Annotated in this window: 52 protein-coding genes; 29 read left to right on the forward strand and 23 right to left on the reverse strand. The window is 72.6% G+C overall.

From position 1 onward, the window contains the following. Positions 1-122: 122 nt before the first annotated feature. The 4 genes from rhaS to ACFWJB_RS18590 all read right to left on the reverse strand — a co-directional run bounded on the left by rhaS (position 123) and on the right by ACFWJB_RS18590 (position 4,878). The gene (gene rhaS, locus ACFWJB_RS18575) at positions 123-1,208 is read right to left on the reverse strand and encodes a rhamnose ABC transporter substrate-binding protein (RefSeq protein ID WP_386923374.1); all 1,086 of its coding nucleotides are present in this window, start codon (positions 1,206-1,208) and stop codon (positions 123-125) included. Positions 1,209-1,272: 64 nt separating this feature from the next. After that, positions 1,273-2,304: an ABC transporter permease gene (locus ACFWJB_RS18580; RefSeq protein WP_385463833.1), complete on the reverse strand. Its 1,032-nt coding sequence runs from the start codon at positions 2,302-2,304 to the stop codon at positions 1,273-1,275. After that, entirely contained in the window at positions 2,297-3,352 is a 1,056-nt protein-coding gene (locus tag ACFWJB_RS18585; protein WP_385463830.1) for an ABC transporter permease, read from the reverse strand. Before ACFWJB_RS18585 ends, ACFWJB_RS18580 begins: the two co-directional genes overlap by 8 nt. Beyond that, positions 3,349-4,878, reverse strand: coding sequence for a sugar ABC transporter ATP-binding protein (locus ACFWJB_RS18590; RefSeq protein WP_386923377.1), 1,530 nt, complete (start codon positions 4,876-4,878; stop codon positions 3,349-3,351). The genes ACFWJB_RS18585 and ACFWJB_RS18590 overlap by 4 nt, the downstream gene beginning before the upstream one ends. Positions 4,879-5,239: 361 nt before the next feature. On the opposite strand from ACFWJB_RS18590, the gene rhaI reads away from it, so the two are divergent. The 8 genes from rhaI to ACFWJB_RS18630 all read left to right on the forward strand — a co-directional run bounded on the left by rhaI (position 5,240) and on the right by ACFWJB_RS18630 (position 14,594). Beyond that, positions 5,240-6,406: an L-rhamnose isomerase gene (rhaI, locus tag ACFWJB_RS18595; protein WP_386923379.1), complete on the forward strand. Its 1,167-nt coding sequence runs from the start codon at positions 5,240-5,242 to the stop codon at positions 6,404-6,406. A gap of 64 nt (positions 6,407-6,470) precedes the next feature. After that, positions 6,471-8,516: a bifunctional aldolase/short-chain dehydrogenase gene (locus tag ACFWJB_RS18600; protein ID WP_385463822.1), complete on the forward strand. Its 2,046-nt coding sequence runs from the start codon at positions 6,471-6,473 to the stop codon at positions 8,514-8,516. Between the two features lie 200 nt (positions 8,517-8,716). Further along, positions 8,717-10,225, forward strand: a complete 1,509-nt coding sequence (locus ACFWJB_RS18605; RefSeq protein ID WP_386923381.1) for a rhamnulokinase family protein — start codon at positions 8,717-8,719, stop codon at positions 10,223-10,225. Further along, complete coding sequence (locus tag ACFWJB_RS18610) at positions 10,216-10,971, forward strand: (Fe-S)-binding protein (protein ID WP_386923383.1); 756 nt, start codon at positions 10,216-10,218, stop codon at positions 10,969-10,971. Before ACFWJB_RS18605 ends, ACFWJB_RS18610 begins: the two co-directional genes overlap by 10 nt. After that, complete coding sequence (locus tag ACFWJB_RS18615; protein ID WP_386923385.1) at positions 10,968-12,392, forward strand: LutB/LldF family L-lactate oxidation iron-sulfur protein; 1,425 nt, start codon at positions 10,968-10,970, stop codon at positions 12,390-12,392. Before ACFWJB_RS18610 ends, ACFWJB_RS18615 begins: the two co-directional genes overlap by 4 nt. Further along, positions 12,389-13,030, forward strand: a complete 642-nt coding sequence (locus ACFWJB_RS18620; protein ID WP_386923387.1) for a lactate utilization protein C — start codon at positions 12,389-12,391, stop codon at positions 13,028-13,030. Before ACFWJB_RS18615 ends, ACFWJB_RS18620 begins: the two co-directional genes overlap by 4 nt. 125 nt (positions 13,031-13,155) lie before the next feature. Further along, positions 13,156-13,989 carry an endonuclease/exonuclease/phosphatase family protein gene (locus ACFWJB_RS18625; RefSeq protein ID WP_386923389.1) on the forward strand — a complete coding sequence of 278 codons (834 nt, stop codon included), beginning with the start codon at positions 13,156-13,158 and terminating at the stop codon, positions 13,987-13,989. Between the two features lie 29 nt (positions 13,990-14,018). Next, complete coding sequence (locus ACFWJB_RS18630) at positions 14,019-14,594, forward strand: chloramphenicol phosphotransferase CPT family protein (protein ID WP_386923391.1); 576 nt, start codon at positions 14,019-14,021, stop codon at positions 14,592-14,594. Positions 14,595-14,615: 21 nt separating this feature from the next. Here the strand turns inward: ACFWJB_RS18630 and ACFWJB_RS18635 are convergent, their stop codons facing one another. After that, a complete protein-coding gene (locus tag ACFWJB_RS18635) occupies positions 14,616-15,683 on the reverse strand; it encodes an aldo/keto reductase (protein ID WP_386923393.1) in 1,068 nt (355 codons plus the stop codon). Positions 15,684-15,852: 169 nt separating this feature from the next. On the opposite strand from ACFWJB_RS18635, the gene ACFWJB_RS18640 reads away from it, so the two are divergent. The 4 genes from ACFWJB_RS18640 (at position 15,853) to ACFWJB_RS18655 (ending at position 20,421) form a co-directional block, all read left to right on the forward strand. After that, positions 15,853-16,524: a dienelactone hydrolase family protein gene (locus ACFWJB_RS18640; RefSeq protein ID WP_386923395.1), complete on the forward strand. Its 672-nt coding sequence runs from the start codon at positions 15,853-15,855 to the stop codon at positions 16,522-16,524. Positions 16,525-16,574: 50 nt separating this feature from the next. Next, positions 16,575-17,240 (forward strand): phosphoribosyltransferase, encoded by a 666-nt coding sequence (locus tag ACFWJB_RS18645; protein WP_386923397.1) that lies wholly within the window; start codon positions 16,575-16,577, stop codon positions 17,238-17,240. Between the two features lie 118 nt (positions 17,241-17,358). Beyond that, positions 17,359-18,351 carry a DUF6215 domain-containing protein gene (locus ACFWJB_RS18650; RefSeq protein WP_385471507.1) on the forward strand — a complete coding sequence of 331 codons (993 nt, stop codon included), beginning with the start codon at positions 17,359-17,361 and terminating at the stop codon, positions 18,349-18,351. Positions 18,352-18,657: 306 nt separating this feature from the next. Then, positions 18,658-20,421, forward strand: coding sequence for a lysyl oxidase family protein (locus ACFWJB_RS18655; RefSeq protein ID WP_386923399.1), 1,764 nt, complete (start codon positions 18,658-18,660; stop codon positions 20,419-20,421). Positions 20,422-20,531: 110 nt separating this feature from the next. Here the strand turns inward: ACFWJB_RS18655 and ACFWJB_RS18660 are convergent, their stop codons facing one another. After that, a complete protein-coding gene (locus ACFWJB_RS18660; RefSeq protein ID WP_386923401.1) occupies positions 20,532-22,160 on the reverse strand; it encodes a multicopper oxidase family protein in 1,629 nt (542 codons plus the stop codon). 243 nt (positions 22,161-22,403) lie between these two features. On the opposite strand from ACFWJB_RS18660, the gene ACFWJB_RS18665 reads away from it, so the two are divergent. From ACFWJB_RS18665 to ACFWJB_RS18675, 3 genes are all read left to right on the forward strand, one after another. After that, positions 22,404-23,285, forward strand: coding sequence for an SGNH/GDSL hydrolase family protein (locus ACFWJB_RS18665; protein ID WP_385471516.1), 882 nt, complete (start codon positions 22,404-22,406; stop codon positions 23,283-23,285). A 115-nt stretch (positions 23,286-23,400) separates the two neighbouring features. Next, positions 23,401-23,760 carry a hypothetical protein gene (locus ACFWJB_RS18670; RefSeq protein WP_385471519.1) on the forward strand — a complete coding sequence of 120 codons (360 nt, stop codon included), beginning with the start codon at positions 23,401-23,403 and terminating at the stop codon, positions 23,758-23,760. 161 nt (positions 23,761-23,921) lie between these two features. Next, positions 23,922-24,650: an esterase/lipase family protein gene (locus ACFWJB_RS18675; RefSeq protein ID WP_386923403.1), complete on the forward strand. Its 729-nt coding sequence runs from the start codon at positions 23,922-23,924 to the stop codon at positions 24,648-24,650. Here the strand turns inward: ACFWJB_RS18675 and murQ are convergent. Next, positions 24,596-25,576: an N-acetylmuramic acid 6-phosphate etherase gene (gene murQ / locus ACFWJB_RS18680; protein ID WP_386923405.1), complete on the reverse strand. Its 981-nt coding sequence runs from the start codon at positions 25,574-25,576 to the stop codon at positions 24,596-24,598. The genes ACFWJB_RS18675 and murQ overlap by 55 nt on opposite strands. A 52-nt stretch (positions 25,577-25,628) precedes the next feature. Next, on the reverse strand, positions 25,629-26,570 hold the full coding sequence (locus ACFWJB_RS18685) for a MurR/RpiR family transcriptional regulator (RefSeq protein ID WP_386923407.1): 942 nt from the start codon (positions 26,568-26,570) through the stop codon (positions 25,629-25,631). A 213-nt stretch (positions 26,571-26,783) separates the two neighbouring features. Here ACFWJB_RS18685 and ACFWJB_RS18690 point away from each other — a divergent pair, with 213 nt between their 5' ends. The 4 genes from ACFWJB_RS18690 to ACFWJB_RS18705 all read left to right on the forward strand — a co-directional run bounded on the left by ACFWJB_RS18690 (position 26,784) and on the right by ACFWJB_RS18705 (position 33,552). Further along, the gene (locus tag ACFWJB_RS18690) at positions 26,784-27,785 is read left to right on the forward strand and encodes an N-acetylglucosamine kinase (protein ID WP_385470982.1); all 1,002 of its coding nucleotides are present in this window, start codon (positions 26,784-26,786) and stop codon (positions 27,783-27,785) included. Positions 27,786-27,793: 8 nt separating this feature from the next. After that, entirely contained in the window at positions 27,794-29,350 is a 1,557-nt protein-coding gene (locus ACFWJB_RS18695) for a sodium:solute symporter (protein ID WP_386923409.1), read from the forward strand. Between the two features lie 134 nt (positions 29,351-29,484). Continuing rightward, a complete protein-coding gene (locus ACFWJB_RS18700) occupies positions 29,485-30,672 on the forward strand; it encodes an anhydro-N-acetylmuramic acid kinase (protein ID WP_386923411.1) in 1,188 nt (395 codons plus the stop codon). Positions 30,673-30,690: 18 nt separating this feature from the next. Then, positions 30,691-33,552 carry an FAD-binding and (Fe-S)-binding domain-containing protein gene (locus tag ACFWJB_RS18705; protein WP_386923413.1) on the forward strand — a complete coding sequence of 954 codons (2,862 nt, stop codon included), beginning with the start codon at positions 30,691-30,693 and terminating at the stop codon, positions 33,550-33,552. Between the two features lie 67 nt (positions 33,553-33,619). On the opposite strand, the gene ACFWJB_RS18710 is transcribed toward ACFWJB_RS18705, so the two are convergent. Further along, on the reverse strand, positions 33,620-34,183 hold the full coding sequence (locus ACFWJB_RS18710; RefSeq protein ID WP_385470974.1) for a hypothetical protein: 564 nt from the start codon (positions 34,181-34,183) through the stop codon (positions 33,620-33,622). Positions 34,184-34,306: 123 nt separating this feature from the next. Here ACFWJB_RS18710 and ACFWJB_RS18715 point away from each other — a divergent pair, with 123 nt between their 5' ends. Continuing rightward, entirely contained in the window at positions 34,307-34,753 is a 447-nt protein-coding gene (locus ACFWJB_RS18715) for a DUF2809 domain-containing protein (RefSeq protein WP_386923415.1), read from the forward strand. A gap of 91 nt (positions 34,754-34,844) precedes the next feature. After that, positions 34,845-35,315 carry a GNAT family N-acetyltransferase gene (locus tag ACFWJB_RS18720; protein ID WP_386923417.1) on the forward strand — a complete coding sequence of 157 codons (471 nt, stop codon included), beginning with the start codon at positions 34,845-34,847 and terminating at the stop codon, positions 35,313-35,315. Positions 35,316-35,349: 34 nt separating this feature from the next. On the opposite strand, the gene ACFWJB_RS18725 is transcribed toward ACFWJB_RS18720, so the two are convergent. Beyond that, positions 35,350-36,333: a LuxR family transcriptional regulator gene (locus tag ACFWJB_RS18725; RefSeq protein WP_385470968.1), complete on the reverse strand. Its 984-nt coding sequence runs from the start codon at positions 36,331-36,333 to the stop codon at positions 35,350-35,352. Between the two features lie 168 nt (positions 36,334-36,501). Between ACFWJB_RS18725 and ACFWJB_RS18730 the strand changes: the two genes are divergently transcribed. Together ACFWJB_RS18730 and ACFWJB_RS18735 are read left to right on the forward strand one after the other, a co-directional pair. Then, entirely contained in the window at positions 36,502-37,914 is a 1,413-nt protein-coding gene (locus ACFWJB_RS18730) for an aminopeptidase P family protein (protein WP_385470966.1), read from the forward strand. A 233-nt stretch (positions 37,915-38,147) separates the two neighbouring features. Further along, positions 38,148-38,492, forward strand: coding sequence for an SCO0607 family lipoprotein (locus tag ACFWJB_RS18735; RefSeq protein WP_385470964.1), 345 nt, complete (start codon positions 38,148-38,150; stop codon positions 38,490-38,492). A gap of 46 nt (positions 38,493-38,538) precedes the next feature. On the opposite strand, the gene ACFWJB_RS18740 is transcribed toward ACFWJB_RS18735, so the two are convergent. Beyond that, a complete protein-coding gene (locus tag ACFWJB_RS18740) occupies positions 38,539-39,471 on the reverse strand; it encodes a DMT family transporter (RefSeq protein ID WP_385470962.1) in 933 nt (310 codons plus the stop codon). A gap of 88 nt (positions 39,472-39,559) precedes the next feature. Here ACFWJB_RS18740 and ACFWJB_RS18745 point away from each other — a divergent pair, with 88 nt between their 5' ends. After that, the gene (locus ACFWJB_RS18745) at positions 39,560-40,180 is read left to right on the forward strand and encodes a TetR/AcrR family transcriptional regulator (protein ID WP_386923421.1); all 621 of its coding nucleotides are present in this window, start codon (positions 39,560-39,562) and stop codon (positions 40,178-40,180) included. Positions 40,181-40,246: 66 nt separating this feature from the next. On the opposite strand, the gene ACFWJB_RS18750 is transcribed toward ACFWJB_RS18745, so the two are convergent. Beyond that, complete coding sequence (locus ACFWJB_RS18750) at positions 40,247-41,335, reverse strand: methyltransferase domain-containing protein (RefSeq protein WP_385472031.1); 1,089 nt, start codon at positions 41,333-41,335, stop codon at positions 40,247-40,249. 125 nt (positions 41,336-41,460) lie between these two features. Further along, a complete protein-coding gene (locus ACFWJB_RS18755; RefSeq protein ID WP_385472028.1) occupies positions 41,461-41,763 on the reverse strand; it encodes a hypothetical protein in 303 nt (100 codons plus the stop codon). A gap of 170 nt (positions 41,764-41,933) precedes the next feature. Between ACFWJB_RS18755 and ACFWJB_RS18760 the strand changes: the two genes are divergently transcribed. Further along, positions 41,934-42,752, forward strand: a complete 819-nt coding sequence (locus tag ACFWJB_RS18760) for an SAM-dependent methyltransferase (protein ID WP_385472025.1) — start codon at positions 41,934-41,936, stop codon at positions 42,750-42,752. A 4-nt stretch (positions 42,753-42,756) separates the two neighbouring features. Here ACFWJB_RS18760 and ACFWJB_RS18765 read toward each other — a convergent pair whose 3' ends face one another. The 4 genes from ACFWJB_RS18765 to ACFWJB_RS18780 form a co-directional block, all read right to left on the reverse strand. Further along, positions 42,757-43,953, reverse strand: a complete 1,197-nt coding sequence (locus ACFWJB_RS18765; RefSeq protein ID WP_385472022.1) for a cytochrome P450 — start codon at positions 43,951-43,953, stop codon at positions 42,757-42,759. 177 nt (positions 43,954-44,130) lie between these two features. After that, complete coding sequence (locus ACFWJB_RS18770; protein WP_385472019.1) at positions 44,131-44,838, reverse strand: B3/4 domain-containing protein; 708 nt, start codon at positions 44,836-44,838, stop codon at positions 44,131-44,133. 37 nt (positions 44,839-44,875) lie between these two features. Further along, a complete protein-coding gene (locus ACFWJB_RS18775) occupies positions 44,876-45,523 on the reverse strand; it encodes an FMN-binding negative transcriptional regulator (protein WP_385472016.1) in 648 nt (215 codons plus the stop codon). Positions 45,524-45,559: 36 nt separating this feature from the next. Continuing rightward, positions 45,560-46,396 (reverse strand): EamA family transporter, encoded by an 837-nt coding sequence (locus tag ACFWJB_RS18780; RefSeq protein WP_386923424.1) that lies wholly within the window; start codon positions 46,394-46,396, stop codon positions 45,560-45,562. A gap of 121 nt (positions 46,397-46,517) precedes the next feature. Here ACFWJB_RS18780 and ACFWJB_RS18785 point away from each other — a divergent pair, with 121 nt between their 5' ends. Further along, a complete protein-coding gene (locus ACFWJB_RS18785) occupies positions 46,518-47,096 on the forward strand; it encodes a helix-turn-helix domain-containing protein (protein ID WP_386923426.1) in 579 nt (192 codons plus the stop codon). Here the strand turns inward: ACFWJB_RS18785 and ACFWJB_RS18790 are convergent. Then, on the reverse strand, positions 47,093-47,551 hold the full coding sequence (locus tag ACFWJB_RS18790; RefSeq protein WP_386923428.1) for a TIGR03618 family F420-dependent PPOX class oxidoreductase: 459 nt from the start codon (positions 47,549-47,551) through the stop codon (positions 47,093-47,095). The two genes, ACFWJB_RS18785 and ACFWJB_RS18790, sit on opposite strands and share 4 nt — an antisense overlap. Positions 47,552-47,643: 92 nt before the next feature. Here ACFWJB_RS18790 and ACFWJB_RS18795 point away from each other — a divergent pair, with 92 nt between their 5' ends. Further along, entirely contained in the window at positions 47,644-48,360 is a 717-nt protein-coding gene (locus tag ACFWJB_RS18795) for a hypothetical protein (RefSeq protein ID WP_386923430.1), read from the forward strand. A gap of 10 nt (positions 48,361-48,370) precedes the next feature. On the opposite strand, the gene ACFWJB_RS18800 is transcribed toward ACFWJB_RS18795, so the two are convergent. From ACFWJB_RS18800 to ACFWJB_RS18815, 4 genes are all read right to left on the reverse strand, one after another. After that, entirely contained in the window at positions 48,371-49,024 is a 654-nt protein-coding gene (locus ACFWJB_RS18800) for a YceI family protein (protein ID WP_386923432.1), read from the reverse strand. Between the two features lie 152 nt (positions 49,025-49,176). Continuing rightward, positions 49,177-49,686 carry a DinB family protein gene (locus ACFWJB_RS18805; protein ID WP_386923434.1) on the reverse strand — a complete coding sequence of 170 codons (510 nt, stop codon included), beginning with the start codon at positions 49,684-49,686 and terminating at the stop codon, positions 49,177-49,179. Positions 49,687-49,821: 135 nt separating this feature from the next. After that, positions 49,822-50,202 (reverse strand): VOC family protein, encoded by a 381-nt coding sequence (locus tag ACFWJB_RS18810; RefSeq protein ID WP_386923436.1) that lies wholly within the window; start codon positions 50,200-50,202, stop codon positions 49,822-49,824. A gap of 150 nt (positions 50,203-50,352) precedes the next feature. Continuing rightward, the gene (locus tag ACFWJB_RS18815) at positions 50,353-51,276 is read right to left on the reverse strand and encodes a helix-turn-helix domain-containing protein (RefSeq protein ID WP_385471992.1); all 924 of its coding nucleotides are present in this window, start codon (positions 51,274-51,276) and stop codon (positions 50,353-50,355) included. 437 nt (positions 51,277-51,713) lie between these two features. Here ACFWJB_RS18815 and ACFWJB_RS18820 point away from each other — a divergent pair, with 437 nt between their 5' ends. Further along, entirely contained in the window at positions 51,714-53,006 is a 1,293-nt protein-coding gene (locus ACFWJB_RS18820) for an MFS transporter (RefSeq protein ID WP_386923448.1), read from the forward strand. Positions 53,007-53,072: 66 nt separating this feature from the next. On the opposite strand, the gene ACFWJB_RS18825 is transcribed toward ACFWJB_RS18820, so the two are convergent. Continuing rightward, a complete protein-coding gene (locus tag ACFWJB_RS18825; RefSeq protein WP_385473180.1) occupies positions 53,073-53,807 on the reverse strand; it encodes a D-Ala-D-Ala carboxypeptidase family metallohydrolase in 735 nt (244 codons plus the stop codon). Between the two features lie 230 nt (positions 53,808-54,037). Here ACFWJB_RS18825 and ACFWJB_RS18830 point away from each other — a divergent pair, with 230 nt between their 5' ends. Beyond that, positions 54,038-55,924, forward strand: coding sequence for an ABC transporter ATP-binding protein (locus ACFWJB_RS18830; RefSeq protein ID WP_386923438.1), 1,887 nt, complete (start codon positions 54,038-54,040; stop codon positions 55,922-55,924). The last annotated feature ends 50 nt before the right edge of the window (positions 55,925-55,974 follow it).

Raw genomic sequence — 55,974 nt, forward strand, 5'->3', positions numbered from 1 at the left:
GCGTGCCGCGTACTACTTAAACAAACCAATATCCCTTTACCTCCCCAACCCCCGCCGGCGGTGGGCGGCGCCCCCCGGGCCGGCCCCCCCCCCACCGCACTCGTTTTGGAAGTCGTTACGGCTCAGAAGTCGTACTGGTCGATGTTGGCCTTGTCGAAGACGGTCGGCTCGCCCGGCGAGACGACGCCGTCCTCGCCCAGGGTGAAGCTCCCGAGGTCACCGGCCTTGAGGGTCTCGCCCTTCTGCCCGGTGATCTGGCCGGACTCCAGGGCGACCGCCGCGTGGGCGGCCAGCGCGCCGAGCTTGGCCGGGTCCCACAGCTCGAACGCCTCGACGGTGCCGTTCTTCACGTAGGCGCGCATGTCGTTCGGGGTGCCGAGGCCGGTGAGCTTGACCTTGCCCTTGTACTTGGAGCCGGACAGGTACTGGGCGGCGGCCTTGATGCCCACGGTGGTGGGGGAGATGATCCCCTTCAGGTTCGGGTACTCCTGGAGCAGGCCCTGGGTCTGCTGGAACGACTTCTGGGCGTCGTCGTCCCCGTAGGCGACCTTGACCAGCTTGATGTCCTTGTAGGCGGGCTTCTTCAGCTCCTCCTTCATGACGTCGATCCAGGCGTTCTGGTTCGTCGCGGTCTGCGCGGCGGACAGGATCGCGATCTCGCCCTTGCCGCCGATCTGCTTGGCCAGCAGTTCGACCTGGGTGCGTCCGAGGTCCTCGGTGGAGGCCGGGGAGACGAACACCTGGCGGCAGTCCTTGTTGGTGTCGGAGTCGTAGGTGACGACGCTGACACCGTTGCGCATGGCCTGCTTGAGCGCGGTGCACAGGGCGCCGGGGTCCTGCGCGGAGACGGCCATGGCGTCGACCTGCTGCTGGGTCAGGGTGTTGACGTAGCTGACCTGGCCGGCGGTGTCGGTGCCGCTGCTGGTACCGACCTCCTTGTAGCTGGAGCCCAGCGCCTCCAGGGCCTTCTTGCCGCCGGAGTCGGCGGTGGTGAAGTAGGGGTTGTTGACCTGCTTGGGCAGGTACGCGACGGTGAGGCCCTTCTTCGTCGCGGCGCCCGGGTCGGCCTTGCCGACCGCCGCGCTGCCGCCGTCCTTGGACGCGTCGTCCTTGGTGGTGCCGCCGCAGGCGGTGGCACCGAGGGCGAGCGCGGTGACGGTGGTGAGGGCGAGGGTGAGGCGACGCGACCTGGCGGTGGTGCCGAACATGGGAACTTCCTTTACGTGTACGGACGGTGGGCCGGAGAGGTTCCGGGACGTGAAGAGGGAGGGCCTAGGAGGACGGGGCCGTCACCGGTGGGGAGGCGGCCGTCCGCCCCCGGGCGCGGGCCTGCGAGATCTGCCGGCCGATCCGCGGAGCGAGCACGGAGATCACCAGCAGCACGCCGGTGGCCACGGTCTGGGACTGGGCGGAGACGTTCAGCAGGCTCATGACGTTCTGCATCGTGCCGAGCAGGAACACCCCGGCGACGGCGCCGCCGAGCGTGCCCTTCCCGCCGTCGAAGTCGATACCGCCGAGCAGCACCGCGGCGATCACGGACAGTTCGAGTCCGGTGGCGTTGTCGTAGCGGGCGCTGGCGTAGTGCAGCGTCCAGAAGACACCGGTGAGGGCGGAGACCACACCCGTGGAGACGAACATGGCCAGCTTGAGCCGCTTGACCCGGACGCCGGCGAAGCGTGCGGCCTCCTCGGAGGCCCCGACGGCGAACAGCGACCGGCCGAAGCGCGTGGCGTGCAGCAGGACGACGGCGACGGCCAGCAGCACGACGAACGGCACGGCGGCGTACGGCAGGAAGGTGTCACCGAACCGTCCGGCACCGAAGTCCAGGTACTGGGCCGGGAAGTCGGTCACCGAGTCGGAGCCGAGCACGATCTGGGCGATGCCCCGGTAGGCGCCGAGCGTGCCGATGGTGACGGCCAGAGACGGCAGTCCGAGCCGGGTCACCAGGAGCCCGTTGACGAGGCCGCACACCACGCCGAGCAGCACGCACAGCGGGATGATCGTCTCGATCGCCATGCCGGCGTTCCACAGCGCCCCCATCACGGCGCTGGAGAGGCCCGCGGTGGAGGCCACCGAGAGGTCCACCTCGCCGGACACCACGAGCATCGCCATGGGCAGGGCGATCAGCGCGATGGGCAGGGTGTTGCCGATGAGGAAGGACACGTTGAGGGCGTTGCCGAAGTTCTCGACGAACGAGAACGAGCAGATCAGCAGGACGACCAGCAGGAGGCCGACCGAGGTGTCCCAGCGCACCGCCCCGCCGATGCGGGAGAGCGCGGGGGACTTGGCGGTGATGTCAGGCATGGCGGGCACTCCTCGTCCGTGCGGCCTTCTTGCGCAGCGCCCCGGCGACTCGCAGCGCCAGGATCCGGTCGACGGCGATGGCGAGCAGCAGCAGGAAGCCGTTGATGGCGGTGACCCAGACCGAGCTGACGCCCAGGGCAGGGAGCACACCGTTGATGGAGGTCAGCAGCACCGCGCCGAGCGCGGCACCGTAGACGGTGCCCGAGCCGCCGGTGAAGGCGACGCCGCCGACGACCACGGCGCTGACCACGATGAGCTCGTAGCCGTTGCCGGTGTTGGAGTCGACGTTGCCGAACCTGGCGAGGTAGAGGGCGCCCGCCAGTCCGGCGAGCGCGCCGCACACCACGTAGGCCGTCATGATGCGGGCCCGGATCGGGATGCCGGCGAGCCGGGCGGCCTCCGGGTTGGACCCGAGGGCGTACATGTCGCGGCCGCTGCGGTAGCTGCGGAGGAAGTAGGCGACGACGACCAGTACGGCGACGGTGAGCAGGGCGAGGTAGGGCACCACGGAGATGCCGTCGTGGCCGAAGTCGACGAAGCCGTCGGGCAGGTCGCTCGCGGTGATCTGGCGGGAGCCGACCCAGATCGAGTCGATGCCGCGGACGATGTACAGGGTGCCCAGGGTCACCACCAGCGCCGGCACCTTGCCGAGGCTCACCAGCGCGCCGTTGACGACACCGAACAGCGCGCCGATCGCGACCGCCAGCAGGACGGCGACGATCGCGTTGCCGCCGTCCTGGAGGTAGAGCCCCGCGGCGAAGGCGGAGATGCCCAGCACCGAGCCGACCGACAGGTCGACGTTGCGGGTGATCACCACCACCGCCTGGCCGATCGCGACCAGGACCAGGATGGTCGCGTTCAGCAGCAGGTCCTTGATGCCCTGCTGCGACAGGAACTCGCCGTTGGAGAGCTGGGTGGCGCCGAGCATGACCACCAGCACGGCGATCACGGCCAGTTCGCGGGCCTTGAAGATCCTGTCCATGAGCCGTCGTGCGGTGACGGACTCGGGTGCGGCGTCCTGCCGCACCGGCTCGACGGTCGTGGTCATGCCGCCCTCCTCTCTCGGTCGGCGCGGCCGGTGGCGGCTGCCATCACGGTCTCCTCGGTGGCCTCGGCCCGGGGGATCTCGGCGGTCAGCCGGCCCTCGTGCATCACCAGGACCCGGTCGGCCATGCCCAGGATCTCCGGCAGGTCGGAGGAGATCATCAGCACGGCCACGCCGTCGGCGGCCAGCGAGGACAGCAGGCGGTGCACCTCGGCCTTGGTCCCCACGTCGATGCCGCGGGTCGGCTCGTCGACGATCAGGACCTGGGGCGCCGTGGCGAGCCACTTGGCGAGGACGACCTTCTGCTGGTTGCCGCCCGAGAGCGTCCCGACGACGTCGGCCAGCCGGGCGTACTTCACCTGCAGTCTGGTGGCCCAGTCCACGGCGCGGCTGCGTTCGGCCCGGCGGTTCATCAGCCCGGCACGGGAGGTGGCCGCGAAGCCGGTGAGGCCGATGTTGCGCTCGATGGACATGTCCATCACCAGGCCCTGGGCGCGGCGGTCCTCGGGCACCAGGGCGATGCCCGCGGCCATGGCGACGCTGGGCGCGCCCGTCGGCAGCTTCCGGCCGAGCATCTCGACCTCACCGCCGTCGAAGCGGTCGATGCCGAAGACGGCCCGGGCCACCTCGCTGCGGCCCGCCCCGACCAGTCCGGCCAGGCCGAGGATCTCGCCGCGGCGGACGTCGAAGGAGACGTCGGTGAACACGCCCTCGCGCGTCAGCCGGCGCACGCTGAGGGCGACTTCGCCGATCCGGGTCTCCTGCTTGGGGTAGAGCTCCTCGAGATCGCGGCCGACCATGCGCCGGACCAGACCGTCCTCGTCGAGGTCGGAGAGGGGCTCACTGGCGATCCAGGCACCGTCCCGCAGCGTGGTGACCCGCTGGCACAGCTCGAAGATCTCCTCCAGGCGGTGCGAGATGAACAGCACCGCCGATCCCTGCTCGCGCAGTGTCCTGACCACGCCGAACAGCCGGGCCACCTCGCTGCCGGTGAGCGCCGCCGTCGGTTCGTCCATGATCAGCACGCGGGCGTCGAAGGAGAGGGCCTTGGCGATCTCGACGAGCTGCTGGTCCGCGATGGAGAGACCGCGCGCCGGCTGGTCGGGGTCGAGCGCGACACCGAGACGGGAGAAGAGGTCGGACGCCGCCTGCGTGACGGCGCGGTGGTCCACCCGGCCCAGGGAGCGGCGCGGCTGCCGCCCGATGAAGATGTTCTCCGCGACGGACAGATCCGGGAAGAGCGTCGGCTCCTGGTAGATGACGGCGATCCCGGCGTCGCGGGCGTCGGCCGGACCGTGGAAGTCCACCGGCTCGCCGTCGAGGAGGACCGTGCCGGTGTCCGGACGGTGCACGCCCGCGAGCGTCTTGATCAGGGTCGACTTGCCGGCGCCGTTCTCGCCCGCCAGGGCGTGGGCCTCTCCCGCGTAGAGTCGCAGCGAGACGCCGCGCAGGGCCCGCACGGCGCCGAAGGATTTACTCACTCCCTCCAGGGCGAGGACCGGAGTGGTCTCCGGTTCGGGATGAGTCATGGGTTCTCTCCAGTACGTGTGCCGGGCGGGACCCCGAGCTGTGAAATGTTTCAACGGGGTTGCCCGGAAGCTAGCTTCAGCCCGTCCGGAACGTCAAGGGTCTGCGCACCACCCGGTCGGCAGAAGTTGCGGACGGGCTGGGCGGAGGTCTTCAGGAGCCCTGGTGAACTGCACAGTCATCTGCTGTCCGGCCTGCTGGGGCGTCGTGTGCCCGGGGTCCGGCGACCGCTTCACCGGGGTTTCCGCGGCCCCTTGACGGGGTTGCGGTCAAGGGCTAGTTTCAGCGGCAGCCTGAATCGATTCACACGACGGGTCCTTCCAGTGCCCCGCGACGGCACAACTCGCGTCTTCAGAGGTGGACATGCCTGACATCACTGCCGTGAAATCCGCACTCGCCGACCAGCGGGTCGAGACGCCTTCCTGGGGCTACGGCAACTCCGGAACGCGTTTCAAGGTGTTCGCGCAGCCCGGCGTGCCGCGTACACCGCGCGAGAAGCTGGACGACGCGGCCAAGGTGCACGAGTTCACCGGCATCACCCCCCGGGTGGCGCTGCACATCCCGTGGGACAAGGTGGACGACTACGCGGCGCTCGCCGCCCACGCCAAGGACCGCGGGCTGGAACTGGGCGCCATCAACGCCAACGTGTTCCAGGAGGACGACTACAAGCTCGGCAGCGTGTGCCACCCCGACGCCACCGTGCGGCGCAAGGCGCTCGCGCACCTCATGGAGTGCGTCGACATCATGGACGCCACCGGCTCACGCGATCTGAAGCTGTGGTTCGCCGACGGCACCAACTACCCCGGTCAGGACGACGTCGCGGCCCGCCAGGACCGCCTGGCCGAAGCCCTCCAGGCCGTCTACGAGCGCCTCGGCGAAGAGCAGCGGATCCTCCTCGAGTACAAGCTCTTCGAGCCCGCCTTCTACACGACCGACGTCCCCGACTGGGGCACGGCGTACGCGCACTGCCTCAAGCTCGGCGACCGGGCGCAGGTCGTCGTCGACACCGGCCACCACGCGCCCGGCACCAACATCGAGTTCATCGTGGCGGTCCTGCTGCGCGAGGGGAAGCTGGGCGGCTTCGACTTCAACTCCCGCTTCTACGCCGACGACGACCTGATGGTCGGCTCCGCCGACCCCTTCCAGCTCTTCCGGATCATGCACGAGGTCGTCAAGAACGGCGGACTCGACCCCGCCGCCGGCGTCGCCTTCATGCTCGACCAGTGCCACAACATCGAGGCCAAGATCCCCGCCGTCATCCGGTCCGTGATGAACGTGCAGGAGGCCACCGCCAAGGCCCTGCTCGTCGACGCCGAGGCGCTGACCGCGGCGCAGGCCGAGGGCGACGTCCTGGCCGCCAACGCCGTCCTCATGGACGCGTACAACACCGACGTGCGCCCGCTGCTGGCCGAGGTCCGCGAGGAGCGGGGCCTGCACCCCGACCCGGTCGCCGCCTACCGCGCGAGCGGCTGGCAGGAGCGGATCGCCGCCGAACGCGTGGGCGGCGAGCAGGCCGGCTGGGGCGCGTAACCGCCCCCGGAGCTCCCGCGCCCCCGCATCCCCGTCGTCATCCCCTCCAGAAGGAAAGATCACCATGGCTTCCGCCATCCACCCCGAAGTCGCCGGGCTCCTGGCGCGCTCGCACCGGCTGGGTTCGGACCCCCGCAACACCAACTACGCCGGCGGCAACACGTCCGCCAAGGGCACCGCCACCGACCCGGTCACCGGCGGCGAGACGGAACTGCTGTGGGTCAAGGGCTCCGGCGGGGACCTGGGCACGCTGAAGCCCGAGGGACTGGCCGCGCTGCGACTCGACCGGCTGCGCGCGCTGAAGGACGTCTACCCCGGCGTCGAGCGCGAGGACGAGATGGTCGCCGCCTTCGACTACTGCCTGCACGGCAAGGGCGGCGCCGCGCCCTCCATCGACACCGCCATGCACGGCCTGGTCGACGCGGCCCACGTGGACCACCTGCACCCCGACTCCGGGATCGCGCTGGCCTGCGCAGCCGACGGCGAGAAGCTGACCGCCGAGTGCTTCGGCGACAAGGTCGTCTGGGTGCCGTGGCGGCGCCCCGGGTTCCAGCTCGGCCTGGACATCGCCGCCGTCAAGGAGGCCAACCCGGGGGCCGTCGGCTGCGTCCTCGGCGGCCACGGCGTCACCGCGTGGGGCGCCACCTCCGAGGAGTGCGAGGCCAACTCGCTCCACATCATCCGCACCGCCGAGGCCTTCCTCGCCGAGAAGGGCCGCCCCGAACCCTTCGGCCCGGTCACCGAGGGCTACGCGCCCCTGCCCGACGAGGAGCGCCGCGCCCGAGCCGCCGCCCTCGCCCCGCACATCCGCGCCCTCGCCTCCGCCGACCGCCCGCAGGTCGGCCACTTCACCGACGACGACGTCGTGCTGGACTTCCTCTCCCGCGCCGAGCACCCGCGCCTCGCCGCCCTCGGCACCTCCTGCCCCGACCACTTCCTGCGCACCAAGGTCCGCCCGCTGGTCCTGGACCTGCCGGCCGACGCCCCGCTTGAGCAGGCCGTCGCCCGCCTGGCGGAGCTGCACACCGAGTACCGCGCCGAATACCGCGCCTACTACGAGCGGCACGCCGTCCCCGGCTCGCCCGCCATGCGCGGCGCCGACCCCGCCGTCGTCCTCGTGCCCGGCGTGGGCATGTTCTCCTTCGGCAAGGACAAGCAGACCGCCCGGGTCGCCGGCGAGTTCTACGTCAACGCCATCAACGTGATGCGCGGCGCCGAGGCCGTCTCCTCCTACAGCCCCATCGAGGAGTCGGAGAAGTTCCGCATCGAGTACTGGGAGCTGGAGGAGGCCAAGCTGCGCCGGATGCCCGCGCCCAAGCCGCTGGCCACCCGCGTCGCCCTGGTCACCGGCGCCGGCTCGGGCATCGGCAGGGCCATCGCCCACCGGCTCGTCGCCGAGGGCGCCTGCGTGGTCGTCGCCGATCTCGACGCCCGGGGCGCGGCGGCCGTGGCCGAGGAACTCGGCGGACCCGACCGGGCCGTGGCCGTCACGGTGGACGTCACCAGCGAGGACCAGATCACCGCCGCGTTCGCCGAGGCGGTGCTCGCCTTCGGAGGCGTCGACCTGGTCGTCAACAACGCCGGCATCTCCATCTCCAAGCCGCTGCTGGAGACCACGGCCGCGGACTGGGACCTCCAGCACGACATCATGGCCCGCGGTTCCTTCCTGGTCTCCCGCGAGGCCGCCCGGGTGATGACCGCCCAGAAGCTCGGCGGCGACATCGTCTACATCGCCTCCAAGAACGGCGTCTTCGCGGGCCCCAACAACATCGCCTACGGGGCGACCAAGGCCGACCAGGCACACCAGGTGCGCCTGCTGGCCGCCGAACTCGGCGAGCACGGGATCCGCGTCAACGGCGTCAACCCCGACGGCGTCGTCCGCGGCTCCGGCATCTTCGCCGGCGGCTGGGGCGCCAAGCGGGCCGCCGTGTACGGCGTGGAGGAGGAGAAGCTGGGCGAGTTCTACGCCCAGCGCACGCTGCTCAAGCGCGAGGTGCTGCCCGAGCACGTGGCGAACGCTGTATTCGCCCTGACCGGCGGCGACCTGACCCACACCACCGGGCTGCACGTCCCGGTGGACGCGGGCGTCGCGGCGGCGTTCCTGCGCTGACCCCGGAGCCGCCCCGATGCCCGCGCGTCACGCGCAGCGGCGTCGGGGCGCTCCACGGGGCCGGCGGAGCCCCCCGGCTCCCCGCCCCGCGACTCGGGCCGTCCCCCGGCTCCTGCCCCGTCACCCGGGCCCCCGCCCGCCCCTTCTCCCTCCTTCCCCCTCCGACCACTCCTCGCCGCGCCCAGCGGAGGTACCAGCACGTGACCACCACCCCGGCCTCCTCGGCCTTCCCCTCGGCGTTCGCCGCGGTCGACCTCGGGGCCACCAGCGGACGGGTGATCCTCGGCCGTGTCGGTCCGGACAACCTCGACCTGACCGAGGCCCACCGGTTCCCGAACACTCCCGTCCGCCTGCCCGACGGACTGCACTGGAACCTGCTCGCGCTCTTCCAGGGGACCGTCGACGGTCTGCGGGAAGCCGCCCAGGCCGGCGGAGTGGTCTCCGTCGGAGTGGACACCTGGGCCGTGGACTACGGGCTCCTCGACGCCGACGGCGTACTCCTCGGCGCCCCGTACCACTACCGGGACAGCCGCACCGACACCGCCGCCGAACGGGTCCGGCCCCACGTCGGCCCCGAGGAGCTGTACCGGATCACCGGGCTTCAGCACCTGCCGTTCAACACCGTCTTCCAGCTCGCCTCGGCGGCCGGCAGCAGCCAGCTGCGCGCCGCGCGCACCCTGCTGCTGATCCCTGACCTGCTGGTCCACTGGCTGACCGGATCCATCGGCGCGGAGGTCACCAACGCGTCCACCACCGGGCTGTTCGACGCCCGCACCGGCACCTGGTCCGCCGAACTCCTCGAACGGCTCTCCGTCGACCCCGGCCTGCTGCCGCCGCTGCGCCGCCCCGGTGACCCCGCCGGCACCCTCCTGCCGCACGTCGCCGAGCACACCGGCCTCGACGCGACCACCCCGGTCGTCACCGTCGCCTCGCACGACACCGCCTCCGCCGTCGCCGCCGTCCCGGCCACCGAGCCGCACTTCGCCTACATCTCCTGCGGCACCTGGTCCCTCGCCGGACTCGAACTGGACGCCCCGGTCCTGACGGAGGCCTCCCGGAACGCCAACTTCACCAACGAACTGGGCGTGGACGGCACCGTCCGCTACCTCCGCAACATCATGGGCATGTGGCTGCTGGAGGAGTGCCGCCGGACCTGGGAGGCGCAAGGGCTGCCCACGCACATCCCCGTCCTCCTCGCCGAGGCCGCCCGCTGCCCCGCGTTCGGCGCGCTCGTCGACCCCGACGACCCCGAGTTCCTCGCCCCCGGCGACATGCCGGAACGCATCCGTGACCACTGCCGCCGCACGGACCAGCCGGTCCCCGACAGCCAGGGCGCCGTCGTCCGCTGCATCCTGGAGAGCCTCGCGCTCGCCCACCGCCGCACCCTGAGGCAGGCCGCCGAACTCGCCGGCCGCGACATCACCCACATCCATCTCGTCGGCGGCGGCTCCCGCAACGACCTGCTCTGCCAGCTCACCGCCGACGCCACCGGCCTGCCCGTCATCGCCGGACCCACCGAGGCCACCGCCCTCGGCAACATCCTTGTCCAGGCCCGAGCGGCCGGACTGGTGGCCGACCTCGCGGCGATGCGCCGGCTCGTCGCCTCCACCCAGCACCTCAGGCGCTACGGCCCCCGCGGCGACGGCGCCGCCTGGGACGCGGCGGCCGCCAGGCTCACCCCTGCCCGAACGGAACCCCGATGCGCGTAGCCCTCTTCGCCACCTGCGTCAACGACGCGCTCTACCCGTCCACGGCGATCGCCACCGTCAAGGTGCTCGAACGCCTCGGGGTCGAGGTGGACTTCCCCGCCGCCCAGACCTGCTGCGGTCAGCCCCAGTACAACACCGGCTACCGGCGCGAGACCGAGCCGCTGGTGCGCCGCACGGCCCGCGCCTTCGACGGCTACGACCACGTCGTCACCCCCTCCGGTTCCTGCGTCGCCATGGTCCGCGACAACTACCCGAGGATCGGCGCCAGGGCGGCGGCCGAGGGCCGCGGCCGGGAACTCGCCGACGCCGCCGCGTCCCTCGTACCGCGCGTCGTCGAACTCACCGAGTTCCTCGTCGACGTCCTCGGGGTGACGGACGTGGGCGCGTACTTCCCCCACACCGTCACCTACCACCCCTCCTGCCACGGCCTGCGCATGCTCGGTCTGGGCGACCGGCCGCGCCGGCTGCTGCGAGCGGTCGAGGGACTGGAGCTGGTGGAGCTGCCGGGCGCCGAGGAGTGCTGCGGCTTCGGCGGCACCTTCGCCGTCAAGAACGCCGACGTGTCCGCGGCGATGGGCGACGACAAGATCCGCAACGCCCTGTCCACCTCCGCGGACGTGCTGTGCGGTGCGGACAACTCCTGTCTGATGCACATCGGCGGCATGCTGCGCCGCCGGGACGCACCCCAACGGGCACTGCACCTCGCGGAGATCCTCGCGAGCACGGAAGAGGAGCCGCTGCGATGAGTGGAACCTTCATGGGCATGCCGTCCTTCCCCAAAGCGGCCCGGGACGCCGTGCGCGACACGACGCTGCGCGGGAATCTGCGGCACGCGACGCACACCATCCGCGCCAAACGGGCGGGAGCGGTCGCCGAACTCGAGGACTGGGCCCGGCTTCGCGAGGCCGGCAAGCAGATCAAGGACCACACGCTGCGCCACCTCGACCGCTACCTGGTGCGGGTCGAGGAGGCGGTCACGGCGGCGGGCGGCACCGTCCACTGGGCCGCCGACGCGGACGAGGCCAACCGGATCGTGGCCGACCTGGTGAGGGCGACCGGCGAGACGGAGGTCGTCAAGGTCAAGTCGATGGCGACGCAGGAGATCGGCCTCAACGAGGCGCTCGAGAAGGCCGGCATCCGCGCCTACGAGACCGATCTCGCCGAGCTCATCGTGCAGCTCGGCGACGACCTGCCCTCGCACATCCTCGTCCCGGCCATCCACCGCAACCGCGGCGAGATCCGCGACATCTTCCGCTCCGAGATGGGGGAGTGGGGCCGCCCCGCGCCCGAGGGACTCACGGACACGCCCGCCGAACTCGCCGAGGCGGCCCGGCTGCATCTGCGGGAGAAGTTCCTGCGCGCCAAGGTCGGCATCTCCGGCGCCAACTTCGTGGTCGCCGAGACCGGCACGCTGGTCGTCGTGGAGTCCGAGGGCAACGGCCGCATGTGCCTGACCCTGCCCGAGACACTGATCTCCGTGGTCGGCATCGAGAAGGTCGTGCCGACCTGGCGGGACCTGGAGGTCTTCCTCCAGACCCTGCCCCGCTCCTCCACCGCCGAGCGCATGAACCCGTACACGTCGATGTGGACGGGGACGACCGACGGCGACGGCCCGCGGAACTTCCACCTGGTCCTGCTCGACAACGGCCGCACCGACACCCTCGCCGACGAGGTCGGCCGCCAGGCACTGCGCTGCATCCGCTGCTCGGCCTGCCTGAACGTCTGCCCGGTCTACGAGCGGGCGGGCGGCCACGCCTACGGCTCCCCCTACCCGGGGCCCATCGGCGCCATCCTCACGCCCCAGCTGCGGGGCCTCACCACGGAACTCGACGCGTCCCTGCCGTACGCGTCCTCGCTGTGCGGCGCCTGCTACGAGGTGTGCCCGGTCGCCATCGACATCCCCGAGGTCCTGGTGCACCTGCGGGAGAAGGTCGCCGACCAGGGCGGCAAGGGGCACCGCCTGGAGAAGGCGGCGATGAGGGCGGCGACCTGGCTCCTCGACCACCCGGCCGCCCTCACCGCCGGCGAACGGCTCGCGTCCGGGACGCGGAAGCTGCACCCCGAGCGGCTCCCCGGACCCGGCGCGCGCCAGTGGACCGACAGCCGTGACCTTCCGGACGTGCCCGCCCAACCGTTCCGCGACTGGTGGAAGAAGAACCGCGCATGACCTCTCCGTCCTCCTCCCGCGACCGCGTCCTCGGCCGAGTGCGCAGGGCCCTCGCGGACGCGCCCGAAGCCCCCGAGGTCTCGCGCGACTACCTGGTCAGCCACACCCCCGACGACCCGGGCACGGTGCTCGACCTGCTCCACGAGAACCTCGCCGACTACCGGGCGGGCGTGCACCGCACCACTTCGGAGGGCCTGGCGGCACTGATCGGCGAGCTCCTCGCCGGTCACGGCGCGCGCAGCGTCGTCGTGCCGCCCGGCCTGCCCGGCGCCTGGCTGGCCGGCTCGGACGCCCGGCAGCGCCTCGACGACGTCCCCCTGACCCCGGAGCAGCTCGACTCCGCCGACGCCGTGGTCACCGGCTGCGCCCTGGCCGTCGCGGAGACCGGCACCGTCGTCCTCGACGCCGGCCCGGGGCAGGGCCGGCGTGCGCTCACCCTCGTTCCCGACGTGCACATCTGTGTCGTCGACGCCCGCACCCAGGTCGTCGCCTCCCTCCCGCAGGCCCTGCCCCGCCTCGACCCCACCCGCCCCAGCACCTGGATCTCCGGCCCGTCCGCCACCAGCGACATCGAGCTGGACCGGGTGGAGGGGGTCCACGGACCCCGGACCCTGGAGGTCGTCCTGGTGGTCGACTGACGGCAGCGCGGCCCGGCGAGCGGCCGGACGAAGCACCGGATGCATGTGCTGAACGTCCGGCCCGTCGCCTAACCTCGTGCGTGGACCCGTCGGCCGGCACCTGCCGGCACCGCGAGGAGGCGATCGTGCTCGGAAGGAACACCCGGTGGTTCGTGGGCGCGTTGGCCGTGGTCTGCCTGCTGGTCGTCGGCCGCGGCGCACCGGACGACGGCCCCGCCGCCGGGCCGCTGCGCGCGGACTCCGTCAAGCACGTCGTACCGAACCGGGTCATGACGTGGAACATCTGCAATCCCTGCCGCGAGAGCAACGCCGACCGGGCGGCGGAGATCGCCGCGTACGCGCCCCAGGTCATAGGCCTGCAGGAGGCGTGCGTGCGCGATGTCGAGCAGCTCCGCGACTATCTGAAGACCCGTCACGGGCTGGTCTACCACGTCGAGTACGGGTCGGTGCTGCGGAACCGGGGACGCTGCGGCGGGTGGCCGTGGAATCCGGGAGGCTTCGGCCAGGCACTCCTCTCGGCGGCACCGATGACGGACCGCGTCCTCGTGGAGTACCCGGACGGCGGGTCCGAGGACCGCGGGTACCTGGCCGTCACCACGAGGGTGGGCGACCGGTCCGTCCGGGTCTTCAACACGCACCTCGCCCAACGGCGCCAGGAGGCGGTGCGGGCGGGCCAGACCGCCGTACTCGCCGCGGCCGTCGGCCGGTACGACCGCGCCGTCGTGCTCGGCGACTTCAACGCCGTGCCGGACACCCCCGAACTCGACTCGTTCCGGGAACTGGCCGCGGACGCCGATCCCGGATGCCGTCCCTCGCCCGCCGGCAGATGCGAGCCGACCACCGACTGGGACAGCAAGTTCGACTACGTGTTCCTGCGGGGCATCACCCCGCTCCGGCACCGTGTGCACCCCACCGCGTACTCGGACCACCACATGCTGCTCGCCGACCTGCGCACCTGACCCGGCCGGCCGTCTGGCATCATGCCCGGATGACGCCAGGCCGGATCATCTTCCTCAACGGCACGTCCAGTTCGGGGAAGTCGAGCATCGCGCGCGAGCTGCTCGATGTTCTCGACGACGGTGTCTTCTTCCACCTGGCGGTGGACAGTTTCAACGCGATGCGCACCAAGCGCGCCCTCGAGGCGGAGGAGCTCGACACGGCGCTGCGGCGGACCAGGATGGGCTTCCACCGCTCCGTCGCGGCCATGGCCGAGGTGGGCAACGACGTCGTCGTCGACCATGTGCTCAGCGAGCCGTGGCGACTGCTCGACTGCCTGTCGGTCCTGCGTCCCGAGAGTGTGCTGTTCGTGGGTGTCCACTGTCCGCTCGAGGAACTCACGCGCCGGGAGCGGGAGCGGGGAGACCGCCCGCCGGGCCTCGCCGAGCACCAGTACCACCTCGTCCACCGGCACGGCGACTACGACCTGGAGTGCGACACCGGCACCGCGACCGCGCGGGAGTGCGCCGAGCGGATCAGGGACTTCCTCCCGCGGCTCCCGCACCTGTCGGGCGGCACCGCCTTCGCCCGCCTCCGGGACCGCCACCTGTCCGCCGCCACCGGGTGACGCGCTGTACACGGGGACGGGTCACGGGACGAGAGCGGCCCCCGCGGCCGCCCGCTCCCCGGCCGGGCGCCTGCGCCGTGCGGCCGAGGTGAGCGACGGCGGCTGCCAGGCGCCGTCGGCCCGGTAGAGGTCGGTGCCGGGCGCCACGATCTCGTCGATCCGGTCCAGGACCGCGTCGTCGAGCAGCAGGTCGGCACCCTTGAGCAGCGCGGTGAGCTGGTCCATCGTGCGCGGCCCGGTGATCACCGAGGTGACGGCGGGGTGGACCAGCACGAAGGCGACGGCCAGCTCCGGCAGCGTGCAGCCCACCTCGTCGGCCAGGGCGACGAACCGCTCGACGGCCGCGAGCTTCGCCTCGTTGCCCGGCACGGCCGGGTCGAAGCGGTGCGGAGTGAGCTTGGCACGGCCCGTGGTGAGGTCGACGGGCCGGCCCGCGCGGTAGGCGCCGGACAGGAACCCCGAAGCGAGAGGTGACCAGGTCAGCACGCCCATGCCGAGGCGCTGCGCGGTCGGCAGCACGGACCGCTCGATGCCGCGCGCGAGCAGCGAGTACGGCGGCTGTTCCGTGCGCAGCCGCATCAGCCCGCGGCGTTCCGCCACGTGGTGGGCCTCGACCAGGTCCTCGGCGGGGAACGTGGAGCAGCCGAACGCCCGGATCTTGCCCGCCCTCACCAGGTCGCTCAGGACCGACAGCGTCTCCTCGATGTCGGTGGTGTGGTCGGGGCGGTGCACCTGGTAGAGGTCGATCCAGTCGGTGCCCAGGCGCCGCAGACTGTCCTCGACCGCCTTGAGGATCCAGCGGCGCGAGTTGCCGCCGCGGTTGCGTCCCTCCTCCAGCGGGAAGTGGACCTTGGTCGCGAGCACGACGTCGTCACGCCGACCCTTGAGGGCCTTGCCGACGATCTCCTCGCTCTCACCGGCCGAGTACATGTCGGCGGTGTCCACGAAGTTGACGCCGGCGTCGAGAGCGGCGTGGATGATGCGTGCGCCGTCCTCGTGGTCGGGGTTGCCCACGGAGCCGAACATCATGGTGCCGAGGCAGTGGGTACTGACCTCGATGCCGGTCGTGCCGAGGACGCGATAGCGCATGCCGGTGCTCCGTTGTCTGGGGGGCGGGACGGGGAGCGTCACTCTAGGACTTCGAGCGCACTCGACGGCAAGCGAACGGACCGGAGGATCAGACGGCCCCCTGGTACGGAACGGGCGGCCGGGGTACCCGGTGCGCGGCCCTCGGACAGCCCCAGGGAGATGAGCGGGCATGGCGTCCGAAATCGCGAAGGTGCCTTCGCACCACGCCACCCTGAACGGCGATCTCGTCGTGCCCACCGGTGCGCGGGGTGTGGTCCTGTTCGCCCATGGCAGCGGAAGCTCGCGGCTCAGTCCCCGCAACCGCGCGGTCGCCGCCGGGCTGCGCGCCGCGGGATTCGGGACGCTGTTGCTGGACCTCCTGACCCGGGACGAGGAGCGCGAGGACATGGCCACGGCCCGGCACCGCTTCGACATCGGCCTGCTGGCACGGCGCCTGGCGGATGCCGTCGACTGGCTGGCCGGGCGCCCGGACACGGCCGGTCTGCCCGTGGGCCTGTTCGGGGCGAGCACCGGAGCGGCGGCCGCCCTGATCGCGGCGGCTGAGCGGCCCGCATCCGTGCGTGCGGTGGTGTCCCGGGGAGGCAGACCGGACCTGGCGGGCGACGCCGTTCCCCTGGTCGCCGCACCGGTCCTGCTCGTCGTCGGGGGCGACGACGAGACGGTCCTCGCGCTCAACCGCGAGGCCGCCCGGCGGCTCGCACCGGTCCACGACATCCACGTCGTCCCCGGCGCCACCCATCTCTTCCCCGAGCCCGGCGCCCTGGAGGAGGTCACCGAAGCGGCCGCCGCCTGGTTCCGCGACCACCTCGGCGAAGGAGCCGACGACGACCGCGCCGGCTGACACCGCGGCGTCCTTCCGACCCACGGGGGGAGAGAGGCAGGCATCAGGTCATGCGCTTCCACGATCGCCGGACAGCCGGCCGGGAACTCGGGCTCCGGCTCATGGAGTGGGCGTCCGAAGGCGAGCTGCCCCGCGTCGTCGTCCTCGCGCTGCCCCGCGGTGGCGTGCCGGTGGCCGCAGAGGTCGCCCGGGCCCTCGGGGCGCCCCTGGACGTGCTCGTGGCACGGAAGATCGGCCTTCCCGGCAGGCCGGAGACGGGCATCGGCGCGGTCGTGGCCGACGACCCGCCCCTGTTCGACCGGCGGACCCTGGTCATGCTGGGCCTGGACGAGGACCGCCTCGTCCGGGACGTGGCCCGCGAGCGCGAGGAACTGAGACGCCGCGCCCTGCTCTATCGGGGCGACCTCTCCACGCCCGACGTCGAGGACCGCACCGTGATCCTGGTCGACGACGGCCTGGCCACCGGCGCCACCGCACGCGCCGCCCTCCGCCACCTGCGGCGGCGCGGACCCGCCCGGCTGGTCCTCGCCGTCCCCGTCGGCGCCCCCGAGGCCGCCGCCGCGATGCGCGAGGAGGCCGACGACGTCGTGTGCCTCCGGCAACCGCCGGATTTCATGGCCGTCGGCTTCTGGTACGACGACTTCGAACAGGTCACCGACGACGAGGTCGTCGAGGTCCTGAACGAGCGCAGGGCGGCCTTGCCCCCCGGCGGGTGAGCGTTCGCCGTACCGGAGTGGCGACCGCGACGGCCCGCATACATCACGGATTGGGTACCGACCCGGAACTATGGCCTCCATCACAGCCAACGCGATCTTGCGCTGGTGAGATCGCCGGGTGCTCGGTTTCCTCATCAGGCTCCTGCCCTTCTGGGTCAGAGAGCCCCTGCTCATCGTGGTCGGATCCGTCTTCGGTGTGCGCATCCTGTATCTCGCCGTCCGCGACGGCGGATGGGCGCCGGCCGCCATCGGCACGGTCTTCCTCGTCTTCACCGCGGTGCGCGTCCACACGGTGGTCCGCGCCCTGCGCGCGCGCCGGAACCCGAATCCCGCGGCCTCCGCCGACGGGGCGGTGCCCGCCGCCGCGCCCCAGCCGGAAGCGGAGCGGCGTCCCGCGCCGCCGGCCGCTCCGGAGAAGGAGCCCAACGCCTGGGGCCAGGCCGCCGCGGCCGTGGCCGTCTTCGGAGCGATCGCGGCCGTGCTCTGGCTGGGCCCGAAGGTGATGCCCTCCGACGACACCACGCCGGAGGCCGCCTCGTGTTCGGCCGGGGAACACGAGGAACTGCCGAGCGCCTACAGGGAGACGCCCCGCGCCGTGACCGGCGAGGAGCTGTGCACGGCGCTCAACCGGTCGGACCTGGCCCAGCTCCTCGGCACGCCCGCGGAGATCGCTACCGTGGCGTCCGGCACCAGCAACACGGCTCCCCTGACCGACGGAAAGGTCGCGCAGCCGGAGGCCGAGGTCCAGTTCGACACGTACACCGTGCACGTCTCGGCCACGTACAACGAGCTGTCGATCGCCCAGTACGTGAAGCTGATGAAGTTCGGGAACGAGGAGAACGTCAGGACGCTCGCGGTCCTCGGGCGGCCCGCGGTCCTCTCCTCGGACCACACCATGAAGCTGGAGATCAACCTGGGGGGCGGCGGGTCCGGCGGACCGGTCGAGGAGGGCCCCCTGGCCAGGACGCTGACGGTGGCCTTCGACGGGAAGGACCGGGGCGGCTACTACGACATCACCGTGTGGAGCACGTCCGGAGCGCTCCCGGACGACAGCGCGCTCCTCGGCATCGCCGAGAAGATCCTCCCGACGCTCCCGGAACGCGCCGTGTGACGAGCCGTGGGGAGGTCACCGGCCCCCTCCCCACGGTTCACCGAATCCGGGGCCGCGCCCGATATCAGAAGACCTGTCACCGGGCGCGCCGTACCCGCGAGAATGACCCGATTACCTCCGCAACGGAGCTATCCGGCCAACATCCCCTCGTTTTCCCTCCCCGGACAACCGGGCGTCGGGCCCGTTCCTCTCACAGCGCGGGCACAGCAACCACGCCTCACAGCGGGCCCCGCGACTGTCCTCACCGACACGACGTGCCGCCCGCCGCCTGTCTCCTTCTCACAGCATCCGGAGGACGAGGGAACGATGACCAGAACGCGCACCACCCGGCTTCGACGTCCGCTGCTCGCCGGCACCACGGCCGTCGCCGCCCTGGCCGTGACGGCCGGGCTCGTGGCCGCCACGTCGGAGCCGGCCAAGGCCGCGACCGGCCCCAGGCTGAGCCTCATCGCCGCGACCAACTCGCTCACGCTCACCTCCTGGAAGGAGGATCCGGGCGTCTACCTCGACCTCGGCACCTACCTGACGGCCGAGGGGACGCCACTGGAACTGAAGGTGACCCGGAAGTCCTACAAGGACCCGGTGACCATCACCCAGACCGTGTACGAGGGCGGCAAGGCCAGGACGAAGACGCTGCCCAAGGGCACCGTGAAGGACTTCTCCGGCCTGCCCGGCTTCGCGGAGATCACGATCACCGACAAGGCGGGCAAGAAGGTCCTCAACCGCACCGAGGACTTCTGCCCGAACAACGCCAGCGGCCGGGTGCGCCCCGACGCGCCCGCCACCTCCAAGTATCCGGAGAGCTGCCCCACCAACCCGTTCACCCTCGGCTCGGTGTGGGGTGTCGAGAAGGGCTGGGCCGCCAACACCTACGCCGGTTCCTACACCGACTCGGTCCGGCTCGCGGCCGGCACGTACACCGCCAGGATCGGGGTCGCCAAGAAGTACCGCGACCTGTTCGGCATCGCCGACAAGCCGGCCACGGTGAAGGTGACCGTGGTGGAGCGCAGCTACGAGGACGAGGAAGGCGCCGCCCGGTCGGCGTCCCCCGCCGCCCGGTCCGCCCAGGCCGGCGAGCACGCCGGACACGGAGCCGCTGCCGAGGCGCCGTCCGGGCACGCGGGCCACGGCCCGGGGCACGCCCCGACGCCGGCCCAGGCCGCCGCGCCGGTGACGAGCGGCGCCGGCCCCTCGTACAACGTGGGTCACGGCCCGCTCAGGGCGGCACCTCCCGCCCTGCCCTGGGCGGCGAAGAAGGAGCAGGCGGCGCGCTCGATGCGCACCGGTGACACAGCCGGACGGACCGACGGCTCGCGCAAGGCGCCGGCGCTCGCGCCCCTGTCGAAGCGTCCCGTCGGCAAGGCCTCGGTGCCGGACGTGCCCAAGCCCGACCTGCGCTCGCTGCCGGCCTACGGCATCGTCATCAGCGACGGCGAGAAGGACATCCCCGGCAAGGACTACCTGGCCTTCAGCGCCAACGTGTGGAACGCCGGCCCGGCACAGCTCGTGGTGGACGGCTTCCGTTCGCCCGGCAAGGCCAAGATGGACGCCTACCAGTACTTCTACGACGCCAAGGGCAAGCAGGTCGGCTACACCCCGACCGGCACCATGGAATGGGACCCGCGCCCGGGCCATGTGCACTGGCACTTCACCGACTTCGCCAGCTACCGGCTGCTGAAGGCGGACAAGAAGGAGGCCGTGCGCAGCGGCAAGGAGGCCTTCTGCCTGGCCAACACCGACGCGATCGACTACACGGTGAAGAACGCCAACTGGCACCCGTTCAACACCGATCTGTCGACCGCCTGCGGCCAGGAGAACTCGATCTCCGTCCGTGAGGTGCTGGACGTCGGCTCCGGCGACACGTACACGCAGGACCTGCCGGGCCAGTCCTTCGACATCACCCAGGTGCCCAACGGCACCTACTACATCCAGGTCCTGGCCAACCCGGCGAAGCGGCTGAAGGAGACCAGCCTCGACAACAACAGCGCGCTCCGGAAAATCGTCCTCGGCGGCAAGCCGGGCAAGCGGACGGTGACCGTGCCGGCGCACGACCTGGTGAACGCGAACTGACCGGACACCGGGCAGCAGACCACTGACGCCGATCACAGGGCCGGCGGCCGCATAACGCGGCCGCCGGCCTCGCCGCGTCCCGGGCGCGTACCGGCGGGGGAGCGGTCGCGTCACGCCTGTCTGCGGTATCCCAGGACCGTCATCATGCCGCTTTCCGAGTGGTACTGGTTGTGGCAGTGCAGCATCCACAGCCCGGGGTTGTCGGCGTCGAAGTCGACCACCAGTTTCCGGTGCGGCAGTACCACCGCGGTGTCCTTGCGGGCACCCACGCCGTCCAGGCCGGTGACGGCGAAGGTGTGCCCGTGCAGGTGCATCGGGTGCCACATGTCGGTGGCGTTGACGAGGGTCAGCCGCACCCGTTCGCCTGCGCGCACCGGGTGGCGCTGCCGCACGGAGTAGGGCTCGTGGTCGAATCCCCAGTCGAACCTCTCCATGCCCCCGGTGATCCGGATGCGCATCTCGCGGTCGGGTTCGCGGTCGCCCAGGGCCACGGAGTCGTCGGGCACGAGGCGGCGGGCGGGGACGGTCCTGCCGTCGAGTTCGTCCGGGTGGACGTCGGCCGGGGGGAGGCGCCCGTTGCCCTTGTCGGTGCGCAGGACGGCGAGGGCCCTGCCCTTCTTGCCCTCGGCCACCGCGACGAGCGGGAAGACGCCGTCCCGGGCGGTGACCAGGACGTCGTACCGCTCCGCCATGCCGACGAGGAGGGCGTCGGTTCCCGTGTGCTTCACCGGATAGCCGTCGGTGTGGGTGACCGTCATCCCGTGGCCGCCCAGGGCGACCCGGAAGGCGGTCTCCGCACCGGCGTTGATGATGCGCAGCCGGACGCGGTCGCCGGGACGGCAGCGGAACACCTCCGGATGACCGGGCAGGCGCCCGTTGACCAGGAAGCAGGGGTGGGCGACGCTGCCGCCCGCGCCGTGCAGCATGCGGCTGTAGGACGTGTGCAGCACGCGCGAGGGTCCCGCGGGTCTCCCGGTCGGCGAGGGGAGTGCCGTCGCCGGCCGGCCGGGGCTCGCGGCGCCGGGGCCCATGGCCATGTGGTCCGTGTCCGCGGGGTCACCGGGCACGAGTTGGTCCAGGACCTCCTCGGGGGTGGAGCCCTCCACACCGTCGAGCCAGTCGTCCAGGACCACGACCCACTCCTTGTCGTAGGCCAGGGGCTCCCGCGGATCGTCGACGACGAGCGGTGCGTACAGGGCCCGGTCGGCCTGCACCCCGACGTGGGAGTGGATCAGGTACGTTCCCGGATACTCGGCGTTGAAGCGGTAGCGGAAGTCGCCCCCGGGGCGGATGGCCGCCTGGGTGAGCCCCGGGACGCCGTCCATGTCGCAGCGCAGCCGCATTCCGTGGCAGTGCAGCGTCGTCCCGGCGGGCAGCCGGTTGGCGAGGGTCAGGTCGAGCACGTCGCCGGCGGTGACACGCACCAGCGGGCCCGGCAGCGCCTCGTCGTACGCCCAGCTCGGGACGGTCCGCCCCCCGATGTCCAGCGTCGCCTCGGACGCGGTGAACCGGTACGCGCGCACCGGCCCGGCCCCGCGTTTCCGCTCGGCCGCGAGGACTTCCGGGTCGGACGGATTGACGTAGCCCGGAGGGCCGGGCGGGACGAACGCCGCCCCGCCGGCACCTCCTCGAGGGCCGGATCCCGGTCCGGAGCCGGAGTTGGTGCAGGCTGCCAGTAGACCCGCGCCGGCAGCGGCGACCGGGGCGCGGAGCAGGGTACGCCGAGAAGGTTCGAACATGTCTGCATGAGACATGCAGAATGATCGCGCAGCCCGTCGGTGCGGCCGAATGCCTGATGCGGCCGGTACGAATTCCACCGGCAGGCGGACGGCCACGGAGGCCCCCGCGCCGCCGGGGCGGTCACCCGCGCGCGTCCTTCCGCGTCCGCGTCACCCGGTCGGCTTCCGTGCGGCGTCACGCCTGCCCGCACGGGCCCGTAGTAAGAAAGGATCATGCACGCGCGCGTGCCGAACGGAGGCATCGTGAAGACAGCACTGCGTATGACCCTGGGCATCGTTCTGGCCGCCGGGGCCGCGTCGGCCACGGCACCGGTCACGGTCGCGTCGGCCGCCGAACCCCTGCGGTACGTCGCGCTCGGCGATTCCTACGCGGCCGCCCCGCTGGTCCCGCCGGTCGACACGGCCGGACCGGCGTGCCTGCGCTCCCTGGCCGACTATCCACGCGTCGCGGCCGCGGCCCTGGACGCGACGCTCACCGACGTCAGCTGCTCCGGAGCCACCGCCGGCCACCTGAGCACACCGCAGCACCCGGGAACGGCACCCCAGTACGACGCGCTGACCCCCGGCACCGACCTCGTCAGCGTCACCATCGGCGGCAACGACACCGACCTGTTCAGCGAAGCGCTGCACTGCGTCAACGTCCTGCCCCCGCCCCACGGCACCAGCTGCGCGGAGCGCAACACCGCCGGCGGAACCGACAGGACCAGGGCCCGCATCGACGCCTGGGCACCGGTCTTCGCCGCGGTCCTGGACGACATCACCCGGCGGGCACCGCACGCCAGGATCTTCGTCGTCGGTTACGGCAACTACCTCCGCCCCGACGGCTGCTTCCCCTCCCAGCCCTACTGGAAGCAGGACGCCAACCACCTTCAGGGCGCGATCAACCACCTCGGCGCCGTACTGAGGCGGACGGCCGAGGAGCACGGCGCCGTCTTCGTCGACACCTTCGAACCGAGCGCCGGACACGACATCTGCGCCGCCCCCGCCGACCGCTACTTCGAAGGTGTGGTCCCCACCCGCCCGGCCGCGCCCCTGCATCCCAACGCGGCGGGGGCCCGGGCCATCGGCAACGCCCTCGCCGCGGCCGTCCGCGAGACGTCGGCGCCGCCCGGCGGCGGACGGTGAGAGGCGGTGCCGTCCGCCGTCCGCGCCTGACCGGGGAGACTCACGCGAGCCCGCCACCGTGGCCCCTGGGGGAGCGGCGCCCACGGTGGTGGGCCGCGGCATAGAATCCGGTCTCATGCCGAAGCCTGACGAGCTGATCATTGACATCGCCGCCCTCGTGGAGTCCGGGCGGAGCAGTCAGATGTCCCTGACCGTGGTCACCGGCGGCGCCGTCGTCACCGGTCGCCTGGCTCCCGAAGCCGTATGGCGGCAGAGGGTGTCGGAAGTGCTGACGGACTCCGCCCAACTGAGCGACTTCTCCGCCGTCTTCGACGCGCCCGTGCGGAGGGACGGGCCGCCCACCCATCTGCACTTCCACGTGGCCCGGATCCTGCAGGGCACGGTGGGCATCCCGGAGACGGGCGGGATGTACCGCGTCGCGATCGAGGACGTCAGTGCCTGGACCGTGGGGGACTTCAGCTACTCCGACGGCTGAGCCGCGGCCACGCGCCGGCCGGGGCCGCCCCGGCCGGCGTCGCGGACCCGGGCGCGCGTGGCGTCCCGGCGAGCACTGGTGATTCCACCGATGGCAACCGCTGTGCCTCCCAGGACTCTGGGTCGGGTCAAGCCACCCCGACCAGCATCCAGGAGGGCTTCATGCGTCGCCGTTCCCCACGCCGGCTTCTCGGCCTGCTCGCGGCCGCCACCGTCGCGTTCAGCCTGTTCTCACCGGCCACGGCGGCCGGCGCGGCGGCCGCCGCCGCCCGGCCGGCCGCCACGGCCGTCCAGCCGCTGTCGACCAGCACCCCGGTGGTCTTCGTCCACGGATACACCGGCAACGCCTCCAACTGGGTCACCGCCATGAGCGTCTTCCGGCTCAACGGCTGGTCCAGCTCCCACCTCTTCGCCTACGAGTACAACTCCTACGGCGACAACGTCACCAACGCCCGCGGTCTCGCCTCGTTCGTCGACAACGTCAAGGCGCGGACCGGCGCGAGCAAGGTGGCCATCGTCAACCACTCGATGGGCGGCCTCGTCAGCCAGTACTACCTGAAGGTGCTGGGCGGCAACACCAGCGTCAGCCACCTCGCCTCGATCGCCGGCGCGAACCACGGCACCACCTACGCCGGCGCCTGTCTGATCTACACGACGTGCCGGCAGATGTACCCGGGCTCCTCGTTCATCTCCCAGATCACCGCGGGCGACGAGACACCGGGCTCGACCAGGTACGCCACCTGGTACTCGGCGTGCGACGGCATCATCATCCCGTACACCAGCACCCGGCTGAGCGGCGCGACGAACAACAACGTGGTCTGCCAGACCCACATCGGCTACCTGGCGGACACGGTGGTGCTCGGCGAAATCGCCCGCTTCGTCGCATCCTGACCCCGGCGCGGACGGACGGCACGGTCCGCCCGGCCCGCGGCGACGGCCGTCCGTGTGTCGCCCCGGGCCTCGGAGAGGCGACGGGCGGCCTCCTCCGCGGTGCAGTGCGCGAGCAGCATGACGATGGCCGTCTTGGCGTGCCCCTGCGCCGCCCGCAGCGCCTCGGCGGCGGCTTCCGGGCCGGCGCCGGTCGCCTGGACGACCATGCGGCGGGCCCGGTCGACGAGCTTGTCGTTGCTGGCCCGCACGTCGACCATGAGGTTGCCGTAGACCTTGCCCAGACGCACCATCGACGCGGTCGAGAGCATGTTGCAGACCATCTTCTCCGCCGTACCGGCCTTGAGCCGCGTCGACCCCGTGACGACCTCGGGACCCGTGGGCACCTCGATCGGGAAGTCGGCGTAGCGGCTCACCACGGCGTCCGCGTTGCAGGCGACCGACACGGTGACGGCGCCCCTGGCGGCGGCGTGCTTCAGCCCGCCGACCACGTAGGGGGTACGGCCGCTCGCGGCGAGGCCGACGACCGTGTCCCGTTCGTCCACGCCGACCCCGTCCAGGTCGGCGACGGCCCGCGCGGGCTCGTCCTCGGCCCCCTCGACCGCGACGGCGAAGGCGCCCGGGCCGCCGGAGAGCAGCCCCACGACCTGCTCGGGGGAGGTGCCGAAGGTCGGGGGGCACTCCACGGCGTCGAGCAGACCGATCCGGCCGCTGGTGCCGGCGCCGAGATAGATCAGCCGTCCGCCCAGGCGCAGCGACCGGGTGACCGCCTCGACCGCCGCCGCGATCTCCGGGAGGGCCTCGCGTACCGCCAGGGCGACGCTCCGGTCCTCGGCGTTCATGACGGCGAGCAGTTCGGTGACCGGCATGCGGTCCAGGTCGGTGGTCCGCTCGTTGCGGGTCTCGGTGCCGAGCGTGCTGAGGTCCACGGCGCGGTCGTCCTTTCGGTGCTGGGGCTCGAGGTCGGGAACGGGGGCGCGGTCAGTCGCCGGGGGAGCGGCGCTGCTGGGGGCGCCCGCGGCGCTGGACGGCTCCGTAGGTCTTCTCGAGGGCCGCGGTGGTGGCGTCGAAGGACCGCTGCGCGACTCCGACGAACAGGCAGTCGATGAGGGCCAGTTGCGCGATACGGCTGGCGGTCGCGCCGGAGCGGAAGGGGGTCTCCCGGGCGCACGTGGCCAGGACGAGGTCCGCGCTCGCGGCGAGGGAGGAGCGGGGTGCGTTGGTGAGGGCGATCGTCGTCGCGCCGCGCTCGGCGGCCACCTGGAGTGGCTCCACGGTGTCCTCGGTCTCCCCGGAGTGCGAGATGGCCAGGGCGACGTCACCCGGCCCGAGCAGGGCGGTGGCGGTGAGTGCGGCGTGCCGGTCGGTCCACACGAAGGCCGTGCGGCCGATGCGGTGCAGCTTCTGGTGCAGGTCCTGACCGACGAAGGCGCTGGCGCCGACGCCGAAGACGTCGATGCGCCGGGCGCCCGCCACGGCGTCCACGGCGCGGCCCAGCACCTCGACGTCCAGCCCCGCTCCGGTGTCCTCCAGGGCGTGCATCTCGTTGTAGACGATCTTCCGGACGATCTCGTCCAGGGTGTCGGTGGCGCTTATGTCGGTGCCCGGGGCCGGGCGGTCGCCCCCGCGCGCGTCCTCCCGGGCCGCGGCCGCGGCCAGCGCGAGCCGCAGCTGCGGGTAGTTGGCGATGCCTATGGCCCGGCAGAAGCGCATCACCGTCGCCACCGACGTGTCGGCCCGCTTGCCGAGCGCGCTGATGGACAGCTCCGACGCCTGTGCCGGATCGGCCAGCACGGCCTCCGCCACCCGCCGTTCCGAGGGCGCCAGGGACGGCAGTGCGGCCCGGATGCCCGCCAGGGTTCCGGCCGGGGACACGTCCTCGGCGGGGCGGTCCGTCGCGCGACGTCGTTCCTGGTGGGCCATGGGCCGTTCCCTCCTGGGTTGGTGGCCGACACAGTAACCACACCCCCGCGGGACGTCAAAAAGTTACGCAGGAAATCAATCCGCGGTACTTATTGACATGCGGATGTCGGCGTTCCGATACTCGCTGGACCGTGATCCGCAACCGCCACCGGCCTCCCGGGCCGCACGGTGACGGACCGACGCGACGGATCCCCGGACACGAAGGCGTGCCGTATGACATCAGCAGTGGCGGTGGACCTGGGCAAGACCGGTTGCCGAGCGGTGCTGTGGGAGGACACCGGCCCCGTCCACGAGACCCATGACGTGCCCGGCGCCCCCGGGCTCGCCACCCGTGACGGAGTGACCGCGGCCCGGGCCGCCGTATGCGCCGCCGTGCTGCCGCTGCTCGAACGGCGGCCCGCGCTCCGGCCCGTGGCCCTCTGCGTGGGCGCGGCAGGAGCCGCATCCGCACCGGAGGCCGCCCGGGCGCTCGCCGGGCAGCTCCTGGCGGACCTGCCCGTGCCCGAGGTCGCCGTCACCAGCGACGCCGTCACCGGCCACGCCGGCGCCCTCGGCGGGCACCCCGGCGTGGTGCTGGCGATCGGTACGGGCTCCGTCGCCGTAGGCATCGGCGCGGACGGAACCTTCGCCCGCGTGGACGGCTGGGGCCCGTGGCTCGGTGACGAGGGCAGCGGTGCCTGGATCGGCGCCGCCGGACTGCGGGCCGCACTGCGCGCCCACGACGGGCGCGGACCGGCCACCGCGCTGCTGGACGCCGCCGTGGAGCGGTTCGGCGCCCCGGACCGGCTGCCCGTCGCCCTCGACCGGGACGGCAACCCGGCGCGCACCGCCGCGTCCTTCGCGCCGGAGGTCGCGCGCGCCGCGGCCGCGGGGGACGGCGCCGCCGCCGGCATCGTGCGCCGGGCCGCCGCCGCACTGACCGGGACGGTCCTCACCGCGGCCCGCCGGACCGGCGGCACCCACGGTCTGCCCGTCGCCCTGACCGGCGGACTCACCGGCCTCGGCGACGTGCTCCTCGGCCCGCTGCGGGCGTCCCTCGCCGACGCCCCGGTGCCCCTGCTGCCCCGGGCCCCGCTCGGGGACCCGCTGGACGGGGCACGCCTGCTGGCACTGAACCCCTCGGCTCCCCACGAGCCCCACGTCGTCCGTGCCGGGCGGTCGACGGCACCCCCCACCGTCCCCACCCGGCCGGCGACGCCGCCGGCCGTTGCTTAGGAGTGAGCGTGCGTCAACTCGACCTCGTGGTGATCGTCGTCTACCTCGTGGCGATCGCCTGGATCGGCCTGCGACTGGCCGGCCGGCAGAAGACCTCCAAGGACTACTTCGTCGGTGAAGGGCACATGCCGTGGTGGACCGTGGCCTTCTCCGTGGTGGCCACCGAGACCAGCGTGCTCACCGTCATCAGCGTGCCCGGCGGCGCGTACAGCGGTCAGGCCTTCGGCAACGTCGAGCTCGCCCTCGGCTACGTCATCGGCCGCGTCGTCGTGGCCGCCGTGCTGATCCCCCTGTACAAGCGCGGCGGATTCGTCAGCGCCTACCAGTACCTGGGCAGCCGCTTCGGGCTGAAGCTGCAGGGGCTCGCCTCGGTGACGTTCGTCTTCACCCGGCTCCTCGCCGAGGGCGTACGGCTGTTCGCCTCCGCCATCCCGATCAAGCTGCTGCTCGACGAGTTCGGCGTGCACACGAGCTACCGCGTCATCATCATCGCCGTCACCGCGGTCACCGTGCTCTACACCTACCTCGGCGGCATCAAGGCGGTCATCTGGACCGACACCATCCAGATGGTCCTGTACGTGGGTGGCGCCCTCCTCGCCATCGGCGTCCTGTCCGCCCACGTCGGCGGCGACGGCTTCTCCCAGGCCCTGCACGCGGGCAAGTTCCAGCTGTTCGACACCGACTTCGACCCGGCGCACATCCTCACCAGCCCGTTCGCCCTGCCGACCGCGATCATCGGCGGCGCCATCTTCGCCATGGCCAGCCACGGCTCCGACCAGCTGATGGTCCAGCGCGTGCTGTCCACCCGCTCGCTGCGCGACGGCCAGAAGGCCATGATCGCCTCGGGTGTCTTCGTCACCGTCCAGTTCGCCGCGTTCTCCCTCGTCGGGGCACTCCTGTGGTCCTACAACGAGGGCCGCGGCATCGAGGAACTCGGCCTGAGCAGCACCGACAACCTCTACCCGCAGTTCATCCTGCACGGGCTGCCCGTGGTGATCTCCGGACTGCTCGTCGCCGGCATCCTCGGCGCCGCGATGGGCTCCCTGTCCTCCGCCCTGAACTCCATGTCCAACTCGACGGTCGCCGACATCATCCACAGCTTCTTCCGCACCACACCGTCCGAGGACTTCCTGCTCCGGATCGCCCGTGTGATGACCCTCGTGTGGGCGGTGCTGATGGCCGTCTTCGCCTGCGCCTTCAGCACCAGCACCGGCAACGTCTACCTCACCGGCCTCACCATCGCCGGCTACACCTACGGCGCGTTGCTGGGCGCGTTCCTGCTCGGCCGCCTCGTCCGGCGGGCCAACGAGACCGACTCCGTCGTGGCGTTCCTCGTGACCATCGCCGTCATGACGTACCTCGTGCGCGGGGTGAAGATCGACGTCACCGTCGCGGGCGCCACCGTGCCCACGGGCATCGCCGCGCAGTGGCTGGTGCCGATCGGCGTCCTGGTCACCCTGGCCGTCGGCGCCCTGATGAGCCTCTTCCACGGCGCCCCGAAGGCCGCCGAAGGCGTCGAGGGCACCGATCCGGACCGCACCGGGACGGTCGCCGTCCGGAAGTGAGGGTGCGCCCGCACCGCCGCGCCGGGGCCCGACAGGGCCCCGGCCCCGTACCCTGCCGAGACCATCCCTGGAGCAGCCATGCCGCAGCCACAGCAGACCCCGGCCCCGGGCCGCACCACGCGCCGGGAGGCGTCGTGCGCGTGATCGGCCTGATGTCGGGCACCTCCTACGACGCCATCGAGGCCGCCGCCGCGGACCTCACCCTGGACGGCGACACCCTGCGCCTGCGTCACCTGGGACACCTCTCCGTCCCCTACCCGGCCGAGCTGCGGGGCCTGATCTCCGCCACCCTGCCGCCGGCCACCACGACCACGCAGGCCGTGTGCGCCCTGGACACCGGCGTGGGGCAGGCCTTCGCCGAAGCCGCCGGGCGCGCCCTCGGGGAACTGTGCGACGGCGCCGCCGACCTGGTCGTCTCGCACGGCCAGACCATGCACCACTGGGTCGAGGACGGCACCGTTCGCGGCACGCTGCAACTCGGCCAGCCGGCCTGGATCGCCGAGGCCACCGGACTCCCGGTCGTCTCCGACCTGCGCAGCCGGGACGTCGCCGCGGGCGGTCAGGGTGCCCCGCTGGTCGGCATGACCGACACCATGCTGCTGCGCGCGCTGCCCGGCACACCCGCGGCCCTCAACCTCGGCGGCATCGCCAACATCACCGTCGTCGCGCCCGGCGCCGAGCCGCTCGCCTTCGACACCGGCCCCGCCAACGCCCTGCTGGACGCGGCCGTACGGCACTGCACGGACGGCGCCGCCGCCTACGACGAGGACGGCCGCCGCGCCGCAGCCGGCCGCACCAGCCCCGCACTGCTGCGCGCCCTGCTGGACGACCCGTACTACGCGAGGCCCGCCCCGAAGAGCACCGGCAAGGAGCACTTCCACCTGCCCTACCTGCGACGGGCCCTGGAGCAGGCGCCCACTCCCGAGGCCGACGACGTCCTCGCCACCCTGACCCGGCTCACCGCCGTCACCGTCGCCGGTGCCTGCCGCGACCACCGGGTCACCGAACTCGTCGTCTCCGGCGGCGGCACCCGCAACCCCGTGCTCATGCGCATGCTCGCCGACGAGCTGTCAGGTGTGCCACTGCGCCCCAGTGACGCCCTGGGGATGCCCTCCGACGCCAAGGAGGCCCTGGCCTTCGCCGTCCTCGGCTTCCTCACCGTCCACGGCCTGCCCGGCACCCTCCCCTCGGGCACCGGCGCCCGCCGGGCCACCCTCCTGGGCAGCATCACCCCCGGACGGTCCCCGCTGCGCCTGCCCGAACCCGCCGAACGGGCGCCACGCCTGCTGCGGATCACCGATCCGGACCGCCCCGCCCGCTGACCAGCCCACCGAGGAGCCATGCCCACCACCGCCGCCCCACCCTCCGCCGCCGGGCACCCCTCCGACCTGGCCGCACTGCTGGCCGGCTGCGTCGGCGACCCGGCCCGCGTGACGGCAGACCTGCCCCGCCGCGTCGCGTCCGCCCACGACGCCTCGCCCTACCTGTTCACGCCCCGGGCCGTCGTGCGCGCCGCGACCGCCGCCGAGGTGGGCGCGCTGATGGCCGGGGCACGCGCCGCGGGACTGCCCCTGACCCTGCGGTCGGGAGGCACCAGCCTGTCCGGGCAGGCGGGCGGCGACGGCGTCCTCGTGGACGTACGCAGCCACTGGCGCTCCGCCGAAGTCCTGGACGACGGTCTGCGCATCAGGCTGCAACCCGGACTGACGGTACGTCAGGCCAACGCGCGGCTCACCCGGTACGGGCGCCGGCTCGGCCCGGACCCCGCGAGCGAGTCGGCCTGCACCATCGGCGGGCTGGTCGCCAACAACTCCAGCGGCATGAACTGCGGCACCCGGGACAACGCCTACCAAACCATGGAGTCCCTGCAGTTCGTCCTGCCCTCCGGCACCGTCGTCGACACCGCGGCCGCCGACGCGGACCAGGCCCTGCGCGCCCGCGAACCCGCGCTGCACGCCGGGCTCCTGCGCCTGCGCGACCGGGTACGCGACTCACCGGCCTCCCGCGCCACGGTCGAGCGGCTCTTCTCCCTGAAGAACACCATGGGCTACGGCCTCAACGCGTTCCTCGACCACACCGCACCGGCCGACATCCTCGCCCACCTGATGATCGGCAGCGAAGGCACCCTCGGCTTCGTCGGGGAGGCCGTCTTCCGCACGGTGCCCCTGCTGCCGCACGCCGCTACCGGCCTGCTGGTGCTGCCGGGCCTCGCCGAGGCCACCGACGCACTGCCCGCGCTGCTGGCCGCCGGCGTCCGCACCGCCGAACTCCTCGACGCCGCCTCCCTGCGCGTGGCGCAGCGCTCCCCGGATCCGGTGGACGCCCTGCGCGGGCTGCGCGTGGAGCGGCACGCGGCACTGCTGGTGGAGTTCGCCGAGGACAGCGCCGCGCTGCTCCAGGAGCGGACGGCGGCCGCGCGGACGGTGCTGGACCGGCTGCCCGCCGTCGGACCCACCACCCTCGTACGCGACCCCGCGGTCCGGGCCCGGCTCTGGCACCTGCGCAAGGGCCTCTACACCGCCGTCGCCGGAGCGCGCCGCCCCGGAACCACCGCGCTGCTGGAGGACATCGCCGTCCCCATGGAACGGCTGACCCGCACCTGCGAGGGCCTGACCGGCCTCTTCGACCGGCACGGCTACCAGGACGCGGTGATCTTCGGCCACGCCCGCGACGGCAACCTCCACTTCATGCTGACGCAGGACTTCGACACCCCCGCGGAGACCGAGCGCTACGCCCGCTTCACCGACGCCATGGTCGACCTCGTCCTCGACGCCGACGGCACCCTGAAGGCCGAGCACGGCACCGGACGGGCCATGGCACCCTTCGTCCGCCGCCAGTACGGCGACGAACTGTACGACGTCATGCGGGAACTGAAACGGCTGTGCGACCCGCACGGGGTACTCAGCCCCGGCGTGCTCCTCGAGGACGACCCCGCCGCCCACCTGCGCAACCTCAAGAGCGTTCCGGAGGTCGATCCGGCCGTCGACGCCTGCGTCGAGTGCGGCTACTGCGAACCGGTCTGCCCCACGGCGGACGCGACCACCACGCCCCGGCAGCGCATCGTTCTCCAGCGCGAGATCGCCCTGGCCGCCGCCGACGGGGACGAGGAGCGCCGGCGTGCCCTGGAAGCCGACTACGGCTACGCCGCCGTCGACAGCTGCGCCGCCGACAGCCTCTGCGTCACCGCCTGCCCGGTCGCCATCGACACCGGGGCCGTCATGAAGCGCCTGCGCGGTGAGCGCCACGGCGCCCTGTCCCGGCGTACCGGGAACGCCGTCGCCCGGCGGTGGGGGAGTGCCGTCAACGGAGTACGGCTGGCGCTGAACACCGCCCACGCCGCGCCCGCGTCCGCCGTGCGCGCCGCCACCGGCGCCGCCCGCCGGCTCGGGGCGGCGGAACTGGTGCCCGCCTGGACCGGCGACATCCCCCGCGGCGGTCCGGCCCGCCCCGCCCCCCGACACCCCGCCGAGGCGCGGGCGGTGTTCTTCGCCGCCTGCATCGGCAGCGTCTTCGCCCCGGAGGCGGCCCCCGACGGCGCGGGCGGTTCGGCGGCGGCCTTCCTGCGGCTGTGCGACCGGGCCGGGGTCCCCGTCGCCGTGCCGCAGGGGCTGGCGGACCTGTGCTGCGGCACGCCCTGGCAGTCCAAGGGGTACACCGCCGGGCACCGCACGATGGCCGCCCGCACCCTGGAGGTCCTGTGGCAGGCCACCGGCCGCGGCCGGCTCCCGGTGGTCTGCGACGCCTCCTCGTGCACCCACGGTCTGTCCCAACTCGCGGACGCACTGGGCGAGTCCGAGCGTGCCCGCTTCGCGTCCCTGCGCTTCGTCGACAGCGTCGTCTTCACCGCCGAGCACCTGCTTCCCGCACTGCCCGCACCCCGCCGGATCGGGAGCCTCGCCCTGCATCCGACCTGCTCCACCGTGCACCTGGGCATCGACGACGCCCTGCGCACCGTGGCCGCCGCCGTCAGCGACGAGGTCACCGTGCCCGACTCCTGGGGCTGTTGCGCGTTCGCCGGTGACCGAGGTCTGCTGCACCCGGAGATCACGGCCGCCGCGACCGCGGCCCAGGCGGCCGAGATCAACGGGCGCGGCCACGACGCCTACGCGTCCTGCAACCGCACCTGCGAGATGGGGATGACCCGCGCCACCGGGCGTCCCTATCGGCACGTGCTCGAGATCCTCGACGCGGCGACCTCGTGAACGGCCCGGGGACACGCGCGTGCCCGTCGGGCGTCGTCGCGCGTGTCCCGCCCCGCACGGCCGGGGCTCAGCAGCCGCCGCAGTTGTAGTAGGTGACGTCCCAGTGGTTGCCCTCGTCGGCGTAGACGTTGCCGGAGCCGGACCGCCACTGCGCGGCGCCGTCGCCCCGCAGGCCGATGTAGGTGAAGGTGTTCTTGATGTAGGAGCCGACGCAGGTGTACTTGCTGAAGTCCAGCTTGTAGCCGTTCCAGTGCGAGTAGGTGCCGGAGGCATGTCCGGTCTCGGTCCCGCCCGTGATGTTCAGCGCGCACCCGCTGGCCCGCTTGAGGGTCTGGGCACCCTGGGCGGTGGTCAGGTTGAGCTGGTCGAAGGACGTACAGGTCGAGTTGTTGCGGTTGGAGCAGTTGCCGGAGGACGACCAGGTGATCCCGACGTCGCGGAACATCGACGTCGCGGTGGCGTGACTGATCTTGGTCACGGCGAACGCGTCACCGGCGCTGCCGACGACGACGGCGCCGGGCGCGGCCACGAGGGCGAGAGCCGTGACGACCGACCGGATGCGTGTGCCTCTCGTGCGCGGTGTTCTCCTCGCCGCCGCGGGAGTACGGGTGGGGACCGTCGGAGACTTCATGAAGGAACCTCCATGCAGAGCGTCATGCTGCCTGTGGGGTGGTTGAGCACGCGGTGCACGACGATGGTGCCCGAGGTCTACGCGCGTACGCCAGAGGGCGTCGTGGTCCAGCAGAATGACCTCATGGCTCCGACCTCCCGCACCCGTGCCCGCCCCGGCGGCGATCCGGTCCGCGCACGGCTTGCGGCGGCGGTGGCCGCGGCGTTGACCGTCGGTGCCGGGACGGGGCTCCGGGCGGTGTCGGAGGGAGCGGTGGCCAAGTACGGCGGTGACGCCCTCTACACCCTGCTCGTCTTCACCCTCGTCGTCCTGGTCGCGCCGCGGGTGACACCGTGGAAGGCCGGCGGGATCGCCCTGGCCGTGAGTTGGGGCGTCGAGTTCCTCCAGCTCACCGACCTGCCGGCGGCGCTCTCCCGGCAGAGCACGCCGGCCCGCCTGGTCCTCGGTTCCACCTTCAACGCACCGGACCTGCTCTGGTACGCGGTCGGAGCGGCGGCCGGATGCCTCGTCACGGCCCGGATACGCGGTGCCGGGCCCGCGACGGGGCCGGCGTCAAGCCGTCGCCTCTGAGCTCATGGCTCCACCGGCGTGGGTGCCGGGCCCGGGCCTCGCGACGAACTCGCGTGCGGATGCGTGGTGTTCTCTGCGAGCATGCGTCTCTGTGGAGATCAACGACTTCGTCGTCCGCCGTGCGGCCGACTCCGACGCCGCCGCGGTGGCCGACGTCTGGCTGCGTTCCTTCGCGGCGGCACTTCCCGGCGTGCGCCGGGCCCATTCGGACGACCGGGTCCGGTCCTGGTTCCGGGAGGTGGTCGTGCCCGAGCAGGAGACATGGGTGGCGACGGTGGACGACTCGGTGGTCGCGATGATGGTGCTGGACGGCGAGGAGCTGGACCAGCTCTATCTCGATCCGCCCTGGCGGGGCCGGGGCATCGGCGACCGCCTCGTGGACCTGGCGAAGCGGCGTCGGCCGGCGGGGCTGGTGCTGTGGACGTTCCAGGTCAACGGGCCGGCGCGTCGCTTCTACGAGAGGCACGGCTTCGTCGCCGCCGAGTGCACCGACGGCCGGCGCAACGAGGAACGGGAGCCGGACGTCCGGTACGTGTGGTGCCCCGGGAAGCGGATGCCCTGAGGGACGCCGAGCCGCCCGGGCGAGCGGTCGCGGGTCACAGCCAGCCCGAGCGCTGGGCCTGCAGGCCCATCTGGAAGCGGTTCGCGGCGCCGAGCCGGGTCATCAGGATCTGGAGGCGGCGGAACAACGTGCGGCGGCTGATACCCAGTTCGCGGGCGATCACCTCGTCCGTCGCCCCGCCGGCCAGCAGGCGCAGCAGACGGCGGTCGGCCGGCGGGAGCCCGGCGGGGCGGGCCGTGCGGCCGTGGACGGGCAGGGCGCTGTGCCAGGCCTGCTCGAACAGGGCCGTCAGCGCGGACAGCAGGCCGCAGGGCTGCACCACCAGCATGGTGTTGTGCACGTCCGCTTCCTTGATCGACAACGACACCAGCGCGTACGCCTCGTCGATGATCAGGAGCTTCACCGGCACCGACGGCAGGACTCTGGCCTCCTCGCCCGCCTCGATGCAGGGTTCGACCACGTTCTTCAGATGGCCGGGGTACTCCAGCGACTCCCGCGAGTAGACGACGCGCTGCTTCACCCCGCGCGCCAGCGTGGCCAGCGCGTCGTCGGTCACCGTGGCCAGGGGCACGTACGGAGGGGACTCGAACTGGCGGATCTGCTCACGGGCGCTCGCCCACGCATGACGCATCCGCGGAGCGATGTCCTCCCCGGTGACGACCTCGACGAGGTTGTCGTTGTAGGCGGCGAGCCGGCGGCGCCGGAACGACTCGAACGCGCCCCCGACCGCGATCCGGGACTCCTCCAGCTCGGCCGCCCGGTGCCGGGCGAGGATCTCCAGGCCCGCCGCGGGCGGCACCGGGGCCACCACGTCCCCGTCCCCGGCCGAGGCACTGGCCAGGCCGGCGTCCACCAGTCCGCCGTACGCCGCGGCGAGGTCCGCCCCGCCCAGCCCGGCCGCCGCGCCCACCGCGTCCAGCGGAGCGGGGGCCACCTCCAGCAGGGCCAGGTAGACCCGGCACGTCGTGTCGTCGAGCCCCATCATCCGCAGCGCATCGCCGAGTCTCGCGTTCGTCATGGGGCGATTATCCGTGCCCACGGCCCTTCCGTGGCCGATCAGTGCCACTGGCACGCCCGGGCACCGACGGCCGCCGCGGGCCGGTACCGTCCGGATGCCGCCCCTCGGCCGAGGGGGGGTGACGAACCTCGTGGCAGCCCCATGGACGCCCAACGGAAGGTGCATGACGTGGCGAACCGTCGGAAGAACAGCCTCTACCCGGTCATCTCCGCGGAGTTGTCCGCCCTGATGCGGACGGGCTGGGCGGACACGGAACGGCACGACCTCCAGCCGGCCGAGCAGGCCCCGCACGCGGCCCGGCGCCGTGCCGCGCTCTCCGCGCGGTTCCCCGGCGAACGCCTCGTGATCCCCTCGGGCAACCTCAAGGTCCGCTCGAACGACGACACCTACCCCTTCCGGCCGTACACCGGCTACGTGCACATGACCGGCGACCAGGTGCGGGACGGCGCACTCGTCCTCGAACCCCGGGCGGACGGCGGCCACGACGCCTACTGCTACCAGTTGCCGCGCGACAGCAGGGAGGACGACGAGTTCTGGACCGGCGCCCACGCCGAGCTGTGGACCGGCCGGCGCCGCTCGCTCGCCGAGTCGGAGCGCGTCCTCGGCCTGCCGTGCCGCGACGTCCGCACCGCCGCCGCCGGCCTGGCCGCCGCCTCCGGCCCGCGGACCCGGATCGTCCGGGGGATCGACCCCACCCTCGAGGCCGCCGTCACCACCGACGAGGAGCGGGACGCCGAACTGGAGGACGCGCTCGGCGACCTCCGCCTCGTCAAGGACGCCTGGGAGATCGGGGAGCTGCGCAAGGCGGTGGACTCCACCGTGCGCGGCTTCACCGACGTGGTCGGGGAACTCTCCCGGGCGATCGCCTCGTCGGAGCGCTGGATCGAGGGCACCTTCTTCCGCCGCGCGCGCCTCGAGGGCAACGCGGTCGGCTACGGATCCATCTGCGCCGCGGGCGAACACGCCACGATCATGCACTGGACGGACAACGACGGCCCGGTCCGCCCGGGAGACCTGCTGCTGCTCGACGCCGGCGTGGAGACGCACTCCCTCTACACCGCCGACGTCACCCGCACACTGCCGATCAGCGGCACGTTCACGCCCCGGCAGCGCGAGATCTACGACGCGGTGTACGAGGCCCAGGAAGCCGGCATGGCGGCGGTCGAGCCGGGCGCCCCCTACCGCGGCTTCCACGAGGCGGCCCAGCGCCACCTGACGGCACGGCTCGTCGAGTGGGGCTTCATCGAGGGCCCCGTCGACCGGGCCTACGAGCTCGGACTGCAACGCCGCTTCACCATGGCCGGCACCGGTCACATGCTGGGCCTGGACGTCCACGACTGCGCGCGGGCCCGCACGGAGGACTACGTGGACGGCGTGCTGGAGCCCGGCATGTGCCTGACCGTCGAACCGGGCCTGTACTTCCAGGCGGACGACCTGACGGTGCCCGAGGACTGGCGAGGCATCGGCGTCCGGATCGAGGACGACCTCGTCGTCACCGACGACGGCCACGAGAACCTGTCGGCGGGCCTGCCGCGCTCCGCGGACGAGATCGAGGCGTGGATGGCACGCCTCGCCGGCTGACCACCGGCGCCCGCGGCGGCGGCCGAGGTCGGCGAGCCTGCCGGTCCCGCGGCGCGGGACCACTGCGGGGGGTCCCGTACTCGGGTGCGCTCCGGACCCTTGACAGGCGGCTCGGTACGCCCGGCGGACGCCGGTGAGTAGCGGCGGGCGCACGTGCTGAGTACCCGTACTCAGGACCGGCCGCCGGGCGTCGGCGAAGGTGGGAGACCTGTCCACCTACGCTGGGAGACCTCGTGCACAGGAACAGCAGGACCGGCCGGCCCACCGACCGTGCACGGCGCGGCGTCGTCCGCGTCGCGGCCGCCGCCGCTCTCGGGTGCGCCTCGGCGGCTCTGGCGCTCACCGGATGCTCACTGGAGTACCGGGAGGCCGTATGCAGCGACGGCGAGTACCCGGTCACCTCGGTCGGCGGCACCGGCTCCGCGTGCGCCCCGGACGGCGAGCGGCCGCCCCAGGGCTACACGCGCTACCCCGAGGGCAAGGTGCCGAAGCACGTGGACGACAAGTGGGACGTGTACTGGCGCACCCACATGATCGACGAGAGCGGCGCCGTCGTGGACGCCCCCGAGGGCGGCTGAGCCCGCGTTCGCCGGATCGCCCGGCCCGGCCGGTCGCGGCGGGTGGTCAACGCGTTCCGGCAGGGGAGGCCTCCCGCTGGTCCTCGGCGGGCCGGGCGGGGCGGTCCGGGCGCGCGTGGTCCCCGCTGCGGACGACGACCACGGCCGCGAGGCAGACGGCCAGGCCGACGGCGGTCTGCACACCGAATGGCTCACCGAACATGAGGGCGCCCCACACGGCCGTGACCGGGGCCATGAGGAACATGAGGGTGTTGACCGCGGTGATGCCGGACCGGCGCAGGATCAGCCAGTACAGTCCGTACCCGCCGAAGGTGGGCAGCACCACGAGCCAGGCGGTCGCCACCCAGAACGACGAGTCGGCGGGCGGCACGGCCGCCCCGGCGCCTGCCGCCAGGGCGGAGAAGAGGACGGCGCTGGTGGCGCAGTGGAGCGTCAGTGCCGCCCTGGGCGCGACCGGCACGGGGGAGCGGCCCTCCAGGAAGGTGGCCGCCACCAGGGACAGCATGCCGAGGAAGGGGACCGCGTACGCCCACGGGGCGACCTCCGCGCCGGTCGCCGCCGCGTCGGCCAGGGTGACCGTGGCGACTCCGGCCAGCCCCAGCCACAGCCCGGCCCACTGCCGGCGCGACACGTACTGCCGCAGCAGGGGCCCGGCCAGCGCGCCGGCGACGAGGGGCTGGACGCCGTCGATCAGGGCGGTGGTGCCGGTGGAGACACCGAGCTGGATGGCGTAGTAGACGCTGAGCAGATACCCGCTCTGCGACAGCGCGCCGACGGCGACCTGCCGGCCGGCGTCCCGGAGCCGCAGGCCCCGCCACGCCGCGCGCGAGAAGGGCGCGACGGCGACGAGGACCAGCGCGAGCGGCAGGAAGCGCCACATCAGGAGCGTGGTCGCGTCCGCGGTTCCCGCGCCGAGCCGGGCGCCGATGAACCCGGAACTCCAGCTCAGTACGAAGGCGGCCGAGAGCAGGGCGTGCACGTGGACCACATCCCGTGGGCGGATCGAGGTATACAGATCGGTTTACTCGCTCGGGTGCCCACTATACAGACCGGTATACTCATGCCTCATGGAGTCCAGGGAGAAGCCGCACCGCGTCCGCATGACGTCCGGGGCGCTCCGCGTGCTGGAGGCCGCCGAGCGGCTGTTCTACGAGCGCGGCATCCATGCCGTCGGCGTGGACCTCATCGCCGCCGAGGCCGGAGTGACCAAGAAGACGCTGTACGACCGCTTCGGCTCGAAGGAGCAGATCGTCGTGGAGTATCTGGCCGGCCGCGACGACCGCTGGCGGGACCTCCTCGCCGGCCGTCTGGACGCGGTCGCGGGGCGGGAGCCGGCCGTCCGGATCCTGGCCGTCTTCGAGGCCTCGCGCGCATGGGCGGCGGAACACGGGTCCCGGGGGTGCAGCATGATCAACGCCCATGCGGAGATCGGCGACGCGGCGCATCCGGCGTACGCGGTCATCGCCGGGCAGAAGCGGTGGATGCTCGACCTCTTCACCCGCCTCGCCGGGGAGATCGACGAGGCCGGCGCGGACCGGCTGGCCCGGGCGCTGATGCTGTTGCACGAGGGGGCGCTGGTCGCGCACGGGATGGGGGTCTTCCCCGACCCGTTCGGAGAGGCTCAGGACCGCGTGCGGGAACTGCTGCCGGAGGAGGCGGCGACCGGGCCGGACGCGCCGGCCCGGTGAGTCCGGTGCCGCCCGGGAAGGCCGCGCGGTGAGACGTACCCGCGCGGCCTTCCCGGGTGTGACGGTTCAGGCCACGAGCAGGCGGAGGCCGAGCTCCGCCGAGTCGAGGGCGGCGAGGTCGCGGTTGCGTTCGGCCCACCGGCCCGAGGAGAGATCGTCGCGGAGGCCGCGTACGGCCCGCTGCTCGGCCTCCGGCCCGACCCGGGTCCATACCGACACCGCGCGGCGTACGTGCTCCTCCAGATACGCCTCGGGCCGGCGCCAGTAGGCCTCGAGGAAACCGTCCGCGCAGTCCCACGGGATCAGCACGGGCTCCAGACGGGCCCCGACCTCGCGGGCCAGCTCGTCCACCGAGGGGCGGTCGGCGACGAGGCCGGCGACCTCGGGCAGGTAGTCACGGGTCAGCCAGAACCGGAGGCGCCAGCCGGTGTCGCCCGCGTCGTGCGTGAACACCACCACGCGGCGGGCGACGCGGCGCATCTCGCGCAGCCCGGCGATCGGATCGTCCCAGTGGTGCACGGTGCTGAAGGCCATCGCCGCGTCGAAGGACTGGTCCTCGAACGGAAGGCTCTCCGCCGCGGCGGCCACGCACGGCGCCGCGCCCGCGGGCCGCAGCGCCCGCATGACCGCCGACGGTTCCACCGCGGTCACGTCGCGGTCCGGGGGCTCGTAGGAGCCGGTGCCGGCGCCGACGTTCAGCACCGTCCGTGCGTCCCCGAGCGCGTCCCAGACCCTCGCGGCGATCCGCGGCTCGGTGCGCCGCGTCGCCGGATAGGCGGACCCGATCGCCTCGTACAGCCGCGCGCCGAACACCTTCAGCTGCTCCTCGGGTGTCGTCCTGATCCCCATGGCCCGTGCCTCCAGTTCCCTGTCGATGGCCGTCACCATGGCGCCGGCGCGGTCGCGCTGTTCCAGCAGCAGACCGCGCAGGCGGTGCAGGTGCGCGACCGCGTCGGTGGCCGGGTCGTCGACCAGGAGCGCGATGTCGCGCAGCCCGAAGCCCAGCCGCCGGTAGGTGAGCACCTCCCGCAGCCGCTCCACGTCGCCCGCCGAGTAGGTCCGGTAGCCGGCGGCGGTCCGGGCGGACGGACGCACGAGGCCGATCTCGTCGTAGTGATGCAGAGTGCGGACGCTCACGCCGGTCAGCCCGGCCACGCGTCCCACGGTCAGGTGTTCTTCCACACCACCGACCATGCGGCCTCACGCCACGTCAGGGTCAAGCACTTCGCCGCCGGTGCCGCTCCCGGGCCGCGGCACCGGCTCCCGCCCGGGACGCGGACTCAGCCGGCCTGCCCGGCGAACTGCGCCAGCTGGTCCTTCACCCAGGGGTCGTACACCGCGAGCCGATGGGCGGCCGCCGGATCGAACTGGCGCAGCTGGTCCATGACCCACGGGTCGACGCGCCGGTGCGAGGCGGACCTCTGGGCGTGCTGGGGCCCCGCGGTCGCGGTGGCGGGACGGTCGGAATGGCCGCGGTGGTGCGGGGCCGCGGCCGCCGCCGGGCCTCCGCCGGCCAGCAGGGCGCCTCCGATCCCCACGGCGGCGATCCCCGTGGTCACGACGTGCCGCATCGGCTTGTTCACGATGTTCCTCCCGCTTCACGCGACGACTGGCTCACAACCGGAATCATGTGATCCGGTTGTGGCGCCTACCCGGCCCGACGCGCGATACACGGGCCGTGTCCCCGAGAGCCGCGCGGCCGGAATCCCGAAGTGGTGGCGGGGAGGCGTCGTCGCGGGGGAGGATGCGTGCCATGACGGGAGAGCGTTCCTCCATCAACCGGGCCGAACCCAGCATCGCCCGCGTCTACGACTACCTGCTCGGCGGCAAGGACAACTACGCCGTGGACCGGGAGATCGGAGACGTGTTCAAACGCGACCTCCCCGGTTCGGTGGCGATCGCCTTCGCCAACCGTGCCGCCCTGACGCGGGCGGTGCGGGAGATCGTGACGACCACCGGGGTACGGCAGTTCATCGACCTCGGCAGCGGCCTCCCGACCGCCGACAACGTGCACCAGGTCGCGCAGCGGCACGCCCCCGAGTCCCGCGTGGTGTACGTCGACACCGATCCGCAGGTACTGGTGCACGGCCGGGCCCTGTTGGAGGAGAACGACCGGACGCGGGTCGTCCCGGTCGACGTGCGTGATCCGCAGGGCATACGCACCCACCCGGACACCCTCGCCCTGATCGACTTCGACCGTCCCGTCGCCGTCGTCCTCAGCGCCGTTCTCCACCATGTGAACGACGAGGAGGACCCCGCCGGAATCGTTCGCCACTGGCGCGATCACGTGGCGTCCGGAAGCCACTTCTTCGTCAGCCACTTCCGTTCCGGCAACAACCCGGAGACCGCGGAGGCCGAGAAAGTACTCCAGAAGACGTTCGGCCGGGGCCGGTGGCGGACCGACGAGGAGATCGAGTCCCTCCTGGACGGCCTGGACATCCTGGATCCGGGAGTCGTTCCGGCGCCCGTCTGGCGCCCCGACGCTGGTGGCGGAGCCCGGGGCGGGGACGGTGAGCGGGAGCTCACGGTCTGGGAGCGCCTGATCGTCGCGGGACTGGCCCGCAAGGCGTAGCCGCCTACGCGGTGAAGCGCACGGGCAGACGCCGGGGACCGCGGATCATCAGCCCCGGACGCCAGGCCACGGCAGCCGGGTGGATGTCCAGTTCCAGGTTCTCGCAGCGCTCCAGGAGCGTCCTGATGGCGATGCGTGCCTCCAGACGCGCCAGCGGTGCGCCCAGGCAGTAGTGGATGCCGTGGCCGAACGCCACGTGGCCGCGGGCGTCACGGGTGATGTCGAAGCGCTCGGGAGCGGGGAAGCGCGCCGGGTCGCGGTCGGCGTCGGCCATGGCCACCAGGACGAGCTCGCCGCCTCCGGGAACGACCGTGTCGCCGATGGTCAGCGGCTCGGTGGTGAACCGGTACGTGGGGGTCTCCACGGGACCGTCGTAGCGGAGCATCTCCTCGACGGCGGAGTCGATGAGCGTCAGGTCCGCGCGCAGCGCCGCCAGTTGTTCGGGGTGGGTGAGCAGGGCGAGCACCCCGTTGGAGATGAGGTTCACGGTGGTCTCGTGGCCCGCCACCAGCAACAGCCAGGCCATGCCCAGGAGTTCGTCGGCAGCGAGCCGGTCGCCGTCCCCGTCCGCACCGTGGATCAGCGCGCTCATGAGGTCGTCGCCGGGCTGCCGGCGCTTGTCCGCGAGCAGTTCCTCCAGGTACCGCGCCATGGACGCCGCGGCCGCGGTACGGGCTTCGGGGTCGGTGGCGCCGAGGGCGTCGTTCGACCAGGTGCGGAAGGAGTCCCGGTCGAGGTCCGGAACGCCGAGGAGTTCGCAGATGACGGAGATGGGCAGCGGGAAGGACAGGGACTCGACGAGGTCGGCGCGACCGTCGGGCGCGGCGAGCATCCGGTCCAGGAGCGCGTCGGTGGTCTTCTGGATGCGCGGGGCGAGAGCCTCCACCCGGCGGGCGGTGAACTCCCGGGCGACCAGCCTGCGCAGCCGCGTGTGGTCCGGTGGGTCGGCCCTGAGCATGTGGGGGCCGGAGGAGATGGCACCGAGCGGGAACGAGGGGGACGCCTTGCTCCAGTCCTTCGAGAGCGTCGGCTCCGCGAGCGCGGCGCGCCCGGCCTCGTAGCCGACGACCAGCCAGGCCTCCGCGTTCCCCTCCGGCATCCGGATGCGGTGCACGGGCCCCTGCGCCCGTAAGCGCGCGTACACGGGGTACGGATCGCGTGTGAAGGAGTCACCGAGTGCGGCCAGGTCGACGACGCTCATGGGCTACCACCTCTACGACGGCTCACGGTTCACGACGGTGGCCGACGGGGCATGACGCACGGCTCCCGCGAGGAGCCGCCGCCCCGCCGACGGGCAACCACTGCCCGCCGACTGTAACGCCCGCAGTCACCGCACCCACCCGCTTTTCGGCCAACGAAGAGGCATGCCCACCGGGACTCAGACGGTGGCCCCGGGTCGCTCCCGGTCGAGGTGGAGCACCCGGGTCCGGTCGGCGTGCGGGGCGAGCAGCCCGTGCAGTTCTTCGGCCGCCGCCTTGAGGAGATGGCCGTCCTGGGCGGCGCGCAGGGTCTCCAGGACGAACGCGACACGGACGGAGTCCTCGGTGACGCGGGTGCGGTGGGCGTCGCGGTGATTCCAGTGACGGGTGAGGACGCCGGTGGTGTCGGCGTAGATGACCTCGCCCGGCCTCGGGCTCTCGACGGTGTCGGGTTCGCCGAGGGGAGTGAACTCCTCGGTTCCGTCCGCGTACCGGATCTCGACGTCGCCGGCGACGTGCTCGAGGTCGAAGGCGCCGGCGGGCAGGCCGTGGCGCACGGAGACGGCGTTGTACGAGTCGACCGCCGGGTTGATGCGCGGCAGGGCGCTCTTCTTGGCCATGCGGCGGCCCAGCGCGTCGACGCTGGGGCGGACGCGACGGGGATTGGTGCCGAACGAGCGGTACGCGGTGTGCCAGGCCTCGATGCGGGGGTCGGTCTCGTCGGCCGGCTGCCAGGCGCCGTCGGCGAGCTGCTGCTCCAGTGCCTCCAGGGCGGCGGTGGTGTCGGGCCAGGGTTCGCGGCCGCGCAGACCGTCGGCGGTGACCACGGCGACGAGGGTGCCGGGGAAGGCGTCGGCGACGGCGGGGGAGATGCGGAAGGTGGTCATGGCAGGCGTTCCTTCGTGCAGGCGTGCGGGTCGGTGGTCAGGACGTCCAAGGGCCGACGCGGCCCAGGCGGCGGCGCTGCTGGGCAGCGGTGGCGAGGTCGAGGCCCTGGCCGCGTTCCGTGAGGTGATCGGCGACGGCGGCGCGCTGTTCGACGGGCTTGTGGTCGTCGTACTTGAACTTCGCCCGGACGTCGGTCACTTCGAGGCGCAGCCCGCGGATGCCGGACAGCATCCGGCCGTACGGGGGCCGCCCGACGGCCAGGGGGGCGTGGTCGCCGTCGGGCTGGAAGTGGGCCATCTGGCGTCGCAGCAGCTCGGCCTTGGCCTCGGGGTCGTCGACGACCGTGGCGCGGCAGGTGAACTGGACGGCGGTGTAGTAGCTGGTGGGGACGCCGTCGGTGGGTGGCGTGTCCGGCTTGGCACGCCAGGGGCCGGGGACGAAGGCGTAGTCGCCGAAGACGGTGAACAGGACGTTCGGGTCGTTCTCGATCGCCTTCCAGGCGGGATTCGGCCGGGCGAGGTGGATCAGCAGGTGACCGGGGCCACCGGTGAAGTGCGTGGGGACGGCGACGGGAGGCTCGCCGGGCAGGCCGTTGACGGTGAGGACGCCGAAGTCGTGTCCGTCGGCGATCCAGGTCTGCCACTCGGCTTCGTCCAGGCCGGCGTCCCAGGGCTGGATGAACATGCGGTACTCCTTGCGCGGCGGCGGTGAGGGCGCGGGTCAGGTGAGGGCGAGGAGGCCGACGGCCACGGCGGCGGTGCCCAAACCGACGAACTGGCCACGGTGGACACGTTCGGCGAGGACGCCGCGGGCGAGCAGCACGGTGCCGGCCGGGTAGAGCGCGGTGACGACGGCGACGACGGCGAGGTCCCCGCCGCGGGCGGCGAGCAGGAACAGCAGGTTCGCCACCGAGTCCAGCACGCCCGCGGCGGCCGACACCCCGTACGCGGGCTTTGCCGGGCCGAGTCTGCGGAACATCAGTCCGGCCGCGGCCAGGGTGACGGCCGAGGAGACGGCACGGCCGATGATCAGCGGTGCGACGCCGCTGTCGGACGGCGCCTGATGCAGGAAGACGAGCTGCAGCGCGATCGCGGCGCCCGCGCCGAGGGCCAGAACCAGAGCGGTGCGCGACGGCCGGGCCGCCCCGGCGCCGTGTCCCGCACTGACCAGCACCACGGCGACCAGCGCGAGCGGCAGGCCCAGCAGCCCGGCGAGGCCGAGGCGCTCGCCCTGCAGGAGGCCGACGCCGACCGGGAGGATGGCGGAGACCAGTGCGGTGACCGGCGAGAGGACGTTCATCGGGCCGATCGCCAGGGTTCGGTAGAGCAGGGCGAAGGCCGCGGCCGAGGCGACGCCGGACGCGGCCCCCCAGGCGAGTGCCCCGGTGCCGAACGAGGCGCCCAGGACGGGCCAGAGCAGCAGCTCGACCACGAGGGAGGCGGGCGCCGCCACGACGACGGTGCGCAGGACGTGGGCCCTGCGGGCGCCGAGGCCGCCGAGGAAGTCGGCGCAGCCGTAGGCGAGGGAGCTGCCCAGGGCCAGCAGCAGAGCGATCACGGACGTACATCCCTAACTGATTCGGTGGAACGACCAGACCGTACAATGAAACGACCGTCCCTTGTCAACCAAACGACCGGACGGTGCAATGGAATGGTCCACTCACCGGGAGGGGAATCGGATGGCCGAAACAGAGGCGGCTCTCCGCGCGCTCGCGCACAACGTCAGGGTCGCCCGCACCCGTGCCGGCCTGTCCCTGGACGAACTCGGCAGGCGCGCCAAGGTCAGCAAGGGGGCTCTGGTCGGCCTGGAGAGGGCCCAGGGCAATCCGAACTTCGCCACCCTGGTCCGGCTGGCCGACACCCTCGGCGTCTCGGTGTCCGCCCTGATGGAGGGGCCGGCCGAAGGGCGTGTCCGTGTGGTGTCCGCCGACGCCGTGATGCCGCTGTGGGCCGGGGAGCGGGGAAGCGAGGCCCGGCTGATGCTGACGACGTCGGGCCCCGCCCCGGTCGAGGTCTGGCGCTGGCGCCTCCAGCCGGGCGAGGAGTACCCCAGCCATCCCCACCAGGCCGGAGTCGTCGAAACGGTCAGTGTGACCTCGGGGCGGATGATCCTTGTCGTCGACGGCGCCGAGCACCCTGTCCGGGCCGGACAGACCGCCACCTTCGACGGTGACGCCCCCCACACCTACCGCGGCGCGGGCGACGAGGCCTGCCATCTGATCATGACCGTGCACCTGCCGCCCGGGCCCGCCTCCTAGCCGTCGATGTCGAGTGCGGTCCCGTACAGCCGGTCCACCTTCAGCCGGACGACCACCCGGCGCTCGGCGACGAGCTGTTCGAGGAACGCCTCCTCGTCCTCGGGCCTCGCGTCCTCCGGGATCATCCCGAGCAGTTCCCGTCCCACCGCGTCACCGGGTGCCGTCGTGATCCCGGAGACCTCGGCCTCGCCCTCGGCGACGGCGAACGACCACACGTCGCCGCCCTGCACGTGCAGGGCCACCCGGGGATTGCGCCGCAGGTGCCCGACCTTGACCCGGTCGGCCGTCGTGGAGAACCGTACGATCCGGACTTCGGGGTCCCAGCTGTACACCATGGTGGTCAGATGGGGGTGGCCACTGCGCTTGACCGTGGCGAGCGTGCCGAACCGCTGCCTGCCGAGCAGGGCCGAGAGCGCTTCGTCGGACAAGGGGCGGGGTGCGGGTCCTTGAGTCATGACGATCTCAACGTCCTTGGCCGCCAGGTAATTTCGGCGACGTCGTGCACCAAGTGGCCCTGAGGGCACGGCCCGTCGTTACGCTCCTCGGCGTGACCAGCAGCGACGAATTCATAGGCGTACAGCGGGCGTGGAAGCGGATCGAGGCGTGGATGAGCCGCCACGCTCCCGCTTCGCACGCCATGCTCAACCCACCCGCCGGGCCGGACCGGATCGAGCGCTGGGAGGCCACCATGGGCTTCTCCCTCCCCCCGGCCCTCGCGGCGCTCCACCTGCTGCACGACGGCAGCCGGGGGTACGACCAGGACCGCTTCGGGGAGCATCCGCACGCCCAGGGCCCGCTGCCCGCACCGGACGACGACGCCTCCCGCGCCTGGGAGGCGCGGTGGGCCGCCGCGCTCTTCCTGCCCGGCCCCGGCATCCACACCGGCTTCGCCTGGTTCCCCCTCGACGAGGTGACGATGCAGTATCCGGTGCATCAGGGCATCGAGGAGGAGTTCGACCGGCTCATCCCCTTCGCCGCCGACACCCTCGACGCCTCCATGTCCGGCTTCTTCCTCGATCCACGGGACGGGCAGATCGGGGCATGGGGCGACGCGGGGCACGTGGAGTTCGGGTTCGGCACCCTGGTCGACTACGTCGAGCAGATCGCGTCCGCGCTCGACAGCGGCGGCACGGTGTTCGGTTACCGGCCCGCCCTGCACGCCTGCGGCGCGCTCGGCTGGCCGGACGAGGACGTCGCTCCCCTCGACGAATGGGGTGACGCCTGGACGTGGGTACCCGAAGGGGGCCTCGTCCGACCCGCGTGAGCCCGGAGGATCAGGCCGTGGACCGGATCGCGGAGATGTCGAACTGGAGCCGGACCTTCTCGCTCACCATCGTGCCGCCCGCCTTCAGACGCTGGTTGTAGACCAGGCCCCACTCGGTGCGGTCGATGGTGGTGGTGCCGTCGAACCCGACCCGTTCGAAACCGAACGGGTCCACCACGGAGCCCAGGTAGTCGAGTTGGAGGTCGACGGGCCGGGTGACACCACGGATGGTCAGGTCTCCCGTCATCAGGAAGGTCTCTCCGCCCTCGTGAGTGGTGGAGGTGCTGTGGAACACCATCTCCGGGTAGCGGCGTGCGTCGAAGAAGTCGGTACCCACGAGGTGCGCGTCCCGCTGTTCCACGCCCGTGTCGACACTGCCGACCCGGATGACGAGGTCGGCCCGTGACTCGGAGGGCCGGGCCCCGTCGAAGTACAGGGTGCTGTCGAAGTCGGTGAAGGCCCCGCGCACCGTCGTGACCATGGCGTGCCGTACGGAGAATCCGATGCGGCTGTGCGGGCGGTCGATGGTCCAGTGCCCGGTCAGGGACCGCAGCGCCGGGTCGAGCGCGACACCCGTGGGCCCGCCCTCCGCGACGTGCGCACCGGAGCGGACGGTCGGCACGGGTTCGACCATGGTGGACTGCCGACGGTTGAAGATACCCATGAGATCGTAGGCCCCTCTCGGAAGTGATCACTTGGTGCTATCACGGAGTCGCCGGAGATCACGTGGAGAGATGGGAGGCCTTGTCCGGCCTCCATGGTGTCGGCTGCAAAGGTACACAGAATCGACATGATCGCATCACAGGTGGCCGGCCCTCAGCGGGGGCGGGCCGGGGCGTCGAGGACCTGTTCGCGCAGGATGTCCGCGTGGCCGCAGTGCTGGGCCACCTCGCGCAGCAGATGCAGGTAGATCCAGCGCAGCGGCAGCGAGCCTCGGCGGTTGCCGTGTGCGAGGTCGTCCAGCGTCAGCTCCGCCGTGGCGCGCCGGGACGCCGCACACGCCTCTCGGTAGGCGTGCTGGACGGAGGCGATCGTGTCGTCGTCGTGAAGATCGAACGACTCGTCAGGCGTCTCCGGGATGCCGATCTCGCTGCGGGGCCGGCATGTGATCGCCTCGTCGAACCAGACCTTCTCCACGAACGTGGCGTGCTTGACGAGGCCCAGCAGTGTGGTCTTGGAGGTGACCAGCGACCGGCGCGCCTGCTCCTCCGTCAGGCCGTTCAGCGTGTCGTGCAGCGCGGTCCGGTGCTCATCGAGGAACGTCTCGAACTGCTCGCGGAACGCGGCGTGGAAGACGGTCGGTTCAGTCGTCGAGTCGAAGGCCATGACGGTAACGATAGGCCGCTCGGTGCCTCTCCCGCCGTACCGGCCGGGCCCCGAAGCCGCAACCGGCAGGGGCGCCGGTCGCGGCTTGGGGAAGGCGCTTCGCCGATCAGGGGTCAGGGCATGGCCGGCACACCGTCAGAGCGGGGCCAGACGGGCCTTGAGCAGGCAGAACTCGTTGCCCTCGGGATCGGCCAGGACGTGCCACTGCTCCTCGCCCGTCTGACCGATGTCGGCCGGGCGCGCGCCCAGCTTCAACAGGCGTTCCAGCTCGGCGTCCTGGTCGCGGTCGGTGGCGTTGACGTCGATGTGCAGCCGGGACTTCCCCTTCTCGGGCTCGTCCCGGCGGCTCAGGATGATCGTCGGCTGCGGACCGCCGAACCCCTCGCGCGGACCGATCTCGAACATGTCGTCGCCCTCGCGGTCCAGCACGACGAAGTCCAGGACCTCGCACCAGAACCGCGCCAGCAGCTCCGGATCCCGGCAACCGAGGACGAGCTCACTGATACGACACGACATGACGAAACCTGCTTTCGGTCGGACAGCCGGCGGGGAGGCCACACGTACGGGTCACGGGCTCCCAGCGGTCGAGACAATTCCGCGACCGTACCGGACGGGGCGAGCCCGGGTGAAGTGGTTTCGGTCGGGGCGCAGCGGTGTCGCGGCGGCTCAGCCGGTGAGGACGGGACCGGCGGGGGAGAAGGCCTCGTCGGCCGGTCCCGGGGGCGCCGGCTCCTCCTGGGCCTGCGCCCGGTCCAGGCGGAGCATGTTCGCCTCGTCCGGTGTTCCGGGTGCCGCCTGGTAGACCACCATCCGCTGACCGCCCGTGCGGGCCAGCTGCATGACCTCGTAGGTCAGGGTCATCGCCCCCGCCTTCGGGTGCCGGAACGACTTCTGCCCGCCGCCTCGTTCGCAGACGTCGTACCGTTCCCAGAGTTTCGCGAACTCAGGCGACTTCAGCACCAGTTCGCCGGCCAGTGCCGTCAGTTCGGGGTCGTCCGGGGCTGTTCCGGCCACTGCCCGCAGATGGGCGACCGAGCGGGCGACGGTGTCCTCCCAGGGGTCGTAGAGGATCCGCCCGACCGGGTGGAGGAAGAGATAGCGCGTCAGGTTCCGCTGCTCCTCCGGCCAGTCCCAGAGCCCCGGCAACAGCCGCCGCCCGGGCGGATTCGCGGCCAGCACGCGGTTGTAGCGGCTCACCACGTAGGCGGGCAGCGGGCGCACCGACTCCAGCATGCGCAGGACCGAGTCGCGGACACCGTGGTCGGAGGACGCGGGCAGCTCGGAGGGACGGCCGGAGGCCAGCTCCGCCAGCTCGTGCAGACGCTCGTAACCGTCGCCGCGCAGTCTCAGCGCGCGGCCGAGGGCGTCCACGACCGCGGGGGAGGGGTTGGTCTCCCGGCCGCGCTCCAGACGGATGTAGTAGTCGACGCTCACCCCCGCCAGCGCGGCCAGTTCCTCGCGGCGCAGCCCGGGAGTACGGCGCAGTCCCGCACCGGCCGGCAGTCCGACGTCCTCCGGGCGCACCTGTGCCCTGCGGGCCTTCAGATAGCGACCCAGTTCGGTGCCGCGCGTGTCCCCTGTCGCTGCCATCCGCCCATTGTGGCAGGCCGTCGCCGAGCGTGAGGGGCCCTGCCAGGACCTGGAACGCCGCACCCCGGGCACGGCGCGGTCTGCCCGACCGGGCCGCGCCCGGGCAGAGTCGGTGACGGAGCGGGCGGCCCGGCCGCCGGGACCCAGGGGGCGCACGACGCCGGACCGCGGCCCGGCGGAACGGGACCGCCCGCTCACCCGCCCCCTGGGGGGAGCGGGTCCGTCGCCTGTTCCAGGAGCCCGCCGTGCCTCTCACCTCGTCACCGTCCGCCACCCCGTCCGAGGCCGCTGCGCCCAGCGGCGCGGGGGAGCCGTCGCCGCGCGCACGCCGGCGACGACGGCCCGCCCGGAGCAGGCCGACCGAGGCGCCCGCGAACGGCTCCGCCGCGCCGAGGCGGAACGCGACGGCGCTCGTCGCGGCGCTGCTCGGCTTCACGGTGATCACCGTCGACGTCTCGGCCGTCAACATCGCGCTGCCCGCGATCCGGAGCTCCCTCAGCGGAGGAATGGCCGGACTGCAGTGGGTGGTCGACGCGTACACCCTGATGTTCGCGGCCCTGATGCTCTCCGCCGGCGCCTTCGCCGACCGGGCCGGCGCCCGCCGCGCCTACGCCTGGGGCGTCGCCCTGTTCACCCTCTCCTCCCTCGGCTGCGCCCTCGCGCCCGGCATCGGCGTGCTGATCGGTGCGCGCGTGGTCCAGGGCGTCGCCGCCGCGGTGGTGATGCCGGCCTCGCTGGCGCTGATCCGACACGCCTACGAGGACGCCCGGGCGCGTGCTCGCGCCATCGCGCTGTGGACGGTCGGCGGATCGGTGGCTATGGCCGCGGGTCCGGTGCTGGGCGGGCTGCTCACCGAAGGGGCCGGCTGGCGGTCGGTGTTCCTGCTCAACCTGCCCGTGGGTGCGGTGATCCTCGGTCTGCTGGTGCGGGTGGAGCGCTCCCCGCGGCGGCCCGCCCCGCTGGACGGCGCCGGCCAGCTCACCGCCGTACTGGCGCTGGCCGCCCTCGTCTTCGCCGCGATCGAGGGCGGTCACCTCGGCTGGACCAGCGCACCGGTCCTGGCCGCCGCCGCGCTCGCGGCCGTCTCCGCGTACGCCTTCCACCGGGTGGAGGCCCGGCACGAGCACCCCATGGTTCCGCTGGGCATGCTGCGCGACCGCCGGGTGGCGCCCGCTCTGGCGGTCGGCTTCGCCCTCAACGCCGCCTTCTACGGCGGGATCTTCGTCCTCGGGCTGTACTACCAGCAGCTGCGCGGCATGTCGGGGATCGCCGCCGGTCTGATGTTCGTCCCGATGTCGGCGCTGGTGACGGCGACCAACCTGGTGTCACCGCGGCTCGCGGAGCGCATCGGCCGGCGGGCGGTGATCGTCACCGGGCAGGTGCTGTTCGGCGTGGCCATGGTCGCCATGCTGCCGCTGGCCGCGGACACGCCCCTGTGGCTGGTGCTGGTCCTGCTGGTGCCGCTGAGCGTGGGCGGGGCGCTCGCGGTGCCGGCGCTGACGGCGCAGCTGATGGAGGCCGTGCCGAGCCGGCGCGCGGGGATCGCGTCGGGGCTGCTCAACGCCTCCCGCCAGGCCGGCGGTGCGCTCGCCGTCGCTCTGTTCGGCAGCGCGCTCGCCGGCTCCGACGGAGGCTTCTCCCTGCCGGGCATGCGCCTGGGCCTGCTGGCCGTCGCCGCCCTGCTCCTGGTCACCGCCGGCGTCGCCCGCGTCCTGCTCCCGCGCGGGTGACGCCCCGGGCCGGGCCGCCCCCTGGGCGGCGCCGGCCGGCCCGCCTTTCAGGGACGGCGCCCTGGGTCAGATGCCGCAGGTGGGAGCCGACCAGTAGGGCGACGGGTCGAAGGCCACGTGGGTGTGGTCGTTGTGGCCGGGGTAGCCCGGGCCGAGGATCTCCGAGAAGCCGTGTGTCCTGGCCTGCTGGGCGAGCCGGCACAGGGACGGCGAGCCGACGAGGTCGGCCGCGTCGCCGTAGAGGTGACGGCTGGTGGTGGAGCCGCCGACCGCGCTGTTGCAGGCGCGGGAGCGGAAGCCGCTGGAGATGCTGATCGGGACGTCGCCGAGGGCGTGCCGCATCGCCTCCAGCTTCCACATGGTCCTGAGCGCGTTCGACTTGGCGGTGGCCGCGGAGACCGCGCCGCCGGACCAGTCGGAGTTGCACTTGTTGAGTTCGGCGTAGCTGAAGTGGACGGGCGTGCAGTCGGCGTCCTGGAGGGCGTAGATCTTGCTGAAGGTCGCGGGCCCCGCCACCCCGTCCGCGCTCAGGCCGTACGCGGCCTGGAACTTCTTGACGGCGGCGGCGGTCCGGGCGCCGTACTGACCGTCGTAGGAGAGCCGCTCGCCGGACGACACCCAGCCGGCGACCCGGATCTGGAGCTGGGTCACGTCGCTGCCCGAGGACCCCTGGGAGAGGGTGCGGTTCCAGGTGTAGCAGGAGTCGGCGTGCGCGGTGCCGGCGGTGGCGCCCACCCCGATCGCCAAACCAGTCATGAGCATGACAAGCGAGAGAAGCAGGCGTGACGCGCGTCTGAACATCCGGGCCTCCCGACCGTTGAGCCGACAACAACCGAAGCCCAGCGTGCGGCAACGGGCTACGCGCGTCAATGGTCACCCGGGGGAGTGAAGTCGGCGTCCCCGCTCGCGGCGGGGATCGCGCATGCCGCGCTGCTCAGAGCGTGTCCGGTTCTCGCCAATCCGCGGTAAATGCCTGGACCGTGAACCTCGCCCGACGGGAGACTTCCGACTTCCGAACCTCCGGGAGCGTGATGGGAACAACAGATACGCGAGGGCCGACGCCGGGCAGGAGCGCGGTCGTCCTGGCCCTGCGCCGCTACGGCCGGGAACTGCTGCGACTCAGACTGCTGGCCCTGCCCGCGCTGCTGCTGCCGGCCGTGGGCAACATCGGCATCCGCTACGTCGCCCCGCTGCTGATCGCCAAACTGGCCGGACAGGCCGCCGACGACAGCGGTCTCACCCTCACCTCGGCGCTGCCCTACGTACTGGGCTTCGGCGTGACCCTGCTGCTCGCCGAGGCCGTGTGGCGGGTCGGGCAGCACTGCCTCAACCGCGTGGACGCCCTCGGCATGGAGCACCTGTACGTGGAGGGCATGGACGAACTCCTCGCCAAGGACGCGGCGTTCTTCCACGACAACTTCGCCGGTTCCCTGACCAAACGGGTGCTCAGCTTCGGCAAGCGCTTCGAGGACTTCGTCGACACGCTGACGTACCGGATCGTGGGCAGCCTCGTCCCCCTGGTGTTCGGTGCCGCGGTGCTGTGGAGCTACGAGCCGATGCTCGTGGTCGGACTTCTCGTGATGATCGCGCTGACCGTGTTCGCCGCGACGCCTCTGATCCGTCGCCGGCAGAGGCTCGTCAACGACCGGGAAGCGGCGATCGCCCGCGTCTCCGGCCACGTCGCCGACAGCCTGGCGAACATGGAGACCATCCGGGCGTTCGCGGCCGAGCGGCGGGAGGCCGACGAACACCGCAGCCGCGTCGCGGACTCCCGGCGCCTGACGCTCAGATCCTGGGACTACGGCAATCTGCGCGTCGACATCCTCATCGCCCCCATGTCCGTGCTGACCAACGTGCTGGGCCTGCTGGTCGCCATCGCCTTCGGCGGCCCGGGCCAAGGGGTGGAGGAGGTCGTCGTCGCCTTCACCTACTACTCCAACGCGACCCAGATCATGTTCGAGTTCAACCAGATCTACCGGCGTCTGGAAAGCTCGATGACCGAGGCCGCGCAGTTCACGGAGCTGCTGCTGGATCCGCCCACCGTGCTCGACCCGAAGGCACCCGAACCCCTCCTGCCGCGGGACACCGGCATCCGCTTCGAGGCCGTGACCTTCGCCCACGCCGGTGCGCAGCCCATCTTCGAGAAACTCGACCTGGACGTGCCCGCGGGCGCACGGGTCGGTCTGGTCGGCCGGTCCGGCGGCGGCAAGACCACGCTCACCCGGCTTCTGCTGCGGATGTCGGACATCGACGACGGACGCATCCTGATCGGTGGCCAGGACATCCGCCGGCTGCGCCAGGCGGACCTGCGCTCACTGATCGCCTACGTCCCGCAGGAACCCGCCATGTTCCACCGCAGCCTGCGGGACAACATCGCCTTCGCCCGGCCCGGCGCCACCGACAACGAGATCCACGCGGCGGCCGCGGCCGCGCACGTCACGGAGTTCGCCGCCCAACTCCCCGACGGATTCGCCACCTTGGTGGGGGAGCGGGGCATCAAGCTCTCGGGCGGTCAGCGCCAGCGCGTCGCCCTGGCCAGGGCCATCCTGCGCGACGCCCCGATCCTCCTGCTCGACGAGGCGACCAGCGCACTGGACTCGGAGAGCGAACTCCTCGTCCAGGACGCCCTGTGGCGGTTGATGGACGGACGTACGGCCCTCGTGGTCGCCCACCGGCTCAGCACCGTGGCCGGCATGGACCGGCTCGTCGTACTCGACCGCGGACGTGTCGTCGAACAGGGCACCCACCGGGAGCTGCTCGCGGGGGACGGTGCCTACGCCAAGCTGTGGCAGCACCAGTCGGGCGGCTTCCTCGGCGAGAGCGCCGAGCCGGCCACCGGACCGGTTGCGGGAGCCGGTCCCGGGGGGCTGCCCGGGCCGGCCGGCCCGGCGGCTCGGGCCTCCGAGGTCGGCGGATAGGGAACACGGCGCCCCCGCGGCGGCCGGCCGGCCGGCCTCGCCGCCATGCG

The organism is Streptomyces sp. NPDC127100 (genome assembly GCF_042724095.1).
GTDB lineage: Bacteria > Actinomycetota > Actinomycetes > Streptomycetales > Streptomycetaceae > Streptomyces.

Excerpts from the sequence above, each read along its gene's own strand:
- rhaS (WP_386923374.1), bottom strand. The coding sequence starts at position 1,208 with ATGTTCGGCACCACCGCCAGGTCGCGTCGCCTCACCCTCGCCCTCACC.
- ACFWJB_RS18580 (WP_385463833.1), bottom strand. The coding sequence starts at position 2,304 with ATGCCTGACATCACCGCCAAGTCCCCCGCGCTCTCCCGCATCGGCGGG.
- ACFWJB_RS18585 (WP_385463830.1), bottom strand. The coding sequence starts at position 3,352 with ATGACCACGACCGTCGAGCCGGTGCGGCAGGACGCCGCACCCGAGTCC.
- ACFWJB_RS18590 (WP_386923377.1), bottom strand. The coding sequence starts at position 4,878 with ATGACTCATCCCGAACCGGAGACCACTCCGGTCCTCGCCCTGGAGGGA.
- rhaI (WP_386923379.1), top strand. The coding sequence starts at position 5,240 with ATGCCTGACATCACTGCCGTGAAATCCGCACTCGCCGACCAGCGGGTC.
- ACFWJB_RS18600 (WP_385463822.1), top strand. The coding sequence starts at position 6,471 with ATGGCTTCCGCCATCCACCCCGAAGTCGCCGGGCTCCTGGCGCGCTCG.
- ACFWJB_RS18610 (WP_386923383.1), top strand. The coding sequence starts at position 10,216 with ATGCGCGTAGCCCTCTTCGCCACCTGCGTCAACGACGCGCTCTACCCG.
- ACFWJB_RS18615 (WP_386923385.1), top strand. The coding sequence starts at position 10,968 with ATGAGTGGAACCTTCATGGGCATGCCGTCCTTCCCCAAAGCGGCCCGG.
- ACFWJB_RS18620 (WP_386923387.1), top strand. The coding sequence starts at position 12,389 with ATGACCTCTCCGTCCTCCTCCCGCGACCGCGTCCTCGGCCGAGTGCGC.
- ACFWJB_RS18630 (WP_386923391.1), top strand. The coding sequence starts at position 14,019 with ATGACGCCAGGCCGGATCATCTTCCTCAACGGCACGTCCAGTTCGGGG.
- ACFWJB_RS18635 (WP_386923393.1), bottom strand. The coding sequence starts at position 15,683 with ATGCGCTATCGCGTCCTCGGCACGACCGGCATCGAGGTCAGTACCCAC.
- ACFWJB_RS18640 (WP_386923395.1), top strand. The coding sequence starts at position 15,853 with ATGGCGTCCGAAATCGCGAAGGTGCCTTCGCACCACGCCACCCTGAAC.
- ACFWJB_RS18645 (WP_386923397.1), top strand. The coding sequence starts at position 16,575 with ATGCGCTTCCACGATCGCCGGACAGCCGGCCGGGAACTCGGGCTCCGG.
- ACFWJB_RS18655 (WP_386923399.1), top strand. The coding sequence starts at position 18,658 with ATGACCAGAACGCGCACCACCCGGCTTCGACGTCCGCTGCTCGCCGGC.
- ACFWJB_RS18660 (WP_386923401.1), bottom strand. The coding sequence starts at position 22,160 with ATGTTCGAACCTTCTCGGCGTACCCTGCTCCGCGCCCCGGTCGCCGCT.
- ACFWJB_RS18670 (WP_385471519.1), top strand. The coding sequence starts at position 23,401 with ATGCCGAAGCCTGACGAGCTGATCATTGACATCGCCGCCCTCGTGGAG.
- ACFWJB_RS18675 (WP_386923403.1), top strand. The coding sequence starts at position 23,922 with ATGCGTCGCCGTTCCCCACGCCGGCTTCTCGGCCTGCTCGCGGCCGCC.
- ACFWJB_RS18685 (WP_386923407.1), bottom strand. The coding sequence starts at position 26,570 with ATGGCCCACCAGGAACGACGTCGCGCGACGGACCGCCCCGCCGAGGAC.
- ACFWJB_RS18690 (WP_385470982.1), top strand. The coding sequence starts at position 26,784 with ATGACATCAGCAGTGGCGGTGGACCTGGGCAAGACCGGTTGCCGAGCG.
- ACFWJB_RS18705 (WP_386923413.1), top strand. The coding sequence starts at position 30,691 with ATGCCCACCACCGCCGCCCCACCCTCCGCCGCCGGGCACCCCTCCGAC.
- ACFWJB_RS18710 (WP_385470974.1), bottom strand. The coding sequence starts at position 34,183 with ATGAAGTCTCCGACGGTCCCCACCCGTACTCCCGCGGCGGCGAGGAGA.
- ACFWJB_RS18715 (WP_386923415.1), top strand. The coding sequence starts at position 34,307 with ATGGCTCCGACCTCCCGCACCCGTGCCCGCCCCGGCGGCGATCCGGTC.
- ACFWJB_RS18725 (WP_385470968.1), bottom strand. The coding sequence starts at position 36,333 with ATGACGAACGCGAGACTCGGCGATGCGCTGCGGATGATGGGGCTCGAC.
- ACFWJB_RS18745 (WP_386923421.1), top strand. The coding sequence starts at position 39,560 with ATGGAGTCCAGGGAGAAGCCGCACCGCGTCCGCATGACGTCCGGGGCG.
- ACFWJB_RS18760 (WP_385472025.1), top strand. The coding sequence starts at position 41,934 with ATGACGGGAGAGCGTTCCTCCATCAACCGGGCCGAACCCAGCATCGCC.
- ACFWJB_RS18765 (WP_385472022.1), bottom strand. The coding sequence starts at position 43,953 with ATGAGCGTCGTCGACCTGGCCGCACTCGGTGACTCCTTCACACGCGAT.
- ACFWJB_RS18770 (WP_385472019.1), bottom strand. The coding sequence starts at position 44,838 with ATGACCACCTTCCGCATCTCCCCCGCCGTCGCCGACGCCTTCCCCGGC.
- ACFWJB_RS18775 (WP_385472016.1), bottom strand. The coding sequence starts at position 45,523 with ATGTTCATCCAGCCCTGGGACGCCGGCCTGGACGAAGCCGAGTGGCAG.
- ACFWJB_RS18785 (WP_386923426.1), top strand. The coding sequence starts at position 46,518 with ATGGCCGAAACAGAGGCGGCTCTCCGCGCGCTCGCGCACAACGTCAGG.
- ACFWJB_RS18790 (WP_386923428.1), bottom strand. The coding sequence starts at position 47,551 with ATGACTCAAGGACCCGCACCCCGCCCCTTGTCCGACGAAGCGCTCTCG.
- ACFWJB_RS18800 (WP_386923432.1), bottom strand. The coding sequence starts at position 49,024 with ATGGGTATCTTCAACCGTCGGCAGTCCACCATGGTCGAACCCGTGCCG.
- ACFWJB_RS18805 (WP_386923434.1), bottom strand. The coding sequence starts at position 49,686 with ATGGCCTTCGACTCGACGACTGAACCGACCGTCTTCCACGCCGCGTTC.
- ACFWJB_RS18810 (WP_386923436.1), bottom strand. The coding sequence starts at position 50,202 with ATGTCGTGTCGTATCAGTGAGCTCGTCCTCGGTTGCCGGGATCCGGAG.
- ACFWJB_RS18815 (WP_385471992.1), bottom strand. The coding sequence starts at position 51,276 with ATGGCAGCGACAGGGGACACGCGCGGCACCGAACTGGGTCGCTATCTG.
- ACFWJB_RS18825 (WP_385473180.1), bottom strand. The coding sequence starts at position 53,807 with ATGTTCAGACGCGCGTCACGCCTGCTTCTCTCGCTTGTCATGCTCATG.
- ACFWJB_RS18830 (WP_386923438.1), top strand. The coding sequence starts at position 54,038 with ATGGGAACAACAGATACGCGAGGGCCGACGCCGGGCAGGAGCGCGGTC.